Raw genomic sequence first — 57,472 nt, 5'->3', positions numbered from 1 at the left:
TCGTTCATGCGGTCGCCGCCTGAGAAGCGTTGCGGAGTTGCTGCGCATATCGACGCTCCGTGTTCGCCTTGCTCGGCTCCCACCAGGCCTGATTACTCCGATACCAGTCAATGGTCTGCGCGAGGCCGCGCTCAATGTCCGTGTACTCAGGCACCCAGCCCAGCTCGGTACGCAGGGTCGTGGAATCGATGGCGTAACGCAGATCATGGCCCGGGCGATCCAGCACATGCTCGAACTCATTCTCCGGCTCGCCCATGAGCCGCAAGATCATCTTCAGTACCTCGACGTTGTTGCATTCACCATCGGCGCCGATCAAATAGGTGCGTCCGGCCTGTCCCTTCTCGACGATACGCTGGACCGCCGAGGAATGGTCCCGAACATGGATCCAGTCGCGGACGTTGGTTCCGTCGCCGTAGAGCTTCGGCGTTTCCCCGATCAGGACATTGGTGATCTGTCGTGGAATGAACTTTTCGACGTGTTGGAACGGGCCGTAGTTGTTGGAGCAATTTGAAAGCGTCGCATTGATGCCGAATGACCGCACCCACGCGCGCACCAAAAGGTCACTGGATGCCTTGGTTGACGAGTACGGGCTCGACGGATTGTAAGGAGTGGTTTCGGTAAACCGCTGCGGGTCATCCAGCGCCAGGTCGCCATAGACTTCGTCGGTGGAAATATGGTGGAAACGCACGTTGTGCCGGCGTACGGCTTCAAGCAGTTCAAAGGTACCCACGACGTTGGTCCGCACGAAGACCCCGGGATCATGCAGCGAGTTATCGTTGTGCGATTCCGCCGCGAAATGCACAACGACGTCGTGCTTTGCGACCAGTTCGTCCACGAGAGCCGCGTCGGCGATGTCGCCGACGACTAGTTTGACCCTGTTGCTTGGAAGGCTTTCAAGAGACAGCCGATTGGCCGCATAGGTCATCTTGTCGAGGATGGTGATGGCGCTGTCGGAGTGCTCGATCATGTGGTGGACATAGTTGACCCCAATGAATCCCGCTCCCCCAGTCACAAGGATTCTATTCATAGCCCTACGCTAACCAGCAATACGCGCGTGATGTGCAGACCTAGAGAATTTCGAGTACGGATACTCTGACAACCAGTATTGCGCCGTTGCTAGGCTCGACTCATGAGGGGAATCATACTTGCTGGGGGAACTGGGTCGCGCTTGCACCCAATTACGAAGGGCATTTCAAAACAACTGGTGCCGGTCTTTGATAAGCCCATGATTTACTACCCGCTATCTACATTGATGCTGGCTGGTATTCGGGACATTCTGGTCATTACGACGCCTCAGGACGAGGCCCAATTTCGAGACTTGCTCGGCGATGGTTCGCAGTTCGGGATCGAGCTTAGCTACAAGGTGCAGCCAAAACCGGAGGGGCTGGCACAGGCGTTCATTATCGGTGCCGAACACATCGGGGACAAGTCTGTTGCCCTGGTGCTGGGAGACAACATCTTCCACGGACCGGGCTTCGGTACGCAGCTGCGGAAATATGTAGACCAGCCGGGGGCCACGGTGTTCGGATACTGGGTCAAGGATCCGCGGGCCTATGGTGTGGTGGAATTCGACGAATTCCACCGAGCGATCTCGCTGGAGGAAAAGCCGGCAGAACCGAAGAGCCACTACGCAGTGCCGGGGTTGTACTTCTACGACAATTCCGTGGTCGGCAAGGCGCAAACGCTTGCGCCTTCACCGCGTGGCGAATTGGAAATCACGGACATCAACCGCCTGTATCTCGACGAGGGAAACCTGAATGTGAATGTCCTCGCGCGGGGCACCGCGTGGCTGGACACCGGGACTTTCGAGTCGCTGAACGACGCGTCCAATTTCATTCGTACCGTCGAGGCACGGCAAGGCTTGAAAATCGGCGCACCGGAAGAAGTCGCCTGGCGCCAGGGGTTCATCGATGACGCCCATCTGCGCGGTCTGGCCGTCGCGCTGGGCAAGAGCGGCTACGGCGATTATCTCAATGAGCTGCTCGATCACAGCTTCGCAGACCCATATCATGCGGCCACGGATCCGCTCGGCGTCTAGGCACGTTCACATACGATACATACAGATGCGGGAGTCTTGGAACAACCACACGATTGTTCCAAGACTCCCGCCATCATTTTGCCAAGTCGCGGCAGACCTACCCCTTGTAGTGGCCAGTTCGACGTCTTCGTCAGCACGGTCCTAATGGCGGCCAAACCTACCTGCCTGCCTCGACATCGTGCATGATCGTCAGTTTGTTGCAGCAGAGCGTACCTGGATGGCAGCCGACTTCTCCAATATAGATGACCTTGGAAGTATGCAAGAATGCACGCAGCTGAAATACAGCCAGACCTTTGGTTTCCAGCGAACAGGTGGTTTTCTTCGATCTGATCTGGTCACGAGAATGATAAACGGCATCCGGAGGGAGCACTGTCGAGCCCAGTGCATACCGCACAAGATGGTTCGCCAAGACCTCGGACCAGCCGCCACGCTGCTTGTTTGCCACGACGGGAAACCGAGTTTCTCCAAGGTTCATCGATCGACTAGACTCACCTTTGACATGAGTATTTTCATCTCGGTCATCATCACTTCCTGGGGGAAAAATGAATAAGATCATGCAGCGGGCACTTGTCGTCCTCGCTTCCGGTGCGCTCGTCTTCTCGGGTGCATCAGCCGCCACGGCGCAACCACAGGTGGCTGCGCCAACCGCTATCAGCGTGGTTGCCGCTAAGAAAGCGCCGGCAGTTTCAATCCAGAAGATCGGCAACAAGTCCGTTTCCGGATCGGCCAAGGCCACCATCAAGCCGAGCTATTCGAAGGCGAAGAACGTCAAGGTCAAATCCGCGACGCTTACCGTGAAGAAGGGCTCCAAGACTGTCGCCAAGAACAAGGCCTCAGTGAAGCTGTCTACCGGGACGTACAAGGTTACGACGTCGGTCAAGTACCAGCTCAAGGGCAAGACCTCGACGGTGAAGAAGACCGAAACCGTGAAGGTGACCAAGAAGGTCACGAAGAAGACGCCGGTTTCCAAGAAGGGTTACGGTTACAAATGCCCCGCCGGCTATCCGGTCAAGGGCAACCGCACTGGCAGCAATAAAGAGTGGAAGTACCACGTCAAGGGCGGCGCATTCTATGACCGCACGAAGCCCGAGGAATGCTTCAAGAACACCAGCGATGCCCGCAAGGCCGGCTACCGAGCTTCCAAGCGCTAATTTCGGCTAGCCCCACCAACGGCCGGGCACGAACGCGATCTTCGCGTTCGTGCCCGTCCTTTGTCGATCAATCGATTGCTTCCTATCCCGATGCAGCTGTTCAGGTTCGAAGAGAGAAGAAAAGAAAACTCAGGAACGAATCGCGCTCGCGCAGCTTCTCCGGCACGATCTGCTCTGGCGCATCCTTGGAATACGGCGGTTCCCAAATTCTCTCGATGCTGAACCCAGCCTGCAGAAAGGCGTTGGCCATTTCGTGCAGGGGGTGGTGCCAGTAGGTGAGCTCTGCGGGCTGTCCGTTGAAGGTGAATTCGTCGGTGTACTGCGTCGCCTTGAAGTAGTCCTTGCCCGGATGGTTCCACGGATAGAGGAGTGGATGGTTCACCGAAAGGATCAATCGACCGCCCGGTTTCAGGATTCGACGCACTTCCAACAACGCCTCGTGCCACGTCGGCAGGTAGTGGAAAACGAGCGAGGCCACCGCATCGTCAAAGGTGTCCGATTCGTAAGGCAGAGCGTCACCAAGTCGGGCGACGCTCAGCTCGACGTCCTCCCCCACTCTGCGCTGTGCCAGATTGATCATCGCGACACTCGAGTCGAAGCCCTCGACGCGGGCACCACGATCCACCAGGGCCGCCGCCAGCGGTCCCGACCCGCAGCCGATGTCCAGGATCCTGCGCCCTGAAACGTCTCCGGCAAGCTCCAGCATCGCGGGCCGCTCATAGTAGGCGTTGAGCAGGCTGGAATCGTTCTCGTCCGAATAGGCCTGTGCGAAATCGTCGTAGTTGGTCTGCGTGGTCACCGGTCAGCTCCTTTGGTTTTCACCGAGCCTAGTGACCAGACCTGAAATTTCCCGGAGAACGACAAGGCGCCTGTTGCCGGCATTAATCATGCCGGCAACAGGCGCCTTGGTCGTGAAGACTACCCGGTCAGGTTCCGCTTAGCGGGCTACCGAGCCGTCGACGTAGTCATCGCTCGAAGCGTCCGAGATCCAGGAGAACAGCGAGCGCAGCTCGCGGCCGGTGGTCTCGATCGGGTGGGCTTCGCCCTTGGCGCGCAGTTCCAGGAACTCCTTGGCGCCGTTGGCCTGGTCATCCATGAAGCGCTTGGCGAAGGCGCCGGACTGGATGTCGGCCAGGACAGCCTTCATGTTCTCCTTCACCTCCGGCGTGATGACGCGCGGGCCGGAGACGTAGTCGCCGTACTCCGCGGTGTCGGAGATCGACCAGCGCTGCTTGGCGATGCCGCCTTCCCACATCAGGTCGACGATCAACTTCAGCTCGTGGAGCACCTCGAAGTAGGCGATCTCCGGCTTGTAGCCGGCCTCGGTCAGCACCTCGAAGCCGTACTGCACCAGCTGCGAGGTACCGCCGCAGAGCACAGCCTGCTCGCCGAACAGGTCGGTCTCGGTCTCTTCGGTGAAGGTGGTCTCGATGACGCCGGCGCGGGTGCCGCCGATGCCAGCTGCGTAGGACAGTGCCAGGTCCTTGGCACCGCCCGTGTAGTTCTGCTCCACGGCGATCAGGTCAGGGATGCCGCGGCCTGCCTCGAACTCGCGGCGCACGGTGTGGCCCGGAGCCTTCGGGGCAACTAGTGCAACGTCGACGTTTGCCGGCGGCTGGATGAAGCCGAAGCGGATGTTGAAGCCGTGGCCGAAGAACAGGGCGTTGCCCTCTTCCAGGTTCTCGGCGATCGAGTCGGCGTAGACCTTGGCCTGGACCTGGTCCGGGGTCAGGATCATGATGACGTCGGCCCACTTGGCGGCCTCGGCAACGGTAGCGACCTTCAGGCCTTCGGCCTCGGCCTTGGCGCGGGACTTGGAGCCCTCGGCCAGGCCGACGGTGACGTCCACACCCGAGTCGCGCAGGCTCAATGCGTGCGCGTGGCCCTGGGAGCCGTAGCCAATGATGGCTACCTTCTTGCCCTGGATGATCGAGAGGTCTGCGTCGTCGTCGTAATACAAATCAGCCATGTGAATTGCTCCTTGGTTGTTTCGGAACGGAAGTTTCTGTTGCTGGCACCAGCATCTATGTTCAAGTCTGGTGCCTTGGATTGTGAAATTTGGTGTTCGTGTCCGAAGAAGTCATATTCGCCTTCTTCGGACACGCTCCGGCACTAGGCCGAAAGGCTCTTCAGGGCCCTGTCGCTCATCGACTTGGAACCGCGGCCCACGGCCAGGGTTCCGGCCTGGACGATCTCGCGGATGCCGAAGGGCTCCAGCACCGAGAGCAGCGCCTCGATCTTGGCCGCGTTGCCGGTGGCCTCGATGACCAGCGAGTCGGTGGCCACGTCGATCACCGACGCACGGAACAGCTCAGCGGCCTGGGTGACCTGCAGCCGGGTGGCGGCGTCGGCGCGGACCTTGACCATGATGTGGTCGCGCTGCACGGAGGATTCCGGCAGCAGCTCCACGATCTTAATGACGTTGATCAGCTTGTTCAGCTGCTTGGTGACCTGCTCCAGGGAGTCCCCCTCGGCGTCGACCACCACGGTCATGCGGCTGATGCCCTCGATTTCCGTGGGTCCCACGGCCAGCGAGTGGATGTTGAACGCACGTCGGGCGAAGAGGCTGGCAACTCGGGTGAGTACGCCGGGAACGTCTTCGACCAGCACGGACAGCGTGTGCTTTGCCATTCTCTAGTCTTCCTCTTCCCATTCTGGGGTCATGCCCTTGGCGATCTGGATCTGGTCGTTGCTCACTCCGGCGGGGACCATCGGCCACACCATGGAGTCCGCGGAGACCACGAAGTCGATGACCACCGGGCGGTCGTTGATCTCCAGCGCCTTCTGGATGGTGGCGTCGATGTCCTCGTCGCGTTCGCAGCGCAGACCCACGCAGCCGTAGGCGTCGGCCAGCTTCACGAAGTCCGGAACGCGCGCGGTGCCGTGGCCCGTGTTCAGATCCGTATTCGAGTAGCGTGCGTCGTAGAACAGGGTCTGCCACTGGCGGACCATGCCCAGCGAGGAGTTGTTGATCACCGCGACCTTGATCGGGATGTTATTGATGACGCAGGTGGCAAGCTCCTGGTTGGTCATCTGGAAGCAGCCGTCGCCGTCGATCGCCCAGACCACGCGGTCCGGCTGGGCCACCTTGGCACCCATGGCCGCTGGCACCGAGTAACCCATGGTGCCCAGGCCCGCGGAGTTCAGCCACGAGCGCGGACGCTCGTACTTCACGAACTGCGCGGCCCACATCTGGTGCTGGCCCACGCCGGCGACGTAGACGCCCTCCGGGCCGGTCAGCTCGCCGATGCGCCCGATGACGTTCTGCGGGGCAGACAGGCCGTCGTGGGTCTCGGTGTAGCCGATCGGGTAGGTTTCGCGCAGGCGGTCAAGCAGCGACCACCAGTTGGACAGGTCCTGCTGCGGCTCGGTCTCGAACCGGGTTTGGCAGGCCTCGATAAGCTGCGGGATGATCTCGTCCAGCGAGCCCACGATCGGCACGTCGGCCACGCGGTTCTTGGAGATCTCCGCCGGATCGATGTCCGCGTGGATCACCTTGGCGTTCGGCGCGAACGAGGACAGCACGCCGGTGACGCGGTCGTCGAAGCGGGCGCCGAGGGTGATCAGCAGGTCGGACTGCTGCAGGGCGGTCACCGCGGAGACGGCACCGTGCATGCCCGGCATGCCCACGTGCTGCGGGTGCGAATCCGGGAACGCCCCGCGGGCGGTCAGGGTGGTGACCACCGGGGCGTTGATGAACTCGGCGAAGGCCTTAAGTTCCTCGTGCGCGTCGGCCTTGATGACACCGCCGCCCACGTAGAGCACCGGGCGGGTGGCGCCGGCGATCAGCTTGGCGGCTTCGCGCAGCTGCTTGTTGTGGCCGCGGGTGACCACGCGGTAGCCGGGAAGCTCGACCTTCGGCGGCCACGAGAAGGTCATCTGCGAGGTCTGGGCATCCTTGGTGATGTCCACCAGCACCGGGCCGGGACGGCCGGTCTGCGCCAGGTAAAACGCGCTGGCCATGACCTGCGGGATGTCCTCCGGGTCGGTCACCAGGAACGCGTGCTTGGTGATCGGCATGGTGATGCCGACGATATCGGCTTCCTGGAACGCGTCGGAGCCGATGAAGGCGCTGTTGACCTGGCCGGTGATCGCCACCATGGGCACGGAGTCCATGTTGGCGTCCGCCAGTGCGGTCACCAGGTTGGTTGCGCCGGGTCCGGAGGTGGCGATGCAGACGCCGACTTCCCCGCTGACCATGGCGTAACCCTGTGCGGCATGGCCGGCACCCTGTTCATGGCGGACCAGGATGTGATTGACCTTGGTCGAGTCCATGAGCGGGTCATAGGTGGGAAGGATGGCCCCGCCTGGTAACCCGAAGACGTCCTTGACGCCCAATTCTTCCAGCGAGCGGACGATGGCTTGTGAGCCCGTCATCTGCGTGGGAGCAACGATGTTATTCGGACCCTGGACCGGGTTCGAAGCTTCCACGACGGAAGAGACAGCGGCGGCGGCATCCTTGGGTCGACTAATTGACTTCGCAACCGACGCCGGATTGGCGGGTGTGGAGTTGCTCATCTGGATCCTTTCCATTTCTATCTCTTCATCTGCGCATAAAAAACGCCCCACGGCCGTCACTGCTGACGAAAGGGGGCTGCGCGTCACCGACGTCCTGCTTGGCGGCAGAACTGGTCTCAGGCTCCGCGCCTGATAACTAGTAGTACATCGGTGGTTGTTTGCATGTGTCTAATCTTTCTTTACCTAGTGGTAAAGATCAACTCGCACCCCGTGCCATCTCATTATATGAGACGAATGTCCATTGGGTGGACGCATGACACGCCCACCCGCGGACAAACTTCTGATTTTCCCCGCGGCTGCTAGCCGCAATAGGCGCCTGTGGAGGCCGACTTCACCAGCTTGGCGTACTTGGCCAGCACGCCGGAGGTGAACTTGGCGGGCAGCGGCTCCCAGCCGACCTTGCGGGCCTCGAGTTCCGCCTCGTCGACCAGCAGGTCGAAGCTGCGCGCCTGCATGTCCACGCGGATCCGATCCCCGTCCTTCACGAACGCAATCGGTCCCCCGTCCACGGCTTCCGGAGCCACGTGCCCGATGCACAGGCCCGTAGTGCCTCCGGAGAACCGGCCGTCGGTCAGCAGCAAGACGTCCTTGCCCAGGCCCGCGCCCTTGATGGCGCCGGTGATGGCGAGCATTTCGCGCATGCCCGGCCCGCCCTTGGGCCCCTCGTAGCGGATCACCACCACGTCCCCGGCCTGCAGCTCGCCGCGGTCCAGCGCATCCAGGGCGCCCTGCTCGCGCTCGAAGACGCGGGCGGTGCCCTCGAAGACATCCGCGTCGAAGCCAGCGGACTTCACCACGGCCCCCTCCGGGGCCAGCGTCCCGTGCAGGATCGCGATGCCGCCGGTTTGGTGGATCGGGTCCTGCATGGCGCGCAGGATCTTCCCGTCCGGATCCGGCGGGGCGATGTCCGCGAGGTTTTCCGCCACGGTCCTGCCGGTGACTGTCAGGCAGTCACCGTGCAGCAGCCCCGCATCCAGCAGCGCCTTCATGACCACCGGGACGCCGCCGATGCGGTCCAGGTCGTTCATGACGTAGCGGCCGAAAGGCTTCAGGTCCGCCAGGTGCGGCACCTTGTCGCCGATGCGGTTGAAGTCCGACAGCTGCAGATCCACCCCCGCCTCGCGGGCAATGGCCAATAGGTGCAGCACCGCGTTGGTCGAGCCGCCGAAGGCCATGAGCACCGCGATGGCGTTCTCGAAGGCCTGCTTGGTCATGATGTCGCGGGCGCGGATGCCCTGGCGCAGCATCTGGACCACGGCCTCGCCGGAACGCCGGGCGAACATGTCGCGGCGGCGGTCGGCCGAGGGCGGGGCGGCGGAACCCGGAAGGCTCATGCCCAGCGCCTCGCCGATGGAGGCCATGGTGTTGGCCGTGTACATGCCGCCGCAGGCGCCTTCGCCGGGGCAGATGGCCTTCTCGATGCGCTCGAGGTCGGTCTCGCTCATCTTGCCGGCGGCGCAGGCGCCCACCGCCTCGAAGGCGTCGATCAGGGTGACGTCCTTTTCCGTGCCGTCCTCCAGCTTCACCCAGCCGGGCATGATGGAGCCGGCGTAGAGGAAGACCGCCGAAAGGTTTAGCCGGGCGGCGGCCATCAGCATGCCGGGCAGCGACTTGTCGCAGCCGGCCAGCAGGACCGAACCGTCGAGGCGTTCGGCCATCATCACGGTTTCCACCGAGTCGGCGATGACCTCGCGGGAAACCAGGGAGAAGTGCATTCCCTCGTGGCCCATGGAGATGCCGTCGGAAACGGAGATGGTGCCGAACTGCATTGGGAACCCGCCGCTGGCGTGGACGCCTTCCTTGGCGCCCTGCGCCAGGCGGTTCAGCGAAAGGTTGCACGGGGTGATTTCGTTCCACGAACTGGCGATGCCGATCTGCGGTTTGGCGAAGTCCTCATCCCCCATGCCGACCGCGCGCAGCATGCCGCGCGACGGAGCAGCGTGGATGCCGTCGGTCACTGCACGCGACCGCGGCTTGATGTCCGGGCTGGAGTCATGGCTCATAAAACATCATTCTAGGAGTCAATATGACCACTTGGGCAACCCATGACGCGCACATGACACAAATAGGTTGCCGAAAGCACTGATCAGATTGTCCAAAACGCTGCACTCCGGGAAGGTACGCCACTTCTCCTGGTCTTGTTGCGGTGGCACGCATGCCCGGCCGGCAAGCGGAAAATGCTGACGCACTTCCTCCTCCCCGTCCTCCAACCCCTCCTGCCTCCCTGTTCCCAGTGAAGGATTCATCGGCCGTGGCACTCTATTCCGGTCCGATGGGACAAGCCCAACGTCGTGCCGCCCCCATCGCCACCGCTGCCTTGCGTGCGCCCGGTACACCACCTGTAGACACGTAGGCAGGGCCCCTCGGTGCTACGGCAAGCGGAGCGCAACGGCACGAAATATTCTCGGTGCGCTCGGGCCACTAACCGCTGATCTGGTGTCGTTCACCTGAGAATTCCATGTGGCCAGCCCGCTGCCTCACCGGCCTGTAGGTATTACTTAGTAGAGTGAGATACATGGACACCAGCCCAGCCGAGAACCCGACCGAGCAAGTCAAGACCCGCCTGCACCATGTCTTCGACTCGCAGATCCCGAATTTCGCCAGCTACAACCTGGTGGCCGGAACCGGCATCGCCGGCTCCGGAGGGCTCAAAGTCATCGGCTATCGCCGGCAGCCGGCCGAACTGGTCCTCGCGCCGGTCAACTCCAGCGATCTCACCGCTTCCGAAGACGCCATCACGATCAACAACACCAACGTCAACCAGCTCGCCCTGCTCAATGACGGCGAGTACGAGGTAGCGACCTCCACCGGACGGGTATTCCGATTCTCCATCCCGCTGCACCCGGGCATCGATCTGCAGCTCGATGACGCCGTCTCGCTGTCGGCGGTCATCGACCAGGAAGACGATGCCAAGGACTTCGCGGATTTCATGGACCACTTCATGAACACCATCGAGGGCACCGAGAACTTCGTTTAACAGCCCGCACCTAGGCCTGGAAAGAACAACCCCGACGCCACTGCCCCGGCATCCCGCACCCCAAAGGTGGCAGGATGCCGGGGCTGTTGCGCACCGCGGCTGCTCAGCTGGCCAGGAACTCGTCCTCTTCATCCAGTCCATGCGGGGTCTTCTCCCACACGTGCGGGGTACGGACCATTTGGTAGGCCGCGCGCCATGCCGCGATGGAATGCAAGACCCAATAAGCGGGGTTCAGCAGCGCGAAGGCCGCCACCCGCGCACCGTAGCGTCGCCACGCGACGATACCGGAGACCACAATCATCATGGCGTTGCCGAAGATCATGGTGCCCCAGCCCAGGGCGAGCAGGCCTTGGGGAAGATCCAGGCCGATGAACTGCACGCCGATGTAGGTCACGATGGTGAAACCAAGCACCAGCGGATACGCCAAGAACGCCAGCGGGGTTCCGGCAATCAACCCGATCATGCCGACGGCGCCGCCCAGCCCGGTGCGTTTGGCGAAACGCAGCGGGCGGCGCATGTTGACCGCCGCGGTCACCATGTAGCCCTTGATCCACCGGGTGCGCTGCCTGATCCACGCCGGGACCTTCGAACAGGCCTCCTCCCAAGTGGTCGAATTGATGATGCCCACCCGGAAGCCGCGCACGCTGGCGCGAAGCCCCAAATCGGCGTCCTCGGTCACGTTCCACGGATCCCAGCCGCCCAATTCACGCAGCTGGCGCGCACGGAAGTGGTTGGACGTGCCGCCCAGAGGCAGCGGAATCCCCGTGCCTTCAAGGCCGGGAAGCATGGAATCAAACCAATGCGAATACTCGACCGCGAACATCTTGGTGAGCACGTTATGCTCCGCGTTGAAATAGTTCAGCGCCGCCTGCACGCACACGAGCGGGCGCACGGTGCCGTCAACCTGCGACCTGATCCGCTCGTCTTCGCGGAACGCATCGATCGCCTTGCGAAGCTGGTCCGGTTCCGGCCGGTCCTCCGCATCATAGATCACCACGAACTCTCCATTGGCCATCGCCAATCCGTAGTTGCAGGCACGGGGCTTGGTCTGCGGCACCCCGCGCGGGACCACCAGGATGCGCACATTGCTCGGCGGGGCCGCCGCCTTGGCCGCGGCGATGGTTTCCTGGTCGTCTTCTTCCAGCAGCAGCAGCACTTCCAGCTTGGATTTCGGGTAGTCCAGCGCGCCGATGTTCTCCAGCAACTTGGCGATGATGTTCGCCTCGTGGAACGCGGGGATCAGGATGGTGTAGATCGGCAGTTCGTCGTCGGGGATGCGATCCGTGCTCGGTGCCTTGACCCCGTAGCGCTTCCGCCACAGCCCGAGCCTGCGCGCGGCCAGCCGGCGGCGGGCGCGCTGGATCGGGGCATTGATGCTGGCAACCGTCTTAAACAGGATGCTTGTGGCAAAGCTGATGTTCGCCGCGAAGAGGACCACGATCATCGTCCGGCGGAAGTCCACCACGAGTCCGGCGATGAACACCGCCAGCAGGATCGCGGGAAGGATCATTTGCCAAGTTGTCAATGCGACTTTCGCTGACTGGGCGGGATCGTCCACGGACAGCCGGTCCGCCGCGTCATAGAGCATTTCCCGGCGGAAGCTCGCCTGGAGCGCCTGCTGGATGTCCCAGTCGGTCGTCGCCACGACATCCACCGGCGCGCCGAGAAGTTGCCGGGCTTCCGCCAGGACGGCAGGGGTCGGCGCAGTGCAGGTAGCGATCGTGATCCGCCCGTCATCCTGCCGCCGGTAGGGCAGCCAGGCTGAAGACAACGCCCATTCATGGTCGAGTTCCGCCAGCAGATCCGGTTGCGGCGGATCTTCGACCAGGTCAACCAGCGTGGTGCCCCACTGTCCGGCGAGCGCGGCGTACATGTCGCGGCGTTGCACGGCCCCGGCCAGCAGCAGGTGGCGGCCGAGCAGTCCGCCTTCGCGGCGCTGGTCTTCCAAGGCCCGGTCGATGTCGGACTGGGTTGCCAGATGCTGATCCACCAGCAGCTGCCCCAAGGGCTTGTAGGCGGTGTTCATCGATCGATCCTTTGCAGCACGGCGTGCGTGGGCGAGGTGTAGACGGTTCGGTAGCTGGCCCGCGCAGAGGGCCGCGCGATGAACGCCTGGTCGACCAGGTCCACCGGCCCTGAATTGACCGGCGCCCCGTCCTTTTCGACATTCAGCAGCACCCAGCGGGCATGCGCCGCCGGGTTGTCCAGGGCCTGGGTGAAGTTGTCCCCGGAGGCGCGCAGGAAGATCTGCGAGATATCGATGCCCAGCAGCGGCACGATCGCGTTGCCTCGGGCGCTTTCATCAAGCAGCAGCCCGCCGCCGTCGTAGTTCTGCGCCAGCCACTGCGCCGCCTCGGTGGAATACCGGGTGGAGCCGGCGCTCATGGCGGCCTCGGCCAGCACCGGCGCGCGATCGACGGGACCGGCACTCCACCAGCCAAGCTGCAGCAGCACTGCCCCGCCGAGCCCGGCCGCCGCGCCCGCGCGCAGCACCTGCCGCGTCTGAAGTCGCCAGTTGTCCTTCCGCGTGAGCCACTGCCCGGCGGCGTCCACTGCCAGCGCCGCCGCCAGCAGGAAAAACGGCATGGCGGTCATGGCGAAGCGGTTGTTCCACCAGGTGCTGGGCAGCGAATGCGCGTTGTTGATCGCGGTCTGGCCCAGGTACATGCTCACCACCGCGAAGACATAGGCGCTGGAGGTCAGCCAGAGCACCAGCCCCGGCGTTTGCAGGCGCCACCGGTAGGCGGCGACCAGCAGGCCCGCACCGGCGAGCACGAGCAGCAGCACTCCGGCGGTGCCCAGCACCGAGGAATGGAACGTGAGCAGGGTCAGCCCCAAATTGCCCTTGGTGGGCAGCAGGCCGCTGCTGCTGATGGAGGACTGCTGGGCGCTGGCCGAGTAGGGGCCGAACATGAATTCCAGCGCGTCCCCATAGATCCCCCAGTTGTAGGCCAGCCACCAGCACACCGCCAGCGCGGGAATCCATGCGTATCCGGCGGCCATGATGATCATCTGCTGGAGCGAACGGGTACGTCGCAGGGTCACCACGCACACGAAAATGGTGCCGGTCAGCGCCAGCATCCATCCTTCGTAGCGCGAGAGCATGGCCGCCGCGGTGGGAATTCCGGCGAAGACCGCCAGCTCCCCGGCGCTCATCCTGCGCGGCGCCAGCGCCCAGCGGCTCAATCCGGACAGCGCGGCGACGAGGAACAGCAGCAGCACCGGCTCGGTCAGCGCCGTGGTGTAGAGATACAGCACGCTGGGGTTGGCCAGCAGCAGAACCAGCATCGCCAGGCGGCCGGCACGGCCGATGCCCAGACGGGCCGCGATGCGGTAGAGTCCCGCGGCAGTACCGGACAAGGCGGCGCTTCCCAGCAGGGCCGCGGCCCACCCGGTATGGAAGAGCGGGTCGATCGCCACCAGCGGGATCAGCAGCAGGTGCGGCACCGGCAGCCATACGGTGCCCAGCTGTTCGAAGCCGGGAGCCATCGAGTCGATCACCCGTCGCGCGATGGTCAGGTGGCTCTGGGCGTCGGAGTAGGCCATGGCCCAGCCGCTGGGCACGGTGACGGCGCTGGCCGCCAGTCCGAGCAGCCCGGCGGCAAGCGCCACCAGCACGGAGCCGGGCACCTTGCGCACCTCCGGCGGGGCGCCCAGCAGCCGCCAGGCACGCTGCAGCCGCGAAACTATTGATTGTTTCAGGGCCGTGCCGGTGCTAGCGCTCATCGGATGAGGGTACGGACTGCGGGCCGCCGGCTGCCGCCTCCGCGGCCGCCTGCGTCTTGGCTCGGCGGTTGGACCTGCGCAAGGCGAACGCGCCAGCCAGACCGGCCAGGACCAGGGCCGCGACGCCGCCGGCCGCCCACCAGGCGTAGGGGCGGTAGTCGTCGGTGAGCGAATCCTGCGGGATCAACGCATTGCTTTCCACCAGGACCGGCGCGGCGCCCTCCTGCGCGACCAGCAGGTTGCGCGAGAGCGAAGACCAGCCGCCGGCGGCCGGCGCCACCCGGTCGGCTAGGTCGCGGTACAGCGCGTCGGTGTTTGCTCCGTCAGGCGACCAGCCGCCGGCCAGCAGCACGGCGCGGCCCGAATCCTCGAAGGCCTGCAGCGCGGCGTACGGCTCCTCGGTGCCCACCCCCGCGGAGAGCACGGAGGATTCGATGGTGCGGAAACGTTCCAGGCGCAACGGCGCGCCGAGGGCGTCGGCAAGCTGCGCATCGCCTCCCACCACCACGGTGCTCAGCGGCGAGCCGGCGACATCCTCGATGGCAAGGTTCTGCACGTGCAACGGCACGGCGCTGGCCTGTTGCAACGAGGCCAGCAGGCTGGTGGCGAGCGCATTTGCCGTCTCCGCGGAAGTCCCGGCACCCAGGGCGAGGCCCACTTCGCCTGCGGTTTGCTGCGGCAGCATCTCGAAGCCCGCGGCGCGGCCCGCGCCATACTGCGGGGTCACGGTGCTGGCGCTACCATCCAGATGCACCTGGACCGGCAAAGTGCCGGCGATGGCGCAGTTTGCGCCCTGCGCCGCGGCATCCAGCTGGAGGCGTAGACCGTTGCGCGAGGTGACCAGCGACTGCGGGATCTGGATGTCCGCGTTGAGCGCGGTGCTCTGATCCAGCACGAAGGAATCGACCAGCTGGTCGTTCCAATACACGTTCAGGGCCGCTTCGGTATTCTCCGGGATGGCGCTGTGCGTCCCGGACAGATGCACCTGGGCTCCGTTCAGGCTTGAACCGAGCTGGGCCTCGTCCACTCCGATGTACAGCGAGGATTGGCCGTAGCCCTCCAGCTTCGGTGCGGTGGCGCCGAGATCCGCAAAGCTCATCACCTCCGCCGGGGTCCAGCGCTCGCCCTGGACCGGCGCTGCCTCGGCGTCTACGTGGCGGCCGACCGCCAGGGTGAGTGCCCGGCTGCGGATCACGGTGTCGAGCTCTGCCAGCTGCTCCGCGGTCCCACTGATCCGCAAGGTGGTTCCGGCGCGATCCAGGGCAAGCTTCATGCCCTGCTCTGCGAGCTCGAAGGCGACGGTGTAATCCGCATCCGCGGCATTCCAGGCGATATCGGCGGACGGGAAGGCAGCGGCCAGAGCGGGAACCGCGCTCAGCGCAGCCTGCGAGGCTTCGCCTCCACCCTGGATGGACACCGAGCCGGGCGAGCTTGCAAAAAACTGCGCCACCGATTCAGGGGCCTTGGCCTCGCCCGCAGCCTGAAGCTGTACCTGGGAGAGCTCAACCTGCTGCGGTTCGACGCTCAGGCAGCGGCCTTCCCGGGACTCGGGAAGCCAGCGGACCGCGACATCCAAGGTGCCGTTCTCCGCCGCGTGCTTCGCGTTCAGCGGCAGGTCGAATGCGCCGGACTGGGCGACCGGCAGGGTCTTGATGATGTCCTTGCCGACGCGCAGCTGCAGCTGCCCGTCCGTGGCCGTGGTCGAGACCCGGCCCTTGATCGACGCAGGCTTCAGCCCCTGTGCCACGGGCACCGTAACTGTTGCCCAAGCTCCGGTGTCGCTGGTGGAGGCCGGCTGGCTGACCTTCACGGATTCATCGGCCAGCGCAGGTGCCGAAGGCAGCAGGCTCAGCATGAGCGCGGAGCCGAGGACAGGGACCAGGATTTTTCGGTTCAACATTTCTCCAAAGGGCCGGGCCCGAAACTTTCGAGACCGGTGGCTAGGACACAGACAGCTGCGGTACCCCACCTAGAAAGACCCGGCAATCCCGATCCAGCGTGCTGCAATCCCCAGAGCAGTGTGCACGTCGTGGCTGCCGCCGGAACCGTTTCCGGACCGGCCTGTCAAACTCCGCACTCTAAAACTACTGACCGTTATGGGCAAAAACAAAAAATAATGTGCTAGAACTCTAGTTGGCTTGGACACAAGCCGGACAATGAAGGGACGCACCTGTGCATGAGTCGGCCGATGACCCGAGGATCAAAGAGCTCATCGACGCAATCCTTCGCACCGCTACCGGGGATTTCAGGACGTTTCTGGAACCCAGCAGCCGGCGCGACGGCATCGATGCGATTATCGTGGGGTTCAACGCCATGTCCGCGCGGCTGTCCGAACTCTATGGCCGGCTCGACGAACAGGTGGTCCGGCGCACCGCCCAGCTCGAATCGGCCGGAGAGCAGCTGCGGATCCTGGCCTACAGCGATCCGCTGACCGGGCTGGCCAACCGGGCGGAGCTGGGCCGGCATCTTGATTCCCAGCTTGCCGAGGTGTCCCGCGGTGAGCCTGCCAGCGCTTTGTTCGTGCTGGACCTCGATTCCTTCAAGCTCATCAACGACACCCACGGCCACCATCTGGGCGACCTGGTCCTGCAGGAGATCACCACCCGTCTGCGGCGCATCGTGCGCGACACCGATGTCGCGGCGCGCCTGGGCGGGGACGAATTCGCGCTGCTGGTGCATCTGGACTCCTCCGATGCCCCGGGCTTTGCCGCACGGCTGCTGGCCGAGCTGAACCAGCCGATGGTTCTGGAATCAATCGTCATCAATCCCGGGGTGAGCATCGGCTACGCCCAAGCGGATGCGTCATTGGATGCCGAGCAATGGATGCAGCAGGCCGACACCGCCATGTACGAGGCCAAACGTTCCAAAACCGACAAGGTCCAGCGTTTCGCGCAGCACATGCTCGTCGAGCGCGTCACCAAGTCCCAGCTGATCGCGGACTTGCGCAGTGCGGTGCGCACCGAGGAGATTTACGCAGACTACCTGCCGATCGTCGATCTTGAAACCTCACGCGTCCTGGCGTATAAAGCCCGTGCCCGGTGGGATCATCCGGAGAAGGGCCTGATCCCGCCTGAGATCTTTGTACCTCTGGCGAAGCAGTCCGGGTTGCTGCCGGCCGTGCGCCACCGCATGGTGCGCAATTCACTGGACGATTTCTCCTCGTGGCGCCGCAGCGGGGAAATTTCCGCGGACTGTCGCCTACATCTGAATATCAACCACATCGCCCTGCGGGAGGATGCCTTCGCCGCGCAGCTGGCCGAGGAGCTGGCTGCACTGCAAATGCCCGCCGCGAACCTGGTCCTGGAGGTCACCGAGGGGCATTTCATCTCGGAAGACGGCGCGGAATTGCGCACCATGCGCAAGCTCAGGGAGCTGGGCATCCAGGTGTATCTCGACAAGTTCGGTGCCGGATACTCGTCCTTCGGCTATCTCGCGAGACTGCCGTTGGGCGGCATCAAGCTCGATAAGTCCCTGACCAATGGCATCGAGACGGATCGGGTCAAGCACGAGGTGCTGCGCGCGATCGTGGCCATGGCCGATGCCCTGGCACTGGATTGCATTGCCGTGGCGGTGCGCACCGACCAGCAGGCGCAGGTGCTGCGGGCACTGGGAGTGGGCACAGCGCAGGGCTACCACGTCGGCGCCTCGGCGAAGCGTGCTTCGCTCCCTCCTGAGCGTGGGTAGACTGGGCATATGCGGGAGCAATCCCCCGGTGGCCTGACTCGCACTCGCGGCACCCGGCGGGGCCCGTTCACACTGAGCATATGGGGATCTATGAATCAATCATCAATGGCCGGAGCGACCGGTACATCCGCGCGGGCGTGGAGCATCACGCGCTTACCGGGAAAACTTCTCGAAGTCACCTTCAGCCCGGGCATGAGCCTCGGCGCAGACGACACCGCGCGTCTGGTGCAGAGCCTGCAGCATCATTCGGGCAGCCATCCAGCGCGGGTGCTGATCAACGTTTCGGGCCTGAGCAATGTCTGCCCTGAGGTCGCAGGGGTCCTGTCCTCCAACTCACGACCCACACGGTTGGCCTTCCTGGGCGAGAGCCTGATGGACGAGGTGCTTGCCGGCTTCATCCTGCCCGAGCTAGACGACGCGATCACCTCGCGCTACTTCACCGCACGGGCCGCCGCGCTGGCGTACCTCGGCCAGCGCTGAGCCGCCGCAACGCCGCTGGGCCCCGGACACGACTGGACGTCGTGTCCGGGGCCAGCTGCGAGCACGGCGGAGTAATGGCGGTTCAGCCGCGAAGGCCGTAGAGGTCCATGTCCGGGGCCTGCGTGACCAGCCACGGGCTGAACGCCCAGGGGGTGGCGGTCATGGCCCTGCCCAGTTGCAGCGGATCCACCCAGTGGTAGTCCATGACTTCATCGGGCGCCGGAGCCAGCTCCGAGTCGATCACCGCGGTGAACACCGGGCAAATCTCGTTTTCCACGATGCCCGAGGCATCAACCGCCCGGTAGCGGTAGTCGGGCAGCACCACGGACAGGCCGCTGATCTTCATGCCCAGTTCGCGTTGGGCGTGGCGGCTGATGGCGTCCTCGAAGGACTCGCCGGGCTGCGGGTGGCCGCAGAAGGAATTGGTCCAGACCCCGGGCCAGGTTTTCTTGTCCAGCGACCTGCGGGTGACGAGCACCTTTCCCTCGGTATTGAGAACATGGCAGGAGAACGCCTGGTGCAGGGCCGTGTCGGTAGTGTGTACAAGTTCCTTGGGACATGTGCCGATGGGTTCGCCGGTCTCTGAAAGCAGGATTACGTCCATGATCTCAACCGTACCCGAGCTTTCGCGGCCACGGGGCCCGGGCTCGCCAGGGCTGCCGGACGCGGCGGTGCCGCGTAGCTCACCCAAAACTCAGCACCGCGATGATCAGCATGGTCAGCAGGAACCCGCAGACGTAGTTGATCCACAGGAACCGCTTCCAGGCCTTGTTGGCGCTCCCCGAGGTCTCATCCGTGACACCCAGGTGGGGCAGGACATTAAGCACGTAGGGAATGGCCAGCAATCCGGCCAGCGCGGGCAGCCCGTCCAGCGAAGCGAACAGCAGGATGCCCGCCGTCAGGTACGCGCCGAGCACCAGGTAGAGCGTGGTCCTTGCCGAGCTGACGGTGGCGATGGATCCCAGCCCGGCCTCGCGGTCCGGGATGATGTCCTGGATGGCCCCCAGCGCGTGGCTGGCGATGCCCCACAACAGGAAGGCGGTGAAGACGAGCCACTGCGCGGCGCCAAGGGCGGTGCCGGCCAGCACCCAGCCGTACACCGCCGGGGAGACGAAGTGCACCGCGCTGGTCACCGAGTCCAGGCCCGGGCGTTCCTTGAAACGCAGCTTCGGCGCGCTGTAGGCGAGCACCGCGGCCAGCGACACCAGCAGCACCAGATTCGAAGCAGCCGTCCCGGCGAGCGCCAGCACCAGCACGAAGGGCGCGGTGGCCAGCAGGCACCAGCGCAGCACCGCCGTGTGCGATTCCTTCGCGAGCAGCGCGCCCTCGACACCGCCCTTGCGCGGGTTGCGCAGGTCCGATTCGTAGTCGAACACGTCGTTGACCCCGTACATCAGCAGGTTGTAGGGAATCAGGAAGAACAGCGTGCCGACCACGAATTTCCAGTCGATTCCGCCGCCGGCCAGCAGGTAGGCGGCGGCGAAGGGGTAGGCGGTGTTCACCCAGGAGATCGGGCGGGAGGTGAGCAGCAGTTCCTTGATCATCGTGCGCTCCTCGCGGTGGGTTCCGGTCTCGTGTCCTGGTCGCGCGGGGCGGCTGAGAGAAGCCACCAGAGCCCGGAGACGAACAGCACCGCGCACACCGGGTAGAAGAAATCCTCGATCGGCGCCAGGCCGATGCGCACGCCGGTCAGCGTGTGCTGGCCGTAGTCGAAGAGCCCGGCGTAGATCATGAGGTTGTCGAAGATGGCGGTCAGCACCACCATGATGGCCAGCGCCGCTCCCAGCTGGCCCGCGACCCGGCGCACCGGGATCCGGCGGACCAGCAGGGCGGCGGCCAGTGTCAGCGCCGCGGCGGCGGTGAACCAGAGGCCGAGTTCAAGAAACATTCTCCGCTCCCTTCCGCTGCAGGCTGCGGCGCAGCCAGGTGGTGGCCACCGGCCAGCCGGTGACCACGATCATCGATGAATAACACAGGAACAGCAGGAAAAAGACTTCTTCCAGCGGGAACTGGTCCCCCACCATCAGACCGGTCATCAGCTCGGACTCGCGGTGCAGGAAGATGCCCCGCTCGATGGCCAGCACGTCCCACAGGACGAAGAAGCCGGTGCCCGCGGCCAGGGCGATCACCGCGCGCACGGGGTGGCGGAAGATGAACAGCTTGCCCTTCGCGTCGCACAGCAGCATGCAACCCAGCAGGGCGATCAGAATGAGCAGGTAGATCATGGGGCCGTCCTGTCCCGGGTCGCGAAGCCTGCCGGGTCCAGCGCGCCCGGGGCGCTGATCCCCTCGACGGCCTTGGCCGCCAGCTCGCCGCTGATCAGGCACATGGGCACCCCGACGCCGGGGCGGACGGTGCTGCCCGCATAGTAGAGCCCGTCGACGGTGGAGCTGCGGTTGGACGGGCGGAACATGGCGCTTTGGCGCAGGGTGTGCGCCAGGCCCAGGGCTCCGCCCCGGTAGGCGCCGTACTGCTGTGCGAAATCCTCGGGGCCGATGCTCTGGCGCACGATGATCCGCTCGCGCAGGTCCGGGATCTTCGCCCAGCGCGACAGCTGGTCGATGGCTGCGTCCGCGACCTGCTCCACGGCCGGGTCCCCCTGCCCGTCGGGTCCGCCGGTTCCCCAGGCGGCCGCAGCCGGGGCGGGAACCAGGATGAACACGTTTTCGCATCCGGCCGGCGCGACGCCGGGGTCGGTGGCGCTGGATTTGCACACGTAGATGCTGGTTTCCCCGCGCAGCGGTTGGCCTTCGCGGATGCGGGCGAAGTTGTCGTCCCAGTCCTTGGTGAACAGCAGGTTGTGGTGTTCCAGCTGCGGCAGCGTGCCGGTGATTCCCAAGCAGAGAAGCACCGCGCTGGGGCCCGGGTCCAGGGATTCGAAGCGCTTGGCCGTGTGGGTGTGCAGCTGCTGCGGCAGCAGCGTGGAATCCAGGTGGCGGGCGTCGGCGGCCCCGATCACCGCGTCGGCCGTCGTGTGCTGTTCCCGGCCTTCGGCGTCGATCCAGCGCACCGCGCGCACCGCAGGCTTGTGTCCATCACGATTCTGGCCGGTGTCGATCCCGGTGGCCGTGGCGCCGAGCTCGATGCGTGCCCCGTGGCTGCGGGCCAGGTCGGCCATCGCGTCGGCCACGGCGGCGAACCCGCCCAGCGGGTACTGCACCCCCTGGCTCAGGTCCAGGTGGCTCATCAGCTGGTAGAGCGCCGGGGTGCGCCGCGGGCTGGAGCCCAGGAACACCGCCGGGTAGCCCAGGATCTGGCGGGCGGGTGTGCTGCAAAAGCGCCGGGCGATGTGCCCGTGCAGGCTGCCGGTCAGCAGCGGAAGCAGCTGCGGCAGGTGCTTGAGGATGCCCGGGCGCAGCAGGCTCCGCGGGTGGTGGAAGTCGTCGTAGAGGAAGTGCTCCAAGGCCAGCTGGTAGCCGGTCGCGGCGCGGGCCAGGTAGGTGTCCAGTTTCGCGCCGCTGCCGGGTTCCAGCTGCTCGAACAGCTCGCGCGCCGCCTGGCCGGTGCCCACGTCCACCGGTTCGGCGTCGTGCTCGAAGAAGGTGCGGTAGCCCACCGGCAGCCGGCGCAGCTGCAATTGCTCCTGCACGCTGCTTCCCATCAGGGCGAACCAGTGCTCGAAAACCTCGGGCATCAGGTACCAGGACGGTCCGGTGTCGAAGCGGAAGCCCTCGCGTTCCAGGCGTCCGGAGCGCCCGCCCACGTGCTCGTGCTGTTCGAGCACGGTGACCTGGTGGCCGCGCGCGGCGAGCAGGCCGGCGCTGGCCAGTCCGGAGAATCCGGCGCCGATGACCACGACGTGCTTGGGTTCAGGCTGCATGCGGTCCCCCGCTCAGCGGAAGCTGCGCCACGTGCGGGGCTTGCCCGGCGGGCCCGGGATTGAGTTCGGGGTCGGGGGCGCGCCAGCGGTGCCCCGTGGCAAGCACGCGGGCGGCGATCAGCGCCTTGCGCGGTGCGGAGACCGAGATGCGCGCGGTGAGCAGCTGCTCTGCCGGGGCCTTGTCCAGCTGGCGGTTCAGCCGGGCGAACAGGTCGTGGGCCATGCGCACCGCGCGGGCCGCGGCCGGCGCCAGATAGGGCAGCCCGGCGCGGGCATGGGCCAGGTCCGTCTCGATGTCCGCCACCAGCTCCCGCTTGCGCGCTTCGGTGAAGTGCTCGGGATCGATGCCCGGGAAGTACACGCGCTCCAGCTGCCGGCTGTCGGTGGCCAGGTCGCGCAGGAAGTTCACCTTCTGGAAGGCGGCGCCCAGGCTGCGCGCGGCGCGTTCGGCCAGCTGCGCCTGCGCGGGCGTCTCAGCCGGGGCCGAGGGCATGGCCCGGAACACCTGCAGGCACATCAGCCCGACCACCTCGGCGGAGCCGTAGATGTATTCGCGCAGGCTCTGCTCGCTGTGCCGGTGCACACTCAGATCCGCGCGCATCGAGGCGAAAAACGGGTCGGTGAGCCTTTCGGTGATGCCGGTCTCGCGGGCGGTGAGCGCGAAGGCGTGCACCACCAGATTCGTGCTGTAGCCGCGCTGCAGGGCCAGGGCCGTCTGCGCCTGCAGCTCGTCCAGGCAGTCGCCCACCGCCTGCGGGTTCAGGCCGGCCTGGCTGGCGACGCCGTCCACCACCTCGTCGGCGAGGCGGACCAGGGCGTAGATGTTCGCGATATGCGCGGCGCTGGCGGCATCCAGCATCCGGCAGGCCAGCGAGAAGGAGGTGGAGTACTCCCCCAGCACCAGCCGGGCGCTGCGGGCCGCGGTGCGGGAGTAGGTCTGCAGGGCGGTGGGTCGGGCCGCGGCCATGCTCACCAGCTCCTTTCCAAGATCAGCCGGGTGCAGTGGTGCAGCCGGTATTGGGCGTCTTCGGGCAGGCGCAAAAAGGCCGCCGAACGGGTGGCTGAAGTGCACAGCTGGCGGGCCAGCTGGCGGGCGAAGGCCTCCGCGTCCTGCTCGGCCATCGCCTGGCGCACCTCTTGCGCTGCGACGTTGCCGGCGCGGAATTCCTGCAGCAGCACCGCGAAACCGGGATTCTCCGCAGCCAGCGAAAGCAGGATGGTGCTTTTGAATTCGCGCAGATCCGAATCGACGGGCTTGCCGGTATCCTGCGGATCGCCGAAGGTGCCCAGCACGTCGTCGATCACCTGGTAGGCGACCCCCAGCTTGGAACCGATGGCTCCGAGCAGCTGCGCCTGCAGCGCATCGGCCCCGGCCAGCAGCGCTCCGGCCTGCAGCGGCAGCTGGAACGAGTAGGCGGCGGTTTTCAGCTCCTCCATGTGCAGCACATCGGCCGTGGTGGCCGGGTGCGGGTGCAGCGAGTAGAGCAGGTCTTCCAGCTCCCCCGCGCCGGCCTGCTCGATGGCCTGGAAGAAGCAGGCTTCGACCTGCTCCTCGTTGTCCAGCCCCGCAGCGGCCCGGGCCGCGACCTTGATGGCTTCGGTCAGCAAAAGGTCTCCGGCGATCAGCGCGGCGCTGTTGCCCACGTGCTCGGCATCGGTGCGGCTGCGCCCGTAGCCGGAGGCCTCGTCGCGGTAGACCGCGGAGATGGTCGGCGCCCCGCGGCGCAGGAAGTCGCGGTCGATGATGTCGTCGTGGATGATCAGCGCGTTGTGCAGCAGCTCGAACGCGCAGGCCAGGTCCAGCGCCCGGCGGCGGTTGCGCCCGCCGAAAGCCTCGTAGCCGAGCATCACCAGGCCGGGTCTGGCCAGCTTGCCGGTAGCCAGCCGCTCGCCCAGCTGGTCCCAGAGCTGCGCCCCGTGCCGCGAGTAGTTGGCGGTCCGCTGGCGAGCCGATGCGGTGAGGTGTCCTAGATGGCCGGAGATTTCCGCCAGCGTCGCGTCATCGGCGAAGGCGACGCTGCGCTGCACCGGCTGCGTGTCCGTGCGGTCTGCATGTGTGGTCATGGTGTCCCTACTTCGCTGGTTCATCGGTCTGCGTCGGTGCCGGCCCGGCGGCCGGCAGGGAGGATGCGGCAAGCTCTTCGCTGGCCTGCCTCAGCAAGTCGGCAACCCGGACGCGGCCGGGCTCGTCGAGCTGTTCACAGAGTCTATGCAGATTGCGCAGCAACGCCAACCCCGGACCTGTACAGTGCGGATAGTTGGCCCCGGGCCCGATCACGGTTCGGCGGCGGTCTGCGCCATGCGCATGCCGGGAGACGAACCCGCGTGATTCAAGCCGGTCAAGCACGGTGGTTGAGCCGGCCGAGGAAAGGCCCAGGTAGCGCCCCAGGGTCCCGGGGCTCACCGGATCCACCGTCCGCAGCAGGTTCAGTGCCCGCAGGTCGGAATCGTTGAGCTCAAGCTGGGAACGGTAACGATTTTGAGCCAGGTCGTAGGACAGGCACAGTTGCTGGACCAGCCGGAAGAGGTCCCCGGTGGAGACTCGCGGGTCGGGCGGAACTTGTGAATTCTCTGGCATGGTATCTCACTTGGTTGATATTTAGCCTGTCTAGATACATCATGGTTTAAGTATTCGGATTTGTCGACTCTTCCCGGAAAGTTTCTCAGCTGACACCCAAGGAGATGGATCATGCAGCAGTCGATAGCAGTCCCCCGCCGGCCAGTCCTGGCGGCCCAAATAGGCACCGCCCTCGCCATTGCGCTGGCCATCTACGGATCATTCCTGGGCAGCGGTGCCGCCGGCGGCACCCCCATCCAGAACGCCGCCGGCGGATACCTCAGCGCGGATGCCACCCTGCTGGCGCCGGCCGGCCCCGCCTTCTCCATCTGGTCCCTGGTCTATGCAGGCCTTGCCGTCTTCGCGGTATACCAATTCACGCCCGCCGGCACCCGATCCGAAACCCTGCACCGGCTGCGCGGCCCGGCTTCGCTGTCGGCCCTGCTGAACGCGGCTTGGATCCTGACCGCCCAGGCCGGATGGCTCGCCGTGAGCGTCGCAGTCATCTTCATCCTGCTGGCGTCGCTGGTCTGGGTCGCCATGCTCCTGCGCACCTACGGCAGCGCGACGCGGACCGAGCACTGGATCATGTGGATCACCTTCGGCGTGTACCTGGGCTGGGTCTGCGTGGCCAGCTTGGCGAACACCGCCGCGTGGCTTTCTTCGCTGGGAGTCGGCGCCAACGCCTCCTGGCCCGTTGCGGCCGCAATCATCCTGCTGATCGTGGCCGCCGCCATCGCCGTGGCGCTGACCGGCTACACCCGGGGCCAGCTGGCTCCCGCGGCGGCTATCGCCTGGGGCTTGGCATGGATCGGGGCCAGCCGGCTGTCGGGAACCAATGAATCCACGCTCGTCGGCATCTCGGCACTGGCCATCGCCGGCCTGGTGCTGCTGGCGGCGCTCGCCGTCGCGGTGCGCGCCCGCAAGGAACGGAGCCTGCCGTGAAGCTGATAGCCGTCACCGGAGCCACCGGCTACATCGGCGGACGGCTGGTTCCGCTGCTGCTGCGCCGAGGACACCGCGTCCGGGTGCTGGCCCGCGACGCCCAGCGGCTGCGCGATGTGCCGTGGCGGGACCAGGTCGAGGTGGTCGAGGGCAGCCTGCAGGATGCCAACGCGGTGGCCGAATTCTGCCGCGGGGCCCACACCGTCTACTACCTGGTGCATTCAATGTCCGGCACCAAAAACTTCATGTCCGACGAGGAACGCTGCGCGCAAACCATGGCCGATTGCGCCAGGAAAGAATCCGTGGCCCAGCTGATCTACCTCTCCGGATTGCACCCGGAGGGCGAACTGAGCGAGCATCTCGCATCCCGGGTGCGGGTGGGCGAGGTGCTCCAGGACAGGAACCCGGATCCGGACGGGCTTCATACCTTGATCCTGCAGGCGGGGCTGGTGATCGGGTCAGGCTCGGCAAGCTTCGAGATGATCCGACACCTGAGCGACGTGCTCCCGGTAATGCCGGCCCCGCGCTGGGTGAAAAACCGGGTGCAGCCGATCGCGGTGCGCGACACCCTGCACTATCTGGCTGCCTGTGCCGAGCTGGACACTCCGGTGAACGACACCTTCGACATCGGCGGGCCGCGCGCCTACAGCTACGCGGACCTCATGCGCATCTACGCCAAGGTGGCGGGGCTGCGCGAGCCGAGGATCTGGGCCTTGCCGGTGCTCACCCCGCAGCTGGCGTCGCACTGGGTCAACCTGGTCACTCCCCTGCCGCACACCCTGGCCACCGCACTGGTCGGCTCGCTGCAGCACGACTGCGTCATGGGTTCGCACCGCATCGATCAGCTGATCCCCCCACCCGAGGGCGGACTGACCGACTACCCGGACGCGGTGCGCCTGGCCCTGGAGAAGATCGCCTCCGATTCGGTGGAGACCAGCTGGGCCACCGCGCATCCGGTCTCGGCGCCGGCCGAGCCGCTGCCCTCGGATCCGCAGTGGGCCGGACGCAAGATCTACATCGACCAGCGGACCATGGAAACACAGGCTGATCCCGCAGACCTCTACCAGGTCATCGGACGCATCGGCGGGGAATCAGGCTATTTCGTGTTCCCGAGCCTGTGGCGGATCCGCGGGCTGATGGACAAGCTCAGCGGCGGGGTGGGCCTATTGCGCGGGCGCCGCTCGCGCAGCACGCTGGCCTTGGGAGATGTCGTCGACTGGTGGCGCGTCGAAGCGCTGGAACGCAACCAACTGCTGCGGCTGCGCGCGGAAATGCGGGTTCCAGGCCAGGCCTGGCTTGAATTCCGCCTGGAGCAGCGGCCCGGCGAGCGGGTGAAGGTCACCCAGCGGGCGATCTTCGTGCCCCGCGGGCTGGCCGGGCGGGCCTACTGGTGGTCGGTGAGCCCGTTCCACGCATTCATCTTCTCCGGCATGCTCAAGAGCATCGTGCAGCAGGCCGAGGGAACGAGCCCCTAGGATTGACCGGCTTCAGGTTCCTTGCCCTGATCATCGAGAACGGTTTGCGCGCCGTTCATGCTGTCTTCCATGGCATCCGAGGTCCGGGCGAGGAACCTGATAATCACCTCGCGCTCGGCGTCGGTGAATTCCCGCGCCACCTCGAACCGCTGCGCATGGTGGCGCCCCACCTGCTGGCGGGCCATCAGGTGCGTCGGCCCGGTGACTTCGATGCACCAAGAGCGGCGGTCGGTGGGATGCGGGCGGCGTGCGACATGCTCGCCCTCGATCAGCCGGTCGATCATCTTGGTGACCGAAGCGCTGGAAATACCCAAATAGCGGGCGAGCTGGCCGGGGGTGACTGCGGTGCCGGCGTGCTTGGCGGAAATCAGCATGCGCAGGGCGCGCATGTCGGTCTCATTGAGCTTCATGAAGCTCTGGGAATTGCGCATGATTTCGCGTTCAAGCCGGCGCATGCGTCCCATCTCGGCCATGATGCGGTCGATCTGCTCCAAGGCTTCCGGGCTCACTCCCTCGCGCTTGATCAGGTTCTGGTCCGGGTCGGATTCCGCCAGACCATACATCGTGGGCAGCTTTCGCTCGTTCACCGTTCCCCCTATCCAATCCATTTCCCGCGCAGTCTCCCATTCGGCCGCGGCCTACCGGCTTTTCTTCGATGGTAAGCCCTGAGGCTTACGGGCATGCTGAAGACTGCGGTGAAATGCGGAAACCCTGCGACCGAAATCGGTTCGCAGGGTTTTCATTGGTGCGAGTAGAGAGACTTGAACTCTCACGTCCGAAGACACTGGAACCTAAATCCAGCGCGTCTACCAATTCCGCCATACTCGCTCGCGCTACACCGGAAAACGGATTTCCGAATGACGACCTCATTTAGTGTAGCGGAAGTGCCAGTCGATAAGAAATCGACTGCACCGGCTATTACTTGGGGTCAATTCCCAAGTCACGGCGGAGCTTTGCGACATGCCCGGTGGCTCGCACGTTGTACTGCGCGAGCTGGACCTTGCCGTCTTCGTCCACCACGATGGTCGAGCGGATCAAACCTTCGTAGACGCGGCCGTAGTTCTTCTTCTCGCCCCAGGCTCCATAGGCCTCGGCGACAGCGTGGTCCTCGTCGGACAGCAGTGGGAAGTTCAGTTCTTCCTTGGCCACGAACTTTTCAAGCTTGGCGACGCCGTCCGGGGAGATTCCCAGCACCTGGTAACCGAGGCCGGTGAGTGACTCGATGGAATCACGGAAGTCGCACGCCTGCTTGGTGCAGCCCGGGGTGGAGGCGGCCGGGTAGAAGTACACGATGGTCTTCTTGCCTCGGTAGTCGGACAGCGAGACAGCGTTGCCGTTCGAGTCATTCAGGGTGAAGTTCGGGGCCAGATCTCCGACGGAGAGTCGTTCGGTTGGTGCTGCGGCGGTGCTCATCGGTTAAACCTCGTTTCGTAGCTATACAAAAAATCCGGCCTGATGAATCAGGCCGGATCTGCTGTGCGCCCTCCGGGACTCGAACCCGGAACCTAATGATTAAGAGTCATTTGCTCTACCAATTGAGCTAAAGGCGCTAACTTCACTCTGACTAGTTATTTTCGAACCGGTCTTTGCGACGTAGATAATCATACGCAGAAGTCGCAGAAAATCAAAAATCGTACAGCAAGGCCCATCGGTCGACATGAAACCGCTAGTCAGATCATCATTCCCGCTTCAGCCACCAGCGCTCGGCAACGGTAAGCGACCAAATATCATCCCGTGTCTTGGAGCACATTCGGCCGCTGGGAGGCCCCGACCTCCCAGCGGCCGAATGCCCGGAACACTACCGGCGGCCGGTCGGGCGGCGTAGTCGCAGCGCAGCAGCTCCAGCGGCGGTCAGAACCAGAGCACCTAGCACGGTCCACACCACGGAGGCTCCTGTCGCGGCCAGAGAGTCGCGCTCATCTGCCCCGCCCTCGGGTTCCTGTCCGGAGTCCTGCTCTCCGTTCTGAGTTCCTTCCACGGCGTTTCCCGAAGGATCGGCGGATGGATCCGCCGACGGTTCTTGGGACGGCCGTTGCTCTTCATCCGGCGCCGGGTCTCCGGACTCCGGAACGGCGGGATGGGTCGGCGACGGCTGCTCCAGGTCCGGTACGTCGGCGCCATCCTCGTCCATGCCGCTGCCCTGGCCGTCGTCAGGATTCTCCGGTTGCTCCGGAGCCGGCGAGCCTTCCACGACCACCGCACGCGAAGCAATGGCCTGGTTGCCGTTGGCATCTTGGACTGTGTAGGTCAGCGCATAGCTGCCCGGCGCGCCCGTATCCACAGATCCGACTATTTCGATATTCTCCGTGACATCGCCATCCGTGTTGTCCACGGCGCTCACGGAGTCCATCGGGTCGAACGCATCTCCCACTGCGAGCGTGGTTCCTTCCGGGATGGTCAGCTCCGGAGCGACGGTGTCGGTACCTGCCGCAGAGGCTGTGAACACACCCGTCTGGCGCACCTGCCCCGGAGCCAGATCCTGTTGAGTCTGCGCATCGACGCTGGTGACGTACCAGGAGTAGACCTCTCCCTCGGTGAGCCCCGCCCAGACGACCGACGCCGGCCAGCCGGAACGCGCCGTCGCTTCACCGATCACCTCGCCCGTGGGCGCCAAGGACATGACGGCATCGGTGCTGAAGCTGGTCTGGCGCGTTTGCAACTGGATCGGCAGGCGAAGCTCGTCCTCGGTGCCGTCGTAGCGGTTTTCATCGTCGTATTCGGTGGCACCGAAATCGCCGAGCATCGGCGAGTAGGTGTCGATTGCCAGCTCGGAGCGCTCGACGTCGAACTGGAGCATACGCAGGTAGCTGGAGCCGAAACGCAGCATGTCCTGCGGGTTGCGCCCGTCGATGCCCGCGAGGCCGAGCTGTTCGGCGCCGACTTCGTAGAACTGGTAATCGGCGAGCAACTCGACGACGTTGTTCTGAGCCTGCCCCACGTCCTTGCGAACCTGGATGCTCACGCCATGCTCGTGGCCGGAAAGCACCAGGAAGATGTTCTTGTTCTTCTCCAGGATTCCTTCGGAGATGCGCTTGCCGTCGTGCGAGTAAGCGGCGCCTCGCCCGTCGGCGTTGATGCTCGGTTTGTTGTAGGCGTGGGTCATGAGCATCGCATTGCGGTCCGGGTACTGCGCAAGCACGTCGTTGGCCCAGGCGATTTCCGCCTCGGTCACATCAAAGCCCAGGTACAGGGCGATGAAGTCCAACCCTCCGGCACTGAACAGGTCGTAGTGGTTGTCGTTATCACCAGGTGCCCAGGACTGGTAGCTGGCCTGCGCCTGCTTCCACCCTTGGCTGTTTTCCAAGGACTCGTAGCGTTCCGGACCGAAGTACTGGTTGTACAAGTTGTCCGGGCCGACATCCTTGCCCGATCGATTGTCATGGTTGCCCGGCAGTACGCCGTTGGGTATGCCGGTCTCGTCCAGTATCCGCTGCGTTTCGGAGGTGAACTCGAATTCGCGTTCGGCGATCCGGCGCTGCGTTTCTTCGTCGGCGTAGACGTCCTTATGCCAGTTCTCCACGATGTCGCCGGTATGGGCGACGTATTCGATCTTCCGCTGTTCGGCATTTTCGGCGATCCAGCGCGGAATCGCGTTGTAGGCTTCGGCCCAGACCTTCTGCTGTTCCGCCGAGTACTCCTGCTCTACTGCGCCTTCGGCCAGGTACTGGGTGTCGGTGAAATGCACCATGGAGAAGTCGTAGCCGTCGGGGTCTTCGAATTCTCCGCGCACCGGCTCATCGAGGTCGTCGGCAAACGGATCGTGGGCCGTGACCAGCAGTTGCGCCTTGCCGTCCGCTACGTGCTCGGCGGAGATCCCTCCGTCCAAGGTCAACAGGCCATCGCTGACACCGCGGCCGCTGGCCACCAGGTCCCAGGCCGAGTTCTGCTGGTTCCAGACGCGCAATTGCGCTTCGCGCTGCGGGTCAAGCTGCCCGCTCCAGCGCACGCTCTGCTCCGCCGCCTTCGCATCGGCTGCCACGGCGAAACGCTGGTATGGAATCGAGCCTTCGCTGGTCGCTTCGCTGGAGAAGAGTGATTCATCTCCGGGAAGAAGCGCTTCCTCGATGCTTTGCGTCCGAGACTTGTCCCCGGCAGCGAAGTCCAGCGTCTCCGGCAGCTGCGAGATGACCCCGGAGGTGCCGCCCTTGGCGATGCTCGTTTCGCCGGCGTAGAAAGTGGAATGCACATCGCCGCCGTCGGGATTGGTGGCGTTGGCCGACAAGGTCACAGTGCCCTTGCCTTGACCGGTCTGAGTGCCGTTGCCTTCGGGGATGCTTCCGGAGGTGAATTCGATCTGCTGCGAGATGCCACGGCCGAACACATCGGTTCCTGAAGCCTCAATGAGGTGTTTGCCTTCAGTCATTCCGGCAATCGGATCGCCGGGTTCAATCGGCTCTCCATCCAGCGTGTATTCCACGTTCGCGCCAACCAGATCCTGGATGTTCCATTCAACCTGGAATTCCGAGGCCTTGGTGATGTTGGAGCCGGCAGCCGGAGTGCTGGACTCGATCCCTGCAGCCAGACCCTTTGAGTGGCCGAGCGCTTGCGCATTCAGCGAAGCGATATGCGGCGGCGCCAACGGCTGGCTATAGATGCGGGCTGCAGCAATCTTCGACTTGCCGTGGAACTGCACGTTGCCATTGGATGAATCGGCGCCCAGCACGAAGTTGTGCGCTTCGGGTTTCGGCGGCCAGGTGACGGTGGAACCGCTGGTTTCCTGGGCCGCGACGAGCTTTCCGTTGAGGTAAAGCTTGATCTGCTTGCCGTCGAAGACTCCGACTGCGTGGTACCAGCGACCGCTCTCAATCGCTGCGGTCGCCGAGCGATAGGCGCCGGTATGCAGCATGAAGGACAGCTTGTCGCCGACCAGACTCAGCGAGAATCCCCCTGCTTCCTTGTTGGAGCAGAGGTTCTTTTCACCGGTAGCCGTGGTGTCGCCGTCGTAGCGGAAGACGCATTCCAGGGTCATCCCCTGGGAAAGCGACTCGTATTGGTCTCCCAGGGGGTAGGCCAGTGCGTCATTTTGCCCGTCGAAGCTGGCCACGTGCTTGCCCATCGCGCCGTCCTTCGCAATGACCGGCTCGTCATAGATGTCCGCCTTCACACCGCGGGAACTATCGATGCTTGAACCGTCCGCGAAATCGATATTCAATACGTCTGCCTCAGGCGCTTCGGGCATGGTGTGGAATTCATCGCTTAGTGACAGAGCTTGGGCGGCTGGCAACGCCTCGCTGTAAAGTCGCGCCTGCCCCAGCACGACATCGGCGAAAGCCTCGCTCTTTCCGACGGCGCTATCCGCTCCAATCACCATATTCTGCGCCCGCGGATCGACAGGAGTCATGGTGCCGGCTGCGGGGGTTTCAGCCACCATCTGGCCATCCACATAGAGCTTGATGGACTTGCCGTCGAAGGAGCCCACCACGTGATACCACTGGTCAGTGCGTAGCGAGGTGGAAACACGCTTATAGGAGCCATCCACATGCAGCATGAAGTCGAGTTTGCTGTTCTTGGCAGTCAGGGCGAAGCCGCCACCCTGCTTGTTGCCGCAAAAGGTCACTTCCTTGGAAGGCAGTTCTCCATCGAATTTCACGGAGCACTCAACGGAGAACGAATCAGCAAGCTTGTCGTAATCCGCCTCGGCCAACTCGTAGGAGTAGGCATCATCAGCACCGTCGAAATCGGCGCTAATTCTGCCGTTCTGCTCGTCGACCTGTAGCGACGGTGCACCAAAAGTACGCAGAATTCTTCCCTGGGCCTGATCCTCAGCGGACTTCGTAGAGAAGTCGACATTCAATAGGTCAGCTGTCACCGTGCTCGGTGCCGCCCATGCAGCGGGAGCCAGCCCCACACCAGTAGTCAGCACCGAAGCGCCTACGAGCAACGAAGCGAGAGTCGTAGATTGAGTTTTCATGGTCTCTTTTCTTTACGAGGTACGAGCCGGGTACCTTGGCAAAGCTACGGAGGCCAATCGAACTCAAGATGTTAATTCACGAATATCGAGTGACTTAACGATTAATCTTCACTAACGAGCACTACCTGTGCACTTAAAGTGCGAAGTGAATTGGAGATTCATTCCGAAAATTTCCTGAAGTTCTGCGGAAGAGTCAATGAAAACTGTTATTTTTGATCAGAATATTGTTAATTTCACGGGCATCACCGCTGCGTGGCCGATGGCGGGAAACAACGCAACCTGCAAGTCGTCGCCCCAAGGAGAACCTCGGGTAGATAACACAAAAGGCCAGACCTAAGTCTGACCTTGCTTGTGCGCCCTCCGGGACTCGAACCCGGAACCTAATGATTAAGAGTCATTTGCTCTACCAATTGAGCTAAAGGCGCATATTCATTTGTGTAAACAATGACTTCTAGAACAAAGAAATTGTTCGTGCGCCCCCCGGGACTTGAACCCGGAACCTAATGATTAAGAGTCATTTGCTCTGCCAATTGAGCTAGAGGCGCCCGCTGCGATGTTCTAGAAGCTTTTGGGCTTCGCGCTTTCGCAACGAGATAAAACTCTACCAGCTTTTGAGCTTCGCGCAAATCGAGAGCCCTCTTTTCTGCGGTGAGCTTCATTACATGAGATGACTAGGGGTTACTACCACCGCGACCACGGACTTTGTAGAGTGAATTCATGACTACCCAACGCACGGTTTCCTTCCCCACCCAAGAGCTGCTCGACGCCGTGGGAGAACTGCCCGCGAACCTGAAACCGGTTATTTGGGACCTCGAATCAGACCCGGATTCACCGCTGGAAGACATCGACATCGCGATCTTCCCTTATATGGCAGATCCGGAATTCCTGAAGAATGTCCGCAGAGCCGAGAATGTCTCGGTAGTGCAGACCCAGACGACCGGTTATGACGGAATGGTCGACATGATCGGCGACCGCGCGAAAATCAATACCGCATCGGGCGTGCACGCCGCAGCGACCGCGGAGATCGCCCTCGGGCTGGCCCTCGCATCGCTGCGCGGATTCCCGACCTCCGTCCGCGACCAGGACCATGGACAGTGGAATCCGATGCGCTGGCCGGGCTTGGCCGACCGCACCGTCGGCCTTGTAGGTGTCGGCGGCATCGGCGAGGAAATCCGCAAGCGGCTGGACCCCTTCGAGGTGAACCTGCTGCGTTTCGGCTCGACCGCGCGCACCGACGAGCACGGAGAGGTTTACAGCACGGAGCAGCTGGCCGACTTCGCAGGCCAGATCGAGGTATTGATCCTCATCGTTCCGCTGAACGACTCAACCCATCACCTGGTCGACGCCGAGCTCATGGCGAAGCTGCCGGACGGGGCGACCATCGTCAACGTCGCCCGCGGACCGGTGGTCGACACCGACGCGCTGGTCGCCGAGGTCTCCAGCGGACGACTGAACGTCGCCTCCGATGTCTTCGACCCGGAGCCGCTGCCGTCGGACCACCCGCTGTGGAAGTGCCCCAACGCGTTGATCACCCCGCACAACGGCGGCAACACCCAGGCGTTCTTCCCGCGGATGGTGAAGCTGCTCAAGCGCCAGCTGCAGGCCTGGTCCCAGGGGCAGGACGGCGAGAATCTGGTGCACCGCCCCTAGCCACGAGCTATTGCTAACATTTTGATCTCATTGGCGGCATCCCCGGCAGGTTCACGGGGTGCCGCCAGTTCGTTGCGCTATCTTTGATAGATATCCCTGAGCATCCCGCGGTCCTTGCGCACTCGCACAATGCCGTCGCGGTGCGCCTCGGGGAGCCCTGCCTGCCAGATTAGGAAGTTGAGCCGCATCGTGCCCGAAAAGCCGCAAAACCTCGTCTCACGACGCGCATTGTTGACCGGCACCCTGGCGAGCACAGCCCTGGCCCTCACCGCTTGCACCCCGTCGCCGAACAGCTCCGCGACGGCTTCGCCGACGGCCACCGAGGCGGCCGCCGAGGTTCCGCGCACCCTGCGCCTGGCGGCCCCCGCTCCCCCGTCGGGACTCGATCCGGCGATCACCGGTGACAACGAGTCCTTCCGCATCTCGCGGCAGATCTACGAAACGCTGATCTCCATCGACGCCAACACCGGCAGCCCGATCGCCGGCCTGGCCGAATCCTGGACCCAGTCCCAGGACGGGCTCACCTATACCTTCACCCTGCGCCGGGGAGTCCTCTTCCACGACGGCACCGAGATGGACGCCGAAGCGGTGGTTGCGAACTTCACCCGCTGGGCCTCGCTGCCCCGGGAGCTCTCGGACTACTCCAGCCAGGGCTTCACCGACGTCTTCCACCACGTGGACGACATCCCCAAGCTCCCTTCCGAAAAAGACCTGCAGCTCAAGGTCGACGATGAGAACCCACCCACCGAACGCGACCTGGCCGCGCAACAGCAGCGTTTGGAGCAGCTCGCGGCACTGAAGCCGATCTTCGAGCAGGAGCTGTTCACCGGCAAGTCCTCCGCCGGCAGCGCCAGCTACTTCGGCTCGGTCAAGGCCACCAGCAAGTACCTGGTGACGCTGACGCTGCGCCGCCGCCTGCCCATGCTAATCGACGCGCTGTCGCTGCCCGGCATGGCCATCGCCGCCCCGTCCACGCTGACCGGCGGCCCCAAGGCGAACCCTGCCAAGTCCCTGCTGACCGCACCGATGGGCACCGGCCCCTACCGCTTCATCTCGCACAAGGACCAGACGGTGCGGCTGGAGCTCTTCAAGGACTACTGGAACCGCGGACGCCTTGAGGCGAACAGCCAGCACCCGCAGGTGGCGCTCATTTCCTCCGTGCCTTCCCCCTACAACCGCGAGAACGCCATGAGCGCGGACGAGATCGACGGCTTCGACCTGGTGTCCGTGGACGTCATGCGCGACCTGGTGCGCAGCGCCAAGCTGGTGGTGCAGCGCGACCCGTTCTCGGTGCTCTATCTGGGCATGGACCTGCGCAACAAGTGGCTGGCCAAGCGCGAGTTCCGCCAGGCCATCGCGCACGCCGTGGACAGCGGCCAGCTGGCCGGCAAGCTGTTCATCCAGGGCACCAAGGCCGCGGCGAGCATCATCCCGCCGGCGCTGTCGGTGCCGGAACCCGAGGCGCGCTACAACCACGACGAGAACACCGCCCTCAAGCTGCTGGAACAGGTCGGCTACCGGGGCGAGGAGATCGAGTTCGCCTACCCGCTGCGCGTCTCGCGGAACTACCTGCCGCTGCCCGAGCGCGTTTTCGCCCAGCTGGCCGAGGACCTGGCCAAGGTCGGCATCCGGATCCGTCCGCGCCCGATTCCGTGGACCGAAGGCTACGTGGACACCGTGCGCTCGAACCGGTTCACCGGCCTGCACCTGCTGGGCTATTCCGGCGGCTATCGCAGCGAGGATGATTTCCTATCGGGCATCCTGTCCAGCAAGGCCAATGAATTCGGCTACAGCTCGGCGTTACTTGACTCACAAATCCTCGCCGCCCGCTCGCTGGATCGGGGCGAGGAGCGCACTGCCGCCTATGCCGCAATCCTGCAGACGCTGAACTACGACCTGCCGCTGCTTCCACTGGTATTCCCCATTTCGGCGCTGGCTTTCAACCCCAACGTGGCCTTCTACCCGTCCTCGCCGATGCTCAACGAGTGCTACGCCGATGTCCAGATGAGCAATTCACCGGCTATCTCAAGTTAGCCACCACTGACCCATCTTAGTCAGTTAAGGATTTCTAACCGGCGGGGATATAGGTCTACTCTGGGTTAGAGCAAAGTATCACTGTCGATGGAGATCCTCGTGCCTTCTGTAACGTCAACCGAATCTTTTGACGTAGTACTAATTGGAGCCGGCGTCATGAGTGCCACGTTGGGCACCCTGATCAACCAGCTGGAACCAACCTGGTCTATCGGACTTTTCGAAAACCTTGACCAGGCCGGGCTGGAATCCTCCTCCCCGTGGAACAACGCAGGCACCGGCCACTCGGCACTGTGCGAGCTGAACTACACCGCGGCGAAGGCCGACGGTTCCGTGGATCCCGCCAAGGCCATCGGCATCAACGAGCAGTTCCAGATCTCCCGCCAGTTCTACTCGTGGGCAGTTGAAAACAAGCGCGTGGCAGGCAACGGCTTCATCAACGCCCTGCCGCACATGTCCTTCGTCATCGGCGAAGACCACTCCAAGTACCTGCAGACCCGCTACGACGCCCTGAAGCCGAACGTCCTGTTCGACGAACTGGAAATCACCAACGATCTGGACACCATCAACGAGTGGACCCCGCTGGTCGCCAAGGGCCGCGACCAGTCGCAGAAGGTTGCAGCTTCCCGCGTAGTCTCCGGCACCGACGTTGACTTCGGTCGACTCACCGCCGACCTGACCAACTCGCTGGGCGCAGCTGGCGCCTCGATCAACTTCGGCCACAAGGTCAAGAACCTCAAGCGCGACGGCGCCGGCTGGGAACTGACCGTCAAGGACAAGGCCTCGGGCGCGGTCAAGACCGTGAAGGCCAAGTTCGTGTTCGTCGGCGCCGGCGGCGGTGCGCTGCCGCTGCTGCAGAAGTCGGGCATCGACGAGATCAAGGGCTTCGGCGGCTTCCCGGTATCCGGCCAGTTCCTGCGCTGCACCGATGAGACCATCATCAACCAGCACCACGCCAAGGTCTACGGCCAGGCTTCGGTCGGCGCCCCTCCGATGTCGGTTCCTCACCTGGATACCCGCTTCGTCGACGGCAAGCGTTCGCTGATGTTCGGCCCGTACGCCGGCTTCTCCATGAACTTCCTGAAGTCCACCGGGCAGATGGACCTGCCGCTGTCGCTGCGCCCGCACAACATCATCCCGATGCTTGCAGTGGCCAAGGACAACATGGACCTGACCACCTACCTGATCAAGGAAGTGCTCAAGTCCCGCGCCAAGAAGGACCTGTCGCTGGCAGAGTACTTCCCTCAGGCCGACGGCTCCAAGTGGGAGCTGATCACCGCCGGCCAGCGCGTGCAGGTCATCAAGAAGGATGCCAAGAAGGGCGGCGTCCTGCAGTTCGGCACCGAGGTCATCACCTCCTCGGACGGCACGATCTCGGGCCTGCTGGGTGCTTCCCCAGGCGCATCGACCGCCACCCCGATCATGATCGGCCTGCTCTCGCGCTGCTTCCCGAAGCAGTTCGCTGGCTGGGAGTCGAAGCTGAAGGACATCGTTCCTTCCTACGGCCAGAAGCTGAACGAGAACCCGGCGCTGTACGCCGAGGTCAAGGCAGCCACCGACAAGGCGCTGGGACTGAACTAGTCGCCGCCTAAACTGATGGCCCGCACACCAGCTGGTGTGTGGGCCATCAGTCGTTTCCGCCAGCACCGCATTGCTCGGAAGACAACAAATTCAGGAAGCACGCCGGTATTCCAGATGCGGCCGCAGCTGGAGCAGTACATCGATATAGTTCTCATTCGGCATTTTCAGCCTCTTGTTGAGGTCGGCCACGAATTCCGCATCTTTCGCCAGGCTGCGCAATCTCGAAATCGGAAGCGGCTTGCTCAACTGAACACCACGGCTATCCAACACCACGAAGATGCCGGGCTCGACTTCGTCCAATGTCAGCGCCAGCTCCGGCGTATCGGTATTGCCCACTGATCGTGAGGTCATGGCCCACTCACCTTCTTCATGTGCTTCCATGTTATTCCTTTTCAGTTTCGCGCTGGTGGTCAGTTCGGCTGTGGCCTTCCGCTGACGGGTTGCTCAGGTCTTCAACAACGAACTCAGCCGCAATCAGTTCGGAAGCCAGCGACCTGACTATCGCCAGCTCCGCCCGGTTCACATGCCACCGGGTTCTTGCCCTCCATCCGTATTTCACCATGTCCTTGCCGTTCTTCCACGCAAGCTCAGGCGCAGCAGTTCCGGCCTGGACCTTCAACAAGCTTATTCCCGTGGCATGCAAGGCCTGGTTCTCGCTATCGAGAAGCAGGATCGCATATTCAACATGTTTCCACCATTGGTCAGCATGATCCACGCGAGTCCGCAGTCGCAAGGTACGAACGGCGGCCCACGCCGCGGCTGCCGCAACTATCGGGGCAACCGCCGGCGCAAACTTGCCCAGGCCCTCAATGCCGGGCCCCATCCATTCCCAGAGAGAATCGATCTCCATCCCTGCATGGTATTCGGATAATTGGCACCCGGAAATTGTTTATCCACAGCAGCCGGTGCCGAACGCCCGGCTGGCTAGGCAACCCGTCGCCGCAAGTATCCTCCATTCGGATGATCTTCGGCTTAAACGCCCTCGGATTTTCGGCAGTTTTCGGCCGACGAACTAGAGTTAAACTAATCCCACCCCATTTCGCGACACCGCTAGGACCATACCCGCATGCAGCGCTTGGCCATCTTGTCTCTGAAAAACCGGGCGCTCATCGCGCTGGTCACGGTCTTTGCCGCCGTCTTCGGCGTCATCTCCATGAGTTCACTCAAGCAGGAGCTCATACCCTCCCTCGAGTTCCCGCAGATCTCCGTCATGGCCACCCAGACGGGCGCGAGCCCCGAGGTCATCGACGAGCAGGTCGCCGGCCCGCTGGAGACCGCCCTGCAGGCGGTGGAGGGCCTTGAGTCCTCGACCGCGACCTCGCAGACCGGCTTCACCCGCATCTCGCTGATGCTTGAGTACGGCACGGACATGGACCGCGCCCGCTCCCAGGTGGACCGCGCGATCGCGAACGCCAAGTCCAGCCTGCCGGAAGACGTGGAGCCCACGGCCTTCGCCGGCTCGATCGCCGACTTCCCGATCATGCAGATGGCGATCTCCTCCGACAAGTCGCTTCAGGCGCTGAATGACGACGTCGAACGCATTATGCTGCCCAAGCTGCAGAAGATCGACGGGGTGCGCGAGGCCTCCGTCTCCGGCGGCGCCTCCCAGCACATCGCGGTGATCCCGGACGACGCGAAGCTGCGCGCCGCCGGGCTGACGGTGGCGGATCTGAAGGACGGCATCGAGAACGCCGGTTCCCCGATGCCCATCGGCACCCTGGACGTGGACAACCTGACCCTGCCGGTGATCGCCGGCTCCGCCCCGGACACGCTGGCGGCGATCAAGGAAATCCCGCTGCCGACCGACAAGGGCCCGGTGCTGCTGCAGGATGTCGCCAAGGTCTCGGTGCAGGCCGATACGGCCACCAGCATCACCCGCACCAACGGCGCCGAAACCCTGTCGGTGGCAATCACCAAAACCCCGGACGGGGACACCGTGGGCCTGTCCCACGAGATCACCGGCATGCTCGACGAGCTGCAGGCGGAGCTCGGCTCCAATGCCAAGATCACCACCATCTTCGACCAGGCCCCGTTCATCGAGTCCTCCATCGAGTCGCTGACCACCGAGGGAGCGCTGGGCCTGGGCTTCGCGGTGCTGGTCATCCTGGTCTTCCTCTTCTCCATCCGCTCCACCCTGGTCACCGCGATCTCCATCCCGCTGTCTCTGATGGTCACCTTCATCGGCATGAACGCCGGCGGCTACACGCTGAACATGCTGACCCTGGGCGCGCTGACCATCTCGATCGGCCGCGTGGTGGACGACTCGATCGTGGTCATCGAGAACATCAAGCGCCACCTGGCGCACGGCGAATCCAAGTCGCAGGCGATCCTGCTGGCCGTGAAGGAGGTCGCCGGGGCCATCACCGCCGCGACGCTGACCACCGTTGCGGTGTTCCTGCCGATCGCGCTGGTCGGCGGCATGGCCGGCGAGCTGTTCCGCCCGTTCGCGATGACCATGACCATCGCGCTGCTTGCCTCGCTGGTCGTCTCGCTGACCATCGTGCCGGTGCTTGCCTATTGGTTCCTGCCGCACCGCCCGGGCAGCGCCGCCACCCACACCGTGCACCTGGCCGAGGACAAGTCCTGGATGCAGCGCGCCTACGCCCCGGTGCTGCGCGGCACCCAGAAGCACCCGGTCATCACGCTGCTGGCCTCCGTGCTGATCCTGGCCGGCACCGTGGCGATGACCCCGCTGCTGCAGACCAACCTGCTGGGCAACACCGGGGAGAACTCGATCTCCATCACCCAGAAGATGGCCCCGGGCACCTCGCTGGAAACCACCCGCAAGGAAGCCGAGAAGGTCGAAAGCGTGCTGCGCCAGACCGAGGGCATCACCGACGTGCAGATGACCGTGGGCTCGGCCAGCGGCTTCGCGGCGATGTTCTCCTCCGGTTCGGACACCGCGAACTTCACCGCGATCACCGACCCCGACGCCGACCAGCTGGCCCTGGCCGACACCGTGCGCGCCGAGCTGGATACGCTCACCCTGCCCGAGGACTCGTCCCTGAAGTTCTCCGGCAGCTCAGGGGGCATGATGTCCTCCGACGTGACCGTGGAGGTGAAGGCCCCGAACGAGGACATCCTGCGCGATGCCACCGCCAAGGTCAGCCAGGCCATGGAGGGCACCGAGCACGTCACCCAGCTCAGCGACAACCTCTCCGCGATGCGCGAGCAGGTCAGCATCGACATCGATGCGAAGAAGGCCGCCGCAGCCGGGCTGACCGAGACCGAGCTGTCCGGGATCGTCGCCTCCCAGGTCTCCCCGGTGCCGGCCGGCACGCTGCGCCTGGAATTCACCGACATGAGCGTGCTGATCGGCGAGGGCATGGACTTGACCTCGCTGAAGGAGCTGCAGGAGCTGCAGATCCCGACCGCCTCCGGCGTGAAGCAGCTGCAGGACCTGGCCACGGTGGAACGCACCGACGTGGTCCGCCAGGTCACCACCTCCAACGGCCAGCGCATCGCCACGGTGTCGCTGACGCCGCAGGAGAACATGCTCGGCTCGGTCTCCCAGCAGGTCACCGAGCGCCTGGCCGACGTGGAGCTGCCCGAGGGCGCGACCGCGCAAATCGGCGGCGCCGCCACCGAGCAGGCCGAGTCCTTCAACCAGCTCTACCTGGCGCTGCTGGCGGCCGTGGCGATCGTCTACGTGATCATGGTGGCGACCTTCAAGTCGCTTATCCAGCCGCTGATCCTGCTGGTCTCCATCCCGTTCGCCGCCACCGGCGCGATCGGCCTGCTGCTGGCCACCGGCATCCCGCTGGGCCTGCCGTCGCTGATCGGCATGCTGATGCTGGTGGGCATCGTGGTCACCAACGCGATCGTGCTGATCGACCTGATCAACCAGTACCGCCATGCGACGCCCGAACGCGCGGCGATGAGCCTGCAGGACGCGATCACGCACGGCGCCCGCCAGCGCCTGCGCCCGATCCTGATGACCGCGCTGGCCACCATCTTCGCGCTGATGCCGATGGCGCTGGGCCTCACCGGGCAGTCAGGCTTCATCTCGCAGCCGCTGGCCGTGGTGGTCATCGGAGGCCTGGTCTCCTCCACCCTGCTGACCCTGGTACTGGTGCCGGTGCTCTACCACCTGGTCGAATCCCGCAAGGAGCGCTCCGCCCAGCGCCGTTTTGCCCGCCGCGACGCGCAGCGCCAGGCGACCTCGGCTGAGGACCTGGCAGCTGCCATGGACGGCGCGACCGCGCGCATCATCGCGCCGGGTCGGGACAGCGAGTCCGGCCAGCTCGGCGTCGCGGCCAAGCCCGGCAAGTCAGACAAGCCGGCCAAGCCGGCCAAAGCCCCGAAGCAGCCGAGGAAGCAGTCCGGCGCGGATGCGGTTCCCGCGCCGAAGTCCGCTTCCGAGGCGGCCAAGGAAAGCGGCCAGATCGTGAACCCGGCGACCGGCCAGTTGCCGCTCTCCCGCAAGGAACGCAAGGAATTCGAGCAGATGCTGCGCGGATCCGCGCAGGACCAGCCAGATTCCGGGGATCCCGGCGCTTCCGGGGAACCGGGCACGCGCCGCTAGGTCGCGGCGAGCAGAAGCCAGGGCGGGTGCATCGAATGGTGCTCCCGCCCCGGCTTTGCCGTGCACGGACCCTGGGCCTAGCTGACCTGGCTCCCCGCCTTGTCGACCCGGCGGTGGAAGCGCATGCCTGCCAGCCCTCCGAGCACGGCTCCCAGCAGCGCCACCGCGGCGACGACCACCAGGGCGATGATTCCCGCCGCACTGAGCGTTCCCTCGTTCACCGGAATCCTCGGGAAGCTGTTGACCTGCGCCAGCACGTTGTACTGGCTGCCGCCGATCCAGCCCAGCAGGGCGACAACAGCGGAAATCACCAGAGCCCACAGCCAGACCGCCACACCCTGCCGGGCTCCGTGGAAGCGGGCCATCCGCCCCGCCACGTAGCCGCCGCAGTAGTAGGAGACCAGGACGATGGCGGCCAGCACGATGATTCCGAGCATTCCCACGGTCTGCGGGTCCTGGTTCAGGCTCTGGGCCACCTCATCCGGGTTGGTTCCGGTGCTGACCCCGACGGCCGTCCCGGCCGCGGCCACCAAGGCGGTGAGCACCACGCCCATGCCGGTGGCGCTCAGCCAGCCGAAGAAGGCCGAGCCGATCTTCATCCCGCCGTACAGGTGCTTTTCCCTTTCCACCGCCGCATTCCGGTCTCGCGGCGGATCCTGCGCCCCGGGCCGGTCAGAGCGAGGCGTCGCGTCCGGCTCGTACCGTTCGCTGCCCGCGAGATTCCGACCTTCGGCCGCGTCCCGGTCCCGGGGCCGCATCCTGTCGTCGTCCATCGGCATGCGGTGCGCTGGTTCCGACGCGCCTTCGCCGCGCGGATCGTTTTCTGCACTGGTGCTCATGATTCCTCCTAGCTGACTTGGCCTGGGCCGTCGCCCTGCGACAGGCGGCCCGGGCTAGATCCCGTCATCCCGGGACCGGTCGCGGTTCGCCGGATCCACACGTCCGGAATCCCCCTCGGTTTCCACTTCTTCCTTGCGCAACCGCTCGGTCACCTGCTCATCCTCGGTGACCGTCTCGGTGCCCAAACTGACTTTCTCCACCGGAACGGCTTCCTTTTCCACGAACGGGCGTTCGGCATGCAGGGTGACTTCTTCTTCCTGCTCGCCAAGCTCGGTCTCGCCGGCCACGCCTGCGGCGCCGTCTCCGGCCAGCGGCTCACGTTCCACCCGGACTTCCTCGTGGCTGACCGGAACCGTGGTCGTGACGTCCTCGGTGACCACGTACTTGCGCAACCTGACTCGCCCGGTCTCCACCGACTCGGTCCCGACACGCAGCTGTTCCTCGGAGCGGGTCATGGACTGGTCCGCGCCATGGCCCGCCACTGGCTCGTCCTGTCCGCGAACCGGGTCCATCTCGTCTTGGACGCCCGCGCTCTCGCCTGGTGCCAGGGTGCCGACACCGCCGCCCAATGGATCGTCGGCGGTGCGGTCCATGCCGGACTCGCGATCCATTCCCGTGCCGCGGTCTGCTTCGATTCCCTCAGGCCCCGTGGCATCGTAGGCGCGGTTGTAATAGCGGTAGAGTTCCTGTTCGTCTGCCGGGCTCAAATGCCCGTCCTGGTCGTCTATGCGCGGTGCGCCCTTGACCGTCTGCTTGTCGAATGGCACGGTCACGGTGTCGCCGTCCACGCTGGCCTCATCCAGCGGGACGAAGCTCTCGGAAAGTCCGAACAACCCCGTGCGCACGGTGACCCACTGCGGTTCTCCGGTCTGGTCATCCAAAAAGACCTGGCCGAACTTGCCGATCTTCTCCCCGTCGGCTCCTACGACTGTTCCGTCGTGGTGTAGCAATTCGTCAATCTGGTGCTTGTCAATCATGATTTCGTTCCTCCCGTTGCGGTATTCGGTAGTTCGATATTCCGGAAAGCGTTGGCTTCACGGATGATCCTGCGCCCATGCCGGGCGTGACGTCGTACCATCGATCCATCCGGCGCCGCGGATTGCGCGGCAGCCGGAGCGTGGATATTTCGTACCCAAGGCAGCGTTGATGCCCTTGGGCCACCTTTTTCCCTTCAGCAGGAAGCACCGGCAGGTACGACTATTGCACCCTGCGTTCTGGCCGGGTCCGCTGTCTTGCAGCCGCATGGACGATGCCTTGGCAACGACTGTGAACTTGTAAATCTTCTGCCATCGCCACCGGTTCGGTGCCATATTTTGCCGTTTGTTCTCGGCCGTTTGTTTCAGGCATCGCGGCGGGCGAATCGGGCCGTCCCGGCAGCCAGAAGCGCCCCAGGCGACAATTATCTAAAGCGCGGTCCTGAACCGTAGGACCCGGCCGCACCAGTGGCCATGAAGGTGGCGGCGTTCTTCGGAAGATTCTAGTTCAGCGGTTTTCACGCCCTGCAAAATGTGGACAACAAGGTCGTGGCCCTGTCCGTGGAAGATTTCTGTAACATCTCGGTGAGCATGGACTGTTCCGAGGTTGCGCGGTCGGTTGACGCGCCAGGACTGGAAAAGCCGTTCTTCACCATCTCCTCGACCATGGCACCGTCGGAATCCACCTGTTGCGACTACGCGGCACGCACCAGGCTGCTGAGCTACGTGCTGGTTTCCGCAGAGCATCTTCATCCCTTGAAGGAGAACTGCCGATGCCCCTGAACGAAACCGATCCCGTCCGCGTCCTCGTTGCCGAGGATAACAACTCGATCCGTGCCGGGTTGCGCACGGTCCTGTGCACGGACAATACAGTGCAGATCGTCACGGGTTGGAAAACGGCTACCGCTGTATCGGGCATGCCCAGCGTCTGGAACCGGATGTCATGCAGCTGGACCTCCGCATGCCCCAGTTTGACGGGCCCTCGGTGCTTGAGAAGCGGCAAACCCAAGACAGCGCACCCAAGGGAACGCAGCCACGGTCCTGATCCTGACGGCCTTCGGCGAGGAAGACTACATCGACCGAGCCTTGCCCGCTGCATTTGTCGCAACCTTGACCGGACGCGAACTTGAGGTGCTGGTCCGGCACGGTTCGGGCAATTCGAACGTCGAAATCGCGGCACCCAGGGTTATCCTGGAGGCCACGGCGACGGGCTATGTCATCGCCACTGCGAAGGTGTCGCATGCGCGGCCTTTGCCGGCGCTAGTCAGTCTCGCCGGCGGGCGGCCGGGAAGCCGGGGCGGCGAGCAGGTTGGCAAGCCGGGCGGCTGCGGCATGATCGCTGGCCGAGGCCTTCTGGTTCTCCTCGATCACTGCGGCCAGGACTTCGGCACGATGGATTTTCACACCCTTGGGCGCGTCAATTCCTACCTTGATCGAATCGCCTTTCGACTCAAGGATCGTCACTACGATGCCCTCGCCGATCAGGACCTGTTCTCCGACTTTCCGAGTGAGTACCAGCACCTGACTATCATATCCGTCCGAAAGAGTTCGGGTGTCACCACGAAGCCCTCAGTCGGGCAGCCTGAGCACCGGGTACCCCAGCGATTCGACGGTTTCAGGAGTGGAAGTTTGGTCCGAATACAACGCGATAATGCACGCTACCGCGTGATGTTCGGCCACCTGCCCCACCCAGATGGCGGTGTCCTCGGCCTTAAGGCGTGCATCGACCACCAGCACCAGTTGATCCGCGCCCACACTGCGAATCTTCTCCTGCTCGGCTTGGCTACCTGCCGCCGCGAGCTGCATGGCAAGCAGCACACACGTTTCCTCGGCCACCGCCGCGGCCCGGGCCTCCAGCGCCGCTCGTCGGCCGGCAACTATCCGCACCTGACGGCCCTGGCCGATTCCGGGCGCCGCAGGGGCGCCGGAAGCCATCGGCTCGGTTTGGGCGATCAGGTTGCTCCCGTCGTCCAGAAGCATGGACGCGGTGAGAGCGTCGGCGTCCTTGCCGATCAGCAGCACCAGATCCCCCGGCTGTCCCCGGAAGACCTGCTGATTCGTCGTGGTCGTCGCAGCGTTGCGTTGCGGCTGCCGGGCAGGGGCAGCAGGTTCCGGGTTCGCCGCCCGCCGGCCCGCCGCCGGATAGAGGGAAAAACTCTGGGCATCGAGCACCGCGTCGAAATCCGCGGCCTTCGCGGGTTCGGATCCTTGACCGGCAAGCTGCAATTCGGCAGCCTCGACGCGTTCAAGCAGCTGGCCCACCACGGTCTGGGCAGCGGCCGGCGCCTGACGGGCAGGAGCCGGCTCCGCGGGCTTCCGCGGACCGCGGCGCACCGGGACCAGCCGATGGCGACGCACCGGTGCCGGGATGGGTTCCTCACGGACCTGGATCACCGCTTCGTAGTGGAATTCGCGCAGCAGGCCACCTGCGCGCGGGGTTGTGATTTTTTCCGCCGAGACCAGATAGGCCTGCGGACCGAAGTCCGCAATGGCCTTGTCCTGGAGCTCCTGCAGGCTGCGGCCCTTAAGCAGATATTGCATCGGCACCGCGCACCACCCCTACCGTCTCGATCTGGGCCCCGCCGGCGGTGGCCTCCTGGTAGGAGAGCACCGCGTCCAACCCAGAGGCCGGGCCGATCAGCCGACGCACCGCGGGCCGCAGCGCCGGCGCGCACACCAGCACGGCTGACACACCGCGGTTCTGCAGGTCGGCTGCGATCTTCTTGACCGAGTCCAGCACCGCTTCCAGCCTCCGCGCATCGAACATGATCTGGCTTCCGGCGTCCCCCGGGCGCAGGGCTTCCAGCATTCCCTGCTCCACCACCGGGTCGATCATGACAACCCGCAGCGTGGAGCCCTGCAGGTATTTCGCGGCAATCGCCGGTCCCAGCGCCTCGCGGGCCGCCTCGATCAGGTTTTCCGGCGCGGTGCCGGTTTTCGCCTGCAGCGACAGGGCTTCGAAGATGCGCGCCAGGTCGTTGATGGCCACGGCTTCGCCCAGCAGTCCCTGCAGCACCTGCTGCACCTCGGCCAGGGAGAGCAACGAGGGCACTAGCTCTTCGACTGCGGAAGGGCTTTGCTCGCGCAGCGCGTCGGTCATGACACGCACGTCCTCGCGGGTGAGCAGGCGCGGGGCCTGTTCCTGCACGATGGATGACAGGTGCGTGATGATCACCGAGATCCGGTCGATCGTCGTAGCTCCGGCCATGTCCGCGGTATGCCTTAATTCGGCGGGCACCCATTTGCCGGCCAGCCCGAACACGGGCTCATGGACCAGCTGTCCGGGCAGCGAATCCAGCTGGTCGCCCAGGGCCAGCACCTTGCCGCGCGGAGCGGTGCCGCGTCCGGCTTCCACCCCGGCGATCAGGATCGCGTAGGTGGCCGGGGGCAGCTCCACGTTGTCGCGGGTGCGCACCGGGGGCAGCACGATGCCCAGGTCCATGGCGATGCGCCGGCGCAGGGCGCGCACCCGGGCCAACAGGTCGTCTCCGCCGCCGTTGACCACGTCCACCAGGTCTGCTGCCAGCTGCACCTCGATGGCATGGACCTTCATGCGTTCAAGCAGTTCGGTCGGGGTCTCCGGGGTGGCGCCCTGCGGTTCTGCCGCCGCCTGCGCGGCGGCCTGCGCCTCTTTCTCGTCCCGGGCCTTGATCCGGCCGGCGAACCAGAGCAGCAGCCCTCCGATGAACACAAAAGGCAGCTTGGGCATGCCCGGCACCAGCGCCAGCGCCACGGCGCAGCCCGCGGCAATGAGCAGCGCCGCCCGCGACTGCCCCAGCTGCGCCGACGCGGTGGCACCCATGTCGTCGGCCGAGTTGGAGCGGGTGACGATCATTCCGGTGGACACCGCCATGAGCAGGGCCGGAATCTGGGTGGCGAGGCCGTCGCCGATGGTCAGCAGCGCATAGGTGTTCAACGCGTCGGCGATCTCCATGCCGCGCGAAAGCATGCCGATGCCGATGCCGCCAAGCAGGTTGATGATGATGATCACCAGCCCGGCGATCGCATCGCCCTTGACGAACTTGCTCGCGCCGTCCATCGCCCCGTAGAAGTCGGCTTCCGCGGCGACTTCCGCGCGGCGCTCCCGCGCTTGGCTGTCGGTGATCAGCCCGGCGTTCAGGTCCGCGTCGATGGCCATCTGCTTGCCCGGCATGGCGTCCAGCGTGAACCGCGCGCCCACCTCGGCCACGCGTTCGGCGCCCTTGGTGACCACCACGAACTGGATCACCACCAGAATCAGGAAGATGACGAACCCGATGACCAGCGATCCGCCGATGGTGATGTGCCCGAAGGCCTCGATCACCTCACCGGCATAGCCCTGGCTGAGCACCAGCCGGGTGGAGGCCACGTTCAGCCCCAGGCGCAGCAGCGTGGCCACGAGCAGCAACGAGGGAAACACGGAGAAGTCCAGCGGGCGCTTGGCGAACATGGTCAGCAGCAGGACCACCAGGGACAGCAGAATGCTGGTGGCAAAGAGGATATCGAGCAGCGCCGCGGGGATGGGCACCACGAGCAGCAGCACGATGCCCACCACGCCCACCGGCACGGCGATCTTGGACAATTGCGAGTAGTTCATCGAGGTCTTCCTGTGCTAGCTGCCGGATCCGGCGGCGGGTGCGGTATGAATGCCTGTGGAGGCGCCACGGGATTTGAGTTTCATGACGAAGGCCAGCACCCTGGCCACGTCTGTGTAGCTGTCAGCGGGGATCTCCTCGCCGACGTCGCACTGCGCGTGCAGGCCGCGCGCCAGTGGAATGTCCCGGATCATCGGAACCCGGTGCTCGGCGGCCACTTCGCGCAGTCGGGCGGCGATGTCCCCTGCCCCCTTGGCCACCACGGTGGGCGCCGAAATGCCTGGCTGATAACGCAAGGCGACCGCCACGTGGGTCGGGTTCACGATCACCACGTCGGCATCTGCCACGGCGGCGATCATCGCATTGCGGCTGAGCGCCAGCTGCCGGGCCCGGCGCTGGGACTTCACCAGCGGGTCCCCTTCGCTGCGCTTGTGCTCGTCGGTCAGTTCCTTGCGGGTCATCCGCGTGTGCTTGCGGTTGCGCCGCATGACCACCAGCACGTCCGCGGCGGCCAGCACCAGCCCGGCGGCCACCGAAGCCTGGATCAACCAGCCGGCCCCCTGTCCTCCGGTGCTCAGCAGGGAGGACAACGGCAGCGCCCCGGACTGCAGCAGCATCGGCATCAGGGACTGCACCACCAGCCACAGCACCAGCCCGATCACCGCGACCTTCAGCAGCGCCTTGATCCCCTGCCACAGTGCCGCGAAGCCGAACACCCGGGACAGCCCGGCAACCGGATTGAGATTCGACGGATCCAACCGGAACTGGCGGAAACGAATGCCTCCCTGCAGCGCGGATACCGCGATCACAACCACCAGGCCCACGAGGAACAGCGGGCCCACTGTCGCAGCCATGGATCCCAGCGACTGGGCAAGCAGCGCCACCGCTGCCTCGGGGTCCGGGTGCGCGGCCAGCGGGCGCAGCGCGGCGAAGTGGACTGCCCCGGCTTCCCTGGCCCGTTCAAGCACTCCTGGCACCATCAGGGCCGCGGCGCCCAGTCCGAGCCAGGCGGCCAGGTCCTGCGAGCGGCTTATTTTGCCCTTGGAGTGGACTTCCTTCATCCGCTGGCTGGTCGCCTTTTCGCTGCGCTCCCCCGAGTCCTGCGTCATCGCGGCACCATCGCCGGCAGCAGTTCCAGCCCATCGCGCACCAGCGCGGAGACGATGGAGGGCAGCACCACGAACACCGTTCCGGCCAGGGCCAGGGTGATAAAGATCTTCAGCGGAAAGCCCATGGCGAACGCGTTAAGCGCCGGTGCGGCGCGGGTCAGCAGCCCCAGCCCGAAATCCGCGAGCACCAGGACCACCAGCAGCGGACCGGCGATCTGGACGGCCGCCACGAACATCTGCGGCACCGCGGCGGCCAGGGACTGCGCTGCGCCGGACAAGGCCAGCCCGGCGCCCAGCGGCACCGCGGAGAACGAGGTGAACACCCCGGCCAACACCAACTGGTAGCCGTCGGAGGCAACCAGCAGCGCGAGCGCGGCGAAATGGAAAAAGCGGGCGAATTGGGCGCCGTTGACCATGGACTGCGGGTCGAAGCCTTGGGCCATGGAGAAGCCGCCGAACAGGTCGATCAGGTTGCCCGCGGACTGCACCGCGGCGAAAACCAGCAGGATCATGAATCCCATGCAGGCCCCGGCCGCCAGCTCCAGCACCAGCAGGCCAAGGTACCCGGCGGTGTTCGGCGACACGTAGTCCGGGGCAAGTTTCGGGGTCACCGTCAGGGCCAGGGCCACGCCGAGCATGCCCTTGATGCGCAGCGGGATCGAGTTGTGGGAAAAGGGCGGGGCGAGCATCAGGAAGGCGGTGATGCGCACGGCGGCGAGCATCAGCACCTCAAGGAAGTGCAGCTGCAGAGTGAAATGCATCAGCTGCCATCCAGCAGCAGGGGCAGCGTGCCGAACAGCTCGTGGGTGAACAGCACTGCCTCGGAGATCATCCAGTGCCCGCAGACCACGAGCGCCACCGCCACTGCCACCGCCTTGGGCACGAAGGACAACGTGACTTCCTGGATCTGGGTCATCGACTGGAACAGGGAGATGGCGAAGCCGACCACCAGCGAGGTGATCAGCACCGGGGCGGCCAGCTTGGCCGCCAGCATCAGCCCGGAGAGCCCGATGTCCAGCACTGCATTGGAATCCACGGCTCACCCGCCTGCAATCTGGTAGGAACCGACCAAAGCGGTGATGATCAGCGACCACCCGTCGACCAGCACAAACAGCAGGATCTTGAACGGCAGCGAGATCATCACCGGAGGAAGCATCATCATGCCCATGGACATCAGCGCGGAGGCGACAACCAGGTCGATGACCAAAAATGGCACAAAAATCACGAAGCCGATGATGAACGCCGCGCGCAGCTCGGAAATCATGAACGCCGGGATCAGGGTGGTCAAGTCGACATCGGCGGGGCTTTCGGGGTTGGGCAGCTGGGCGGCGCGCGTCATCAGCGCGATGTCCGCTTCCCGGGTGTGGGCCAGCATGAAGTCGCGCAGCGGCCCCATGCCGATGTCCAGCGCGCCGTTCAGATCCAGCTCCCCGGACAGGTACGGCTGCACTCCCAGCTCGTTCATCTGGCCGAGGACCGGCCCCATGATGAACAACGACAAGAACAGGGACAGCCCGGCCAGCACCTGGTTGGGCGGGATGCTCGGCAGCGACAGCGCGTTGCGGGTCAGCGCCAGCACCACAAAAATCTTGGTGAATGAACTCATCATGAGCAGCAACGCCGGGGCCACCGACAGCAGCGTGATGGCGATCAGCGTGACGATCGCGGAATTCGGGGTGCCGTTCGGACCGTTGATGTCCACCGAGATGCCGCCGCCGGGCACGGCAGGCTCCGGGGTGGCGGGGGTCGCCAAAGCCGCCGGGGCGGCCAGCAGCAACCAGGCCAGATAGGCGGCGGCCAGTACGGCGGCAACCAGCAGCCGCAGCTGGTTCCTGGACACGGCAGCACCCCGGTTCGCCCGGGAGCGCCTCACCGGCGCGGTCCCCGGCGCAGCGCATGCTGGGCGTCGCGCCAGGTCTGGACGTCCAGGATGGAGCCGGAGAGCATGCCCGGGCGCGTGGAGGCCTGGGAACTGCGGCGCAGCTCGGCTTCGAACGCGTTCACTGCGCGCAGGCTCTTGCGGGTGGGCGCCGCCAGCGGGGTGTCGCGGTCCTGTTCGCCGTCCGGCAGATCGTCAACCAGCACCGGGCCGGCGGCAGGCTGCCCGGGCTGCGTGGCCGACTCGGCGACCTGCGCTGCCGCGGGGGCGTCATAACTGTCGATGACGTTGACCGCGGCTTCGCTGACGCCCAGCAGGTAGCGCCGGCCCTCGACGTCGATCAGCACCGCCGAGGATTTCGGGCCCAGCGGCTGCCGCTGCACCACCGACAACAGCGAGCTGCCCGGGGTGCCGAGGCGGGTGGAGAATTTCCTTCGCAGGTAGAGCAGCAGGCCGAAGACCGCGGCGAGCGAGAGCACTACCCTCAGGAACAGGAGAATGCCGTCCACGCTCAGGCGCCCGCCGAATCCATGTCAAGGATCTTGGTAATGCGTACGCCGTAGTCCTGGTCCATGACTACCACCTCGCCCTGGGCGATCAGCCGTCCATTGAGCAGTACGTCCGCCGGGGCCCCGGCGGAACGGTCAAGCTCGATGACGGCGCCCGGTTCCAGGTTCAGCACATCGCGCACCGACAATCTGGTGCGTCCAATCTGGACGGTCAGCGCCATCTCCACATTCGAGATGCGGCCCAGCCGGCTGGCCATGTCCTCCGGCTCCTCGGCGGATGGGGCCGGGCCGGAGACCGGTGCGGTTTCGCGAAGGCGCAGGGCGAAGAAACCGGCGTCCTCCCCGGACTGGGTGCGCAGCATGAAGCCCACCGTGTCTGCCGCGGAGAGCGTGCCCTGGGCGTTCTCGCCGGATTCCAGGCTCAGCACCCCGATGCCCAGCACGCCGGTTGCAGCTTCCAGCGCCGGGCGCAGCAGGTCCTCGGTGCCCACGCGGGCGGTGCGGCGTTCGGAGGAGCCTCCAAGCTCGCGCTCGGCCACGTGCAGCACCACGTCGGCCGACTGCTCCCCGACAAAGGTCGCGCAGAGCACTGCCCCGGCGGCCGAGGCGACCCAGTCCTGCCGCGGCCCGGTGTGCAGCACCGCGCTCAGCGAGGTGGCGGTGGGCAGCATCGCGGCCAGCGCTTGGGCGGCGGAGGTGTACAGCGCGGTGGAGTGGAGGACCGCGGAGGTCTCGTTGAAGGCTGGCATGGTTAACTTTCCTGTTTCGTGACGATGACGGCGGCTGCGCGGCCGTCGCGCGATCCCGCGGCGGCGGTACCGACGCGGTGCCCGCCGGCGAGCAAGTCAAAGGGCTGGTGCACGCGGTGGCCCAGGGGCAGCACGTCTCCCACCGCAAGCTCCAGGATCGCTTGGGGCTTCACCAGGTTAGGGACGGTGGACAGCTGCACCTGCAGCGGGACCGTCCCCAGGGACTGGGCCAGCAGCTCTTCGGAGTTCTCCGCGTCGGACCGTGGGTTGGCCTCGCCGAGCTGTTCAAGCAGCAGCTCGGCCGGCAGCGCCACCGAGGCGCTGGCGCTGTGCTCGCCCACCCTGATCCCCAGCCGGGCGACGATCATCACCTGCGACTTCGCGGCGGCTTGGGCGAACTGCGACTGGTGGGCGATGGAGGCAACGACAAGCCGTTCGGAGAGCAGCGTTCCCAGCGAATAGTGCAGGTCCTCCAGCGCCTCGCCCATCAACGAGCGGATCAGCGTCGCTTCGATGCGGGTGAAGGCCCGGTCCGGCAGGTCGCCGGGGGCATGGCTGCCGAGCATGTGGCAGACCCAGCTCAGCGCCTCGCTGGCGGGGAACTGCAGCACGCTGCGCGCCTCGGTGCTTTCGGCGGCGCAGAGCACCATGGTGGTCAGCGGCGGCAATCCAGCGACGTAGTCGTCATAGGTCTGCATCTGCACCGATTCGAAACTGACCTGCGACATCACCCGGATCTTGGCGGTCAGCTGGGTACCCCACTGACGCGCAAAGGTCTCGAAGGCAAGTTCGAGCACACGCGCGTGTTCACGGGCAAGGGTCGTGGGTCGGCGGAAGTCGTACACTTCGGCCAACGCATGCGCGGACGTGGTATCCCGCGGCACGCCGTAGCCCGGGCCTCCCAAAGGCAAAGATGTCACGGTGGCTACTCTCGGCAGCCGGACGCTGATCGTTAGCCGGTTTCGGCAGGTTGTTCGCCGCCGGCCCCCGACATGGGCTTTTCATCACCCAGGGGTGCTATCCATCGAGTTCCGGGAGTTTCTCGCGAACCGCCTCGCTCTTGTTGGACAGCACCACGATGTCCACCCGGCGGTTCAGCGACAAGTCCCCGCGGTCCTTCAGCGGCCGCGCGTCGCCGTAGCCCACCGAGGAGATCCTGCCCGGCTTGATGCCGCCGTCCTCCACTAGGACCCGCAGGACGCCGGTGGCCCGGCTCGCCGAAAGCTCCCAATTGGTCGGATACGGGTGGACCGGCTGGCGCACGTCAGCGAAGCCCTCCACGGCGATGTTCAGGTTCGCCTGCTTCAGCACCGGTCCGATGGCGTCGATGATCCGGCCCGCTTGGCGAGTCAGCTCGGCGCTGTTGGGGACGAAGAAGGTTTCGGCGCTGACCAGCCGCACCGTCAAGCCGCGCTGGTCGATGCGGTAGACCGCGGCATCGGGGTAGCCCTGCTCGACCAGGGCGTCCTGGATCTGCTCCTTGAGCTTGAGCAGCTTCCGGGTTTCCGCGCTGGCCATGGCTTCCAGCTGCTCGCTGCTCAGTTCCTCACCGGTGCCGGTGCTGAGCAGCCCCTGGGCGCCGGCCATATCGGCCGGGACCACGATGCCTTCGGCGGTATCGGCGAACTGGGTTTCCTGGACGCCGAAGCCGGTGGCCAGCGAATTGCGTAAGGCCGCGAATTTGTCCTGGTCCACCGTGGACATCGCATACAGCACGATGAAAAGGCACATCAGCACGGTAACCATGTCCATGTAGGAGGCCATCCAGCGCTCGGAGTTCTCGGAATGGCCCTGCTGCGCCGATCGCCTGCGGCGGCGCGAACGCCCCGCGGCACGCGATGATCCGGGACGGCTCATGCGGCTTCCTCGAAGTCCTGCTCAGCCAACCTGATGGAGTCCTTGGATCCCGAAGCCTTGGCCGAGTCGGCCGGGAGCATGCCTTCGAGTTTTTCACGCAGCACGAGTGCCGGGGTGCCGGACTGGATGGCCATGAGCCCCTCGACGGCGAGGTTCAGCTGCTCGGATTCAAGTTCGGCCAGCCGTCCCAGCCTCGCCCCGATGGGAAGCCAAATGAAGTTCGCCGAGACCAGTCCCCAGAGGGTCGCAACGAAAGCGGCGGCGATCATGTGCCCCAGCTCGTCGGGTTTGGACAGATTTTCCAGCACGTGGGTCAGGGACACCACGGTGCCGATGATCCCCACCGTGGGCGCGTACCCGCCCAGAGTGGCGAACCACTTGCTGGCCACGGATTTCTCGCGCTCCTGGGTGTCGATGTCGTCTTCGAGCATGTCGCGCAGGTCGTCGGCGTCGACCCCGTCGGCCATCGCCTGCAGGGCGCGGGCCACCAGCGGGTCCTTGGCCTTGGCCACCTCGGCTTCCAGGGCCAGCAACCCGTCGCGCCGCGCCACCTCGGCGAACTGGACCAGCTGCTCGACCAGATCCCGGGGGTTGCCGATTTTGCCTCGGAATGCCTGCGGCAGCGCCTTGAACGCCGCGAGCATGTCCTTGATGGTGCCGCTGGCGATGCCCACCGCGATCGTGCCGAAGAACACGATGATCATCGGTGCGGGCAACAGGATGGAGGACAGGCTGGCGCCCTCCATGAACAGCATGGTGAACATGGCGCCAAAGGCGAGCAGCAAGCCGATAATTGTTGCCGGATCCATGGATATCTCCCCTTATTAAGGCGCGCCGGGAGCCGGCACCGCACCGGCAGCCTGAACGGCTGCCGTGCGGGCCGCGGTGAGCACCCGGGCCCGGTAGTCGACGGTCAGGGCAATGATCTCGTCCAGGGTTTCTAGCACCACGTACTGGGCGCCGTTGGCCATCACCACCACGGTGTCCGGCGACTGCGCGATCCGTTCGATCAGGTCCGCGTTCACGGCCAGCCGGGTGGAGTTCAACCTGGTTAACACGATCATGGTGCCCTCACCTCATTAGTCCACTGTCAACTGTCGGCGCCCGGGCGCCGGGCGTTAGCCACAGCGCTTAGCGCTTGAGGTTCGACAGCTCCTGCAGCAGCTCGTCGCTGGTCGTGATGATCCGGGCGTTGGCCTGGAACCCGCGCTGGGCGACAATCAGGTTCGTGAATTCCTGGGACAGATCCACGTTCGACATCTCCAGCATGCCGCCGGCCAACTTTCCGAAACCCGGGCTGCCGGCGGTTCCCAACTGCAGGGTGCCGGAGTTGCCCGTAAGTGTGTAGGAGGACCCGCCGGCCTTTTCCAGCCCGGCAGGATTGGTGACGTTGCCGATGGCGATCTGCGCAACCACCTGCTGCGCGCCGTTGGAGAAGCTGCCGGTGAGGGTGCCGTCTGCCCCCAGGGTGAATCCTTCCAGGGTGCCGGCCTTGTTGCCGTCGACCCCTGAGATGCTTGCGGTGTTCAGTTCCGCGAAGCTGGTCAGGCTGCCCAGGTCCACGGCCACCGCGCCCACCCTGAGCACAGCGTCGGACAAGTTCCCGGAGGCGTCTTCGGTCAGGTTCTGGGTGGCGGTCGCTCCACTGGCGCCGTTTTTGCCTGCCACGCTCCAGCCGGTGGCGGTCCGCGTGAAGGTGAGGGTCAGGGTGTGCTCGGATCCGTCGGCGGCGAAGATCTGGGCATCGCGGACCAGGCTTTCGCCCACTGCGGTGTCCTTGGGCAGGTTGCCGCCGACGCTGGCCTTGCCGGTCGCGGTGCCCGGAGCGATGAGGTTGTTCGGCAGGGTGATGTCGCTCAGTTCCCCACCGGTCGCCAGCTGCCCGTTGGCCCCGGCCATCCAGCCTTGGACC

The 57,472-nt window shown here is 64.9% G+C and carries 52 protein-coding genes and 4 tRNA genes (2 of these 56 cut by a window edge); 12 read left to right on the top strand and 44 right to left on the bottom strand.

Going from position 1 to position 57,472, the window contains the following annotated elements:
- Positions 1-8: the beginning of a sugar nucleotide-binding protein gene (locus RF641_RS01355; RefSeq protein ID WP_424572253.1), read on the bottom strand. The gene continues 1,426 nt to the left of window position 1, outside the view; only the first 8 of its 1,434 coding nucleotides appear in the window; it begins with the start codon at positions 6-8; the stop codon falls past the left edge of the window.
- Positions 5-1,027, bottom strand: coding sequence for a dTDP-glucose 4,6-dehydratase (gene rfbB, locus RF641_RS01350; protein ID WP_424572252.1), 1,023 nt, complete (start codon positions 1,025-1,027; stop codon positions 5-7). Before rfbB ends, RF641_RS01355 begins: the two co-directional genes overlap by 4 nt.
- Before the next feature lie 102 nt (positions 1,028-1,129).
- Between rfbB and rfbA the strand changes: the two genes are divergently transcribed.
- Entirely contained in the window at positions 1,130-2,038 is a 909-nt protein-coding gene (gene rfbA, locus RF641_RS01345; protein WP_424572251.1) for a glucose-1-phosphate thymidylyltransferase RfbA, read from the top strand.
- Between the two features lie 157 nt (positions 2,039-2,195).
- On the opposite strand, the gene RF641_RS01340 is transcribed toward rfbA, so the two are convergent.
- Entirely contained in the window at positions 2,196-2,513 is a 318-nt protein-coding gene (locus RF641_RS01340; protein WP_424572250.1) for a hypothetical protein, read from the bottom strand.
- Between the two features lie 79 nt (positions 2,514-2,592).
- Between RF641_RS01340 and RF641_RS01335 the strand changes: the two genes are divergently transcribed.
- Complete coding sequence (locus tag RF641_RS01335; RefSeq protein ID WP_181728160.1) at positions 2,593-3,189, top strand: sunset domain-containing protein; 597 nt, start codon at positions 2,593-2,595, stop codon at positions 3,187-3,189.
- Between the two features lie 100 nt (positions 3,190-3,289).
- Here the strand turns inward: RF641_RS01335 and RF641_RS01330 are convergent, their stop codons facing one another.
- From RF641_RS01330 to ilvD, 5 genes are all read right to left on the bottom strand, one after another.
- The gene (locus RF641_RS01330) at positions 3,290-3,988 is read right to left on the bottom strand and encodes a class I SAM-dependent methyltransferase (RefSeq protein ID WP_053797885.1); all 699 of its coding nucleotides are present in this window, start codon (positions 3,986-3,988) and stop codon (positions 3,290-3,292) included.
- Between the two features lie 138 nt (positions 3,989-4,126).
- On the bottom strand, positions 4,127-5,158 hold the full coding sequence (gene ilvC / locus RF641_RS01325) for a ketol-acid reductoisomerase (RefSeq protein WP_047118871.1): 1,032 nt from the start codon (positions 5,156-5,158) through the stop codon (positions 4,127-4,129).
- Positions 5,159-5,301: 143 nt separating this feature from the next.
- Complete coding sequence (gene ilvN / locus RF641_RS01320) at positions 5,302-5,820, bottom strand: acetolactate synthase small subunit (protein WP_053797884.1); 519 nt, start codon at positions 5,818-5,820, stop codon at positions 5,302-5,304.
- Positions 5,821-5,823: 3 nt separating this feature from the next.
- Positions 5,824-7,707, bottom strand: a complete 1,884-nt coding sequence (locus tag RF641_RS01315; protein WP_424572249.1) for an acetolactate synthase large subunit — start codon at positions 7,705-7,707, stop codon at positions 5,824-5,826.
- Between the two features lie 299 nt (positions 7,708-8,006).
- A complete protein-coding gene (ilvD, locus tag RF641_RS01310) occupies positions 8,007-9,710 on the bottom strand; it encodes a dihydroxy-acid dehydratase (protein WP_053797882.1) in 1,704 nt (567 codons plus the stop codon).
- A gap of 512 nt (positions 9,711-10,222) precedes the next feature.
- Here ilvD and RF641_RS01305 point away from each other — a divergent pair.
- The gene (locus RF641_RS01305) at positions 10,223-10,684 is read left to right on the top strand and encodes a hypothetical protein (RefSeq protein ID WP_053797881.1); all 462 of its coding nucleotides are present in this window, start codon (positions 10,223-10,225) and stop codon (positions 10,682-10,684) included.
- Positions 10,685-10,787: 103 nt separating this feature from the next.
- Here RF641_RS01305 and RF641_RS01300 read toward each other — a convergent pair whose 3' ends face one another.
- Genes RF641_RS01300 through RF641_RS01290 form a run of 3 tightly spaced genes read right to left on the bottom strand, consistent with a single transcriptional unit; the run spans position 10,788 to position 16,310 of the window.
- On the bottom strand, positions 10,788-12,710 hold the full coding sequence (locus RF641_RS01300; protein ID WP_424572248.1) for a glycosyltransferase: 1,923 nt from the start codon (positions 12,708-12,710) through the stop codon (positions 10,788-10,790).
- On the bottom strand, positions 12,707-14,410 hold the full coding sequence (locus tag RF641_RS01295) for a hypothetical protein (protein ID WP_424572247.1): 1,704 nt from the start codon (positions 14,408-14,410) through the stop codon (positions 12,707-12,709). The genes RF641_RS01300 and RF641_RS01295 overlap by 4 nt, the downstream gene beginning before the upstream one ends.
- A complete protein-coding gene (locus tag RF641_RS01290; protein WP_424572246.1) occupies positions 14,400-16,310 on the bottom strand; it encodes a cellulose biosynthesis cyclic di-GMP-binding regulatory protein BcsB in 1,911 nt (636 codons plus the stop codon). Before RF641_RS01290 ends, RF641_RS01295 begins: the two co-directional genes overlap by 11 nt.
- A 272-nt stretch (positions 16,311-16,582) precedes the next feature.
- On the opposite strand from RF641_RS01290, the gene RF641_RS01285 reads away from it, so the two are divergent.
- Complete coding sequence (locus RF641_RS01285) at positions 16,583-18,094, top strand: putative bifunctional diguanylate cyclase/phosphodiesterase (RefSeq protein ID WP_424572245.1); 1,512 nt, start codon at positions 16,583-16,585, stop codon at positions 18,092-18,094.
- Between the two features lie 192 nt (positions 18,095-18,286).
- Positions 18,287-18,574 (top strand): hypothetical protein, encoded by a 288-nt coding sequence (locus tag RF641_RS01280; RefSeq protein ID WP_424572244.1) that lies wholly within the window; start codon positions 18,287-18,289, stop codon positions 18,572-18,574.
- Between the two features lie 82 nt (positions 18,575-18,656).
- On the opposite strand, the gene idi is transcribed toward RF641_RS01280, so the two are convergent.
- The 8 genes from idi to RF641_RS01240 form a co-directional block, all read right to left on the bottom strand.
- Positions 18,657-19,178, bottom strand: a complete 522-nt coding sequence (gene idi / locus RF641_RS01275) for an isopentenyl-diphosphate Delta-isomerase (protein WP_424572243.1) — start codon at positions 19,176-19,178, stop codon at positions 18,657-18,659.
- A 79-nt stretch (positions 19,179-19,257) separates the two neighbouring features.
- Positions 19,258-20,118 carry a prenyltransferase gene (locus RF641_RS01270; RefSeq protein ID WP_424572242.1) on the bottom strand — a complete coding sequence of 287 codons (861 nt, stop codon included), beginning with the start codon at positions 20,116-20,118 and terminating at the stop codon, positions 19,258-19,260.
- On the bottom strand, positions 20,115-20,462 hold the full coding sequence (locus RF641_RS01265) for a lycopene cyclase domain-containing protein (protein WP_424572241.1): 348 nt from the start codon (positions 20,460-20,462) through the stop codon (positions 20,115-20,117). Before RF641_RS01265 ends, RF641_RS01270 begins: the two co-directional genes overlap by 4 nt.
- A complete protein-coding gene (locus tag RF641_RS01260; RefSeq protein ID WP_424572240.1) occupies positions 20,452-20,799 on the bottom strand; it encodes a lycopene cyclase domain-containing protein in 348 nt (115 codons plus the stop codon). The genes RF641_RS01265 and RF641_RS01260 overlap by 11 nt, the downstream gene beginning before the upstream one ends.
- Complete coding sequence (crtI, locus tag RF641_RS01255; protein ID WP_424572239.1) at positions 20,796-22,394, bottom strand: phytoene desaturase family protein; 1,599 nt, start codon at positions 22,392-22,394, stop codon at positions 20,796-20,798. Before crtI ends, RF641_RS01260 begins: the two co-directional genes overlap by 4 nt.
- Entirely contained in the window at positions 22,384-23,361 is a 978-nt protein-coding gene (locus tag RF641_RS01250; protein WP_424572238.1) for a phytoene/squalene synthase family protein, read from the bottom strand. The genes crtI and RF641_RS01250 overlap by 11 nt, the downstream gene beginning before the upstream one ends.
- Before the next feature lie 2 nt (positions 23,362-23,363).
- Positions 23,364-24,458 (bottom strand): polyprenyl synthetase family protein, encoded by a 1,095-nt coding sequence (locus tag RF641_RS01245; RefSeq protein WP_161449406.1) that lies wholly within the window; start codon positions 24,456-24,458, stop codon positions 23,364-23,366.
- Between the two features lie 7 nt (positions 24,459-24,465).
- Entirely contained in the window at positions 24,466-24,972 is a 507-nt protein-coding gene (locus tag RF641_RS01240) for a MarR family winged helix-turn-helix transcriptional regulator (RefSeq protein ID WP_424572237.1), read from the bottom strand.
- A gap of 111 nt (positions 24,973-25,083) precedes the next feature.
- Here RF641_RS01240 and RF641_RS01235 point away from each other — a divergent pair, with 111 nt between their 5' ends.
- Both RF641_RS01235 and RF641_RS01230 read left to right on the top strand, forming a co-directional pair.
- The gene (locus RF641_RS01235) at positions 25,084-25,896 is read left to right on the top strand and encodes a tryptophan-rich sensory protein (RefSeq protein WP_424572236.1); all 813 of its coding nucleotides are present in this window, start codon (positions 25,084-25,086) and stop codon (positions 25,894-25,896) included.
- Positions 25,893-27,371: an SDR family oxidoreductase gene (locus RF641_RS01230; protein WP_424572235.1), complete on the top strand. Its 1,479-nt coding sequence runs from the start codon at positions 25,893-25,895 to the stop codon at positions 27,369-27,371. The genes RF641_RS01235 and RF641_RS01230 overlap by 4 nt, the downstream gene beginning before the upstream one ends.
- On the opposite strand, the gene RF641_RS01225 is transcribed toward RF641_RS01230, so the two are convergent.
- The 7 genes from RF641_RS01225 to RF641_RS01195 all read right to left on the bottom strand — a co-directional run bounded on the left by RF641_RS01225 (position 27,368) and on the right by RF641_RS01195 (position 33,827).
- Complete coding sequence (locus RF641_RS01225; RefSeq protein ID WP_424572234.1) at positions 27,368-27,958, bottom strand: MarR family winged helix-turn-helix transcriptional regulator; 591 nt, start codon at positions 27,956-27,958, stop codon at positions 27,368-27,370. The two genes, RF641_RS01230 and RF641_RS01225, sit on opposite strands and share 4 nt — an antisense overlap.
- Positions 27,959-28,114: 156 nt before the next feature.
- Positions 28,115-28,199, bottom strand: a tRNA-Leu gene (locus RF641_RS01220).
- 90 nt (positions 28,200-28,289) lie between these two features.
- Entirely contained in the window at positions 28,290-28,784 is a 495-nt protein-coding gene (gene bcp, locus RF641_RS01215; protein ID WP_424572233.1) for a thioredoxin-dependent thiol peroxidase, read from the bottom strand.
- Positions 28,785-28,848: 64 nt separating this feature from the next.
- A tRNA-Lys gene (locus RF641_RS01210) sits at positions 28,849-28,921 on the bottom strand.
- Between the two features lie 248 nt (positions 28,922-29,169).
- Complete coding sequence (locus RF641_RS01205; protein ID WP_424572232.1) at positions 29,170-33,282, bottom strand: LamG-like jellyroll fold domain-containing protein; 4,113 nt, start codon at positions 33,280-33,282, stop codon at positions 29,170-29,172.
- Between the two features lie 352 nt (positions 33,283-33,634).
- Positions 33,635-33,707 (bottom strand) — tRNA-Lys (locus RF641_RS01200).
- A 47-nt stretch (positions 33,708-33,754) separates the two neighbouring features.
- Positions 33,755-33,827 (bottom strand) — tRNA-Lys (locus RF641_RS01195).
- Positions 33,828-33,999: 172 nt separating this feature from the next.
- Between RF641_RS01195 and RF641_RS01190 the strand changes: the two genes are divergently transcribed.
- From RF641_RS01190 to RF641_RS01180, 3 genes are all read left to right on the top strand, one after another.
- Entirely contained in the window at positions 34,000-34,932 is a 933-nt protein-coding gene (locus tag RF641_RS01190) for a 2-hydroxyacid dehydrogenase (RefSeq protein WP_424572231.1), read from the top strand.
- 177 nt (positions 34,933-35,109) lie between these two features.
- Positions 35,110-36,966 (top strand): ABC transporter substrate-binding protein, encoded by a 1,857-nt coding sequence (locus RF641_RS01185; RefSeq protein WP_120990413.1) that lies wholly within the window; start codon positions 35,110-35,112, stop codon positions 36,964-36,966.
- An 87-nt stretch (positions 36,967-37,053) separates the two neighbouring features.
- On the top strand, positions 37,054-38,544 hold the full coding sequence (locus tag RF641_RS01180; RefSeq protein ID WP_424572230.1) for a malate:quinone oxidoreductase: 1,491 nt from the start codon (positions 37,054-37,056) through the stop codon (positions 38,542-38,544).
- A 90-nt stretch (positions 38,545-38,634) separates the two neighbouring features.
- Here RF641_RS01180 and RF641_RS01175 read toward each other — a convergent pair whose 3' ends face one another.
- Together RF641_RS01175 and RF641_RS01170 are read right to left on the bottom strand one after the other, a co-directional pair.
- A complete protein-coding gene (locus RF641_RS01175) occupies positions 38,635-38,925 on the bottom strand; it encodes a hypothetical protein (RefSeq protein WP_424572229.1) in 291 nt (96 codons plus the stop codon).
- Position 38,926: 1 nt separating this feature from the next.
- On the bottom strand, positions 38,927-39,394 hold the full coding sequence (locus tag RF641_RS01170; protein WP_424572228.1) for a hypothetical protein: 468 nt from the start codon (positions 39,392-39,394) through the stop codon (positions 38,927-38,929).
- Between the two features lie 216 nt (positions 39,395-39,610).
- On the opposite strand from RF641_RS01170, the gene RF641_RS01165 reads away from it, so the two are divergent.
- The gene (locus RF641_RS01165; RefSeq protein ID WP_424572227.1) at positions 39,611-43,069 is read left to right on the top strand and encodes an efflux RND transporter permease subunit; all 3,459 of its coding nucleotides are present in this window, start codon (positions 39,611-39,613) and stop codon (positions 43,067-43,069) included.
- Positions 43,070-43,146: 77 nt separating this feature from the next.
- Here RF641_RS01165 and RF641_RS01160 read toward each other — a convergent pair whose 3' ends face one another.
- Positions 43,147-43,908 (bottom strand): hypothetical protein, encoded by a 762-nt coding sequence (locus RF641_RS01160; RefSeq protein ID WP_424572226.1) that lies wholly within the window; start codon positions 43,906-43,908, stop codon positions 43,147-43,149.
- A 54-nt stretch (positions 43,909-43,962) separates the two neighbouring features.
- The gene (locus RF641_RS01155; RefSeq protein ID WP_424572225.1) at positions 43,963-44,886 is read right to left on the bottom strand and encodes a PRC and DUF2382 domain-containing protein; all 924 of its coding nucleotides are present in this window, start codon (positions 44,884-44,886) and stop codon (positions 43,963-43,965) included.
- Between the two features lie 531 nt (positions 44,887-45,417).
- Between RF641_RS01155 and RF641_RS01150 the strand changes: the two genes are divergently transcribed.
- A complete protein-coding gene (locus RF641_RS01150) occupies positions 45,418-45,666 on the top strand; it encodes a hypothetical protein (RefSeq protein WP_424572224.1) in 249 nt (82 codons plus the stop codon).
- Positions 45,667-46,143: 477 nt separating this feature from the next.
- Here RF641_RS01150 and csrA read toward each other — a convergent pair whose 3' ends face one another.
- From csrA to RF641_RS01080, 14 genes are all read right to left on the bottom strand, one after another.
- Positions 46,144-46,404 (bottom strand): carbon storage regulator CsrA, encoded by a 261-nt coding sequence (gene csrA, locus RF641_RS01145; protein ID WP_047118843.1) that lies wholly within the window; start codon positions 46,402-46,404, stop codon positions 46,144-46,146.
- A gap of 48 nt (positions 46,405-46,452) precedes the next feature.
- Positions 46,453-47,424 carry a hypothetical protein gene (locus tag RF641_RS01140; protein ID WP_424572223.1) on the bottom strand — a complete coding sequence of 324 codons (972 nt, stop codon included), beginning with the start codon at positions 47,422-47,424 and terminating at the stop codon, positions 46,453-46,455.
- Positions 47,408-49,459 carry a flagellar biosynthesis protein FlhA gene (locus tag RF641_RS01135; protein ID WP_424572222.1) on the bottom strand — a complete coding sequence of 684 codons (2,052 nt, stop codon included), beginning with the start codon at positions 49,457-49,459 and terminating at the stop codon, positions 47,408-47,410. The genes RF641_RS01140 and RF641_RS01135 overlap by 17 nt, the downstream gene beginning before the upstream one ends.
- 15 nt (positions 49,460-49,474) lie before the next feature.
- The gene (locus RF641_RS01130; protein ID WP_424572221.1) at positions 49,475-50,566 is read right to left on the bottom strand and encodes an EscU/YscU/HrcU family type III secretion system export apparatus switch protein; all 1,092 of its coding nucleotides are present in this window, start codon (positions 50,564-50,566) and stop codon (positions 49,475-49,477) included.
- Positions 50,563-51,327, bottom strand: coding sequence for a flagellar biosynthetic protein FliR (gene fliR / locus RF641_RS01125; RefSeq protein ID WP_053797854.1), 765 nt, complete (start codon positions 51,325-51,327; stop codon positions 50,563-50,565). Before fliR ends, RF641_RS01130 begins: the two co-directional genes overlap by 4 nt.
- On the bottom strand, positions 51,327-51,602 hold the full coding sequence (locus RF641_RS01120) for a flagellar biosynthetic protein FliQ (RefSeq protein ID WP_424572220.1): 276 nt from the start codon (positions 51,600-51,602) through the stop codon (positions 51,327-51,329). Before RF641_RS01120 ends, fliR begins: the two co-directional genes overlap by 1 nt.
- A 3-nt stretch (positions 51,603-51,605) precedes the next feature.
- Positions 51,606-52,406, bottom strand: a complete 801-nt coding sequence (gene fliP, locus RF641_RS01115) for a flagellar type III secretion system pore protein FliP (protein WP_424572219.1) — start codon at positions 52,404-52,406, stop codon at positions 51,606-51,608.
- Between the two features lie 29 nt (positions 52,407-52,435).
- Entirely contained in the window at positions 52,436-52,954 is a 519-nt protein-coding gene (locus RF641_RS01110) for a FliO/MopB family protein (RefSeq protein ID WP_424572218.1), read from the bottom strand.
- A gap of 2 nt (positions 52,955-52,956) precedes the next feature.
- Entirely contained in the window at positions 52,957-53,703 is a 747-nt protein-coding gene (gene fliN / locus RF641_RS01105) for a flagellar motor switch protein FliN (protein ID WP_424572217.1), read from the bottom strand.
- 2 nt (positions 53,704-53,705) lie between these two features.
- Entirely contained in the window at positions 53,706-54,623 is a 918-nt protein-coding gene (locus tag RF641_RS01100; RefSeq protein ID WP_424572216.1) for a flagellar motor switch protein FliM, read from the bottom strand.
- A gap of 97 nt (positions 54,624-54,720) precedes the next feature.
- Positions 54,721-55,560, bottom strand: coding sequence for an OmpA/MotB family protein (locus RF641_RS01095; protein WP_047118833.1), 840 nt, complete (start codon positions 55,558-55,560; stop codon positions 54,721-54,723).
- A complete protein-coding gene (locus RF641_RS01090) occupies positions 55,557-56,369 on the bottom strand; it encodes a motility protein A (RefSeq protein WP_047118832.1) in 813 nt (270 codons plus the stop codon). Before RF641_RS01090 ends, RF641_RS01095 begins: the two co-directional genes overlap by 4 nt.
- 15 nt (positions 56,370-56,384) lie before the next feature.
- Positions 56,385-56,624, bottom strand: coding sequence for a flagellar FlbD family protein (locus RF641_RS01085; RefSeq protein WP_424572215.1), 240 nt, complete (start codon positions 56,622-56,624; stop codon positions 56,385-56,387).
- 67 nt (positions 56,625-56,691) lie between these two features.
- Positions 56,692-57,472 carry the 3' portion of a flagellar hook protein FlgE gene (locus RF641_RS01080; protein WP_047118830.1) on the bottom strand. Its footprint extends 398 nt past the window's final position, so only the last 781 of its 1,179 coding nucleotides appear in the window; its start codon lies off the right edge, out of view; it ends in the stop codon at positions 56,692-56,694.

It is taken from the genome of Arthrobacter sp. 'calajunan', from assembly GCF_046940185.1.
GTDB lineage: Bacteria > Actinomycetota > Actinomycetes > Actinomycetales > Micrococcaceae > Glutamicibacter > Glutamicibacter soli.
The sequence above is the reverse complement of the archived record's forward strand: the minus strand, read 5'-3'. Positions and strand labels throughout refer to the sequence as shown.

Coding starts and splice junctions, on each gene's coding strand:
- rfbB (WP_424572252.1), bottom strand. CDS start 1,027: ATGAATAGAATCCTTGTGACTGGGGGAGCGGGATTCATTGGGGTCAAC.
- rfbA (WP_424572251.1), top strand. CDS start 1,130: ATGAGGGGAATCATACTTGCTGGGGGAACTGGGTCGCGCTTGCACCCA.
- RF641_RS01340 (WP_424572250.1), bottom strand. CDS start 2,513: ATGAACCTTGGAGAAACTCGGTTTCCCGTCGTGGCAAACAAGCAGCGT.
- RF641_RS01335 (WP_181728160.1), top strand. CDS start 2,593: ATGCAGCGGGCACTTGTCGTCCTCGCTTCCGGTGCGCTCGTCTTCTCG.
- ilvC (WP_047118871.1), bottom strand. CDS start 5,158: ATGGCTGATTTGTATTACGACGACGACGCAGACCTCTCGATCATCCAG.
- ilvN (WP_053797884.1), bottom strand. CDS start 5,820: ATGGCAAAGCACACGCTGTCCGTGCTGGTCGAAGACGTTCCCGGCGTA.
- RF641_RS01315 (WP_424572249.1), bottom strand. CDS start 7,707: ATGAGCAACTCCACACCCGCCAATCCGGCGTCGGTTGCGAAGTCAATT.
- ilvD (WP_053797882.1), bottom strand. CDS start 9,710: ATGAGCCATGACTCCAGCCCGGACATCAAGCCGCGGTCGCGTGCAGTG.
- RF641_RS01305 (WP_053797881.1), top strand. CDS start 10,223: ATGGACACCAGCCCAGCCGAGAACCCGACCGAGCAAGTCAAGACCCGC.
- RF641_RS01300 (WP_424572248.1), bottom strand. CDS start 12,710: ATGAACACCGCCTACAAGCCCTTGGGGCAGCTGCTGGTGGATCAGCAT.
- RF641_RS01295 (WP_424572247.1), bottom strand. CDS start 14,410: ATGAGCGCTAGCACCGGCACGGCCCTGAAACAATCAATAGTTTCGCGG.
- RF641_RS01290 (WP_424572246.1), bottom strand. CDS start 16,310: ATGTTGAACCGAAAAATCCTGGTCCCTGTCCTCGGCTCCGCGCTCATG.
- RF641_RS01280 (WP_424572244.1), top strand. CDS start 18,287: ATGAGCCTCGGCGCAGACGACACCGCGCGTCTGGTGCAGAGCCTGCAG.
- idi (WP_424572243.1), bottom strand. CDS start 19,178: ATGGACGTAATCCTGCTTTCAGAGACCGGCGAACCCATCGGCACATGT.
- RF641_RS01270 (WP_424572242.1), bottom strand. CDS start 20,118: ATGATCAAGGAACTGCTGCTCACCTCCCGCCCGATCTCCTGGGTGAAC.
- RF641_RS01265 (WP_424572241.1), bottom strand. CDS start 20,462: ATGTTTCTTGAACTCGGCCTCTGGTTCACCGCCGCCGCGGCGCTGACA.
- RF641_RS01260 (WP_424572240.1), bottom strand. CDS start 20,799: ATGATCTACCTGCTCATTCTGATCGCCCTGCTGGGTTGCATGCTGCTG.
- crtI (WP_424572239.1), bottom strand. CDS start 22,394: ATGCAGCCTGAACCCAAGCACGTCGTGGTCATCGGCGCCGGATTCTCC.
- RF641_RS01250 (WP_424572238.1), bottom strand. CDS start 23,361: ATGGCCGCGGCCCGACCCACCGCCCTGCAGACCTACTCCCGCACCGCG.
- RF641_RS01245 (WP_161449406.1), bottom strand. CDS start 24,458: ATGACCACACATGCAGACCGCACGGACACGCAGCCGGTGCAGCGCAGC.
- RF641_RS01240 (WP_424572237.1), bottom strand. CDS start 24,972: ATGCCAGAGAATTCACAAGTTCCGCCCGACCCGCGAGTCTCCACCGGG.
- RF641_RS01235 (WP_424572236.1), top strand. CDS start 25,084: ATGCAGCAGTCGATAGCAGTCCCCCGCCGGCCAGTCCTGGCGGCCCAA.
- bcp (WP_424572233.1), bottom strand. CDS start 28,784: ATGAGCACCGCCGCAGCACCAACCGAACGACTCTCCGTCGGAGATCTG.
- RF641_RS01205 (WP_424572232.1), bottom strand. CDS start 33,282: ATGAAAACTCAATCTACGACTCTCGCTTCGTTGCTCGTAGGCGCTTCG.
- RF641_RS01190 (WP_424572231.1), top strand. CDS start 34,000: ATGACTACCCAACGCACGGTTTCCTTCCCCACCCAAGAGCTGCTCGAC.
- RF641_RS01180 (WP_424572230.1), top strand. CDS start 37,054: ATGGAGATCCTCGTGCCTTCTGTAACGTCAACCGAATCTTTTGACGTA.
- RF641_RS01175 (WP_424572229.1), bottom strand. CDS start 38,925: ATGGAAGCACATGAAGAAGGTGAGTGGGCCATGACCTCACGATCAGTG.
- RF641_RS01170 (WP_424572228.1), bottom strand. CDS start 39,394: ATGGAGATCGATTCTCTCTGGGAATGGATGGGGCCCGGCATTGAGGGC.
- RF641_RS01165 (WP_424572227.1), top strand. CDS start 39,611: ATGCAGCGCTTGGCCATCTTGTCTCTGAAAAACCGGGCGCTCATCGCG.
- RF641_RS01160 (WP_424572226.1), bottom strand. CDS start 43,908: ATGAGCACCAGTGCAGAAAACGATCCGCGCGGCGAAGGCGCGTCGGAA.
- RF641_RS01155 (WP_424572225.1), bottom strand. CDS start 44,886: ATGATTGACAAGCACCAGATTGACGAATTGCTACACCACGACGGAACA.
- RF641_RS01140 (WP_424572223.1), bottom strand. CDS start 47,424: ATGCAATATCTGCTTAAGGGCCGCAGCCTGCAGGAGCTCCAGGACAAG.
- RF641_RS01135 (WP_424572222.1), bottom strand. CDS start 49,459: ATGAACTACTCGCAATTGTCCAAGATCGCCGTGCCGGTGGGCGTGGTG.
- RF641_RS01130 (WP_424572221.1), bottom strand. CDS start 50,566: ATGACGCAGGACTCGGGGGAGCGCAGCGAAAAGGCGACCAGCCAGCGG.
- fliR (WP_053797854.1), bottom strand. CDS start 51,327: ATGCATTTCACTCTGCAGCTGCACTTCCTTGAGGTGCTGATGCTCGCC.
- fliN (WP_424572217.1), bottom strand. CDS start 53,703: ATGCCAGCCTTCAACGAGACCTCCGCGGTCCTCCACTCCACCGCGCTG.
- RF641_RS01095 (WP_047118833.1), bottom strand. CDS start 55,560: ATGAGCCGTCCCGGATCATCGCGTGCCGCGGGGCGTTCGCGCCGCCGC.
- RF641_RS01090 (WP_047118832.1), bottom strand. CDS start 56,369: ATGGATCCGGCAACAATTATCGGCTTGCTGCTCGCCTTTGGCGCCATG.
- RF641_RS01085 (WP_424572215.1), bottom strand. CDS start 56,624: ATGATCGTGTTAACCAGGTTGAACTCCACCCGGCTGGCCGTGAACGCG.